57 protein-coding genes (1 of these 57 running past the window's edge) are annotated in these 55,805 nt (G+C 73.6%); 22 read left to right on the top strand and 35 right to left on the bottom strand.

The features are described from left to right. The 3 genes from BMY04_RS15980 to fdxA form a co-directional block, all read right to left on the bottom strand. Positions 1–113, bottom strand: the 5' end (the start) of a protein-coding gene (locus BMY04_RS15980) for a WD40 repeat domain-containing protein (RefSeq protein ID WP_091183094.1). It extends 1,693 nt beyond the left edge of the window; only the first 113 of its 1,806 coding nucleotides appear in the window; the start codon lies at positions 111–113; its stop codon lies off the left edge, out of view. Positions 114–246: 133 nt separating this feature from the next. Continuing rightward, a complete protein-coding gene (gene dapC, locus BMY04_RS15975; RefSeq protein ID WP_091183090.1) occupies positions 247–1,365 on the bottom strand; it encodes a succinyldiaminopimelate transaminase in 1,119 nt (372 codons plus the stop codon). Positions 1,366–1,396: 31 nt separating this feature from the next. Beyond that, positions 1,397–1,723, bottom strand: coding sequence for a ferredoxin (gene fdxA, locus BMY04_RS15970; RefSeq protein WP_091183086.1), 327 nt, complete (start codon positions 1,721–1,723; stop codon positions 1,397–1,399). A 191-nt stretch (positions 1,724–1,914) separates the two neighbouring features. Between fdxA and BMY04_RS15965 the strand changes: the two genes are divergently transcribed. Further along, positions 1,915–2,898, top strand: coding sequence for a GNAT family N-acetyltransferase (locus BMY04_RS15965; protein WP_139209903.1), 984 nt, complete (start codon positions 1,915–1,917; stop codon positions 2,896–2,898). Positions 2,899–2,926: 28 nt separating this feature from the next. On the opposite strand, the gene mshB is transcribed toward BMY04_RS15965, so the two are convergent. From mshB to ispF, 8 genes are all read right to left on the bottom strand, one after another. Further along, a complete protein-coding gene (mshB, locus tag BMY04_RS15960) occupies positions 2,927–3,847 on the bottom strand; it encodes an N-acetyl-1-D-myo-inositol-2-amino-2-deoxy-alpha-D-glucopyranoside deacetylase (protein WP_232506446.1) in 921 nt (306 codons plus the stop codon). A gap of 211 nt (positions 3,848–4,058) precedes the next feature. Further along, a complete protein-coding gene (locus tag BMY04_RS15955; RefSeq protein ID WP_091183076.1) occupies positions 4,059–5,018 on the bottom strand; it encodes an ABC transporter permease in 960 nt (319 codons plus the stop codon). Between the two features lie 13 nt (positions 5,019–5,031). After that, positions 5,032–6,051: an ABC transporter permease gene (locus BMY04_RS15950; protein ID WP_232506445.1), complete on the bottom strand. Its 1,020-nt coding sequence runs from the start codon at positions 6,049–6,051 to the stop codon at positions 5,032–5,034. Then, positions 6,048–7,217, bottom strand: a complete 1,170-nt coding sequence (locus tag BMY04_RS15945) for an ABC transporter ATP-binding protein (protein ID WP_091183073.1) — start codon at positions 7,215–7,217, stop codon at positions 6,048–6,050. Before BMY04_RS15945 ends, BMY04_RS15950 begins: the two co-directional genes overlap by 4 nt. Then, complete coding sequence (locus BMY04_RS15940; RefSeq protein WP_091183070.1) at positions 7,214–8,281, bottom strand: ABC transporter ATP-binding protein; 1,068 nt, start codon at positions 8,279–8,281, stop codon at positions 7,214–7,216. The genes BMY04_RS15945 and BMY04_RS15940 overlap by 4 nt, the downstream gene beginning before the upstream one ends. 323 nt (positions 8,282–8,604) lie before the next feature. Next, positions 8,605–10,398 (bottom strand): ABC transporter substrate-binding protein, encoded by a 1,794-nt coding sequence (locus BMY04_RS15935; protein WP_091183065.1) that lies wholly within the window; start codon positions 10,396–10,398, stop codon positions 8,605–8,607. Positions 10,399–10,649: 251 nt separating this feature from the next. Next, the gene (gene pepN / locus BMY04_RS15930; RefSeq protein WP_091183060.1) at positions 10,650–13,127 is read right to left on the bottom strand and encodes an aminopeptidase N; all 2,478 of its coding nucleotides are present in this window, start codon (positions 13,125–13,127) and stop codon (positions 10,650–10,652) included. Between the two features lie 110 nt (positions 13,128–13,237). Continuing rightward, a complete protein-coding gene (gene ispF, locus BMY04_RS15925; RefSeq protein WP_091183531.1) occupies positions 13,238–13,726 on the bottom strand; it encodes a 2-C-methyl-D-erythritol 2,4-cyclodiphosphate synthase in 489 nt (162 codons plus the stop codon). A gap of 54 nt (positions 13,727–13,780) precedes the next feature. Between ispF and BMY04_RS15920 the strand changes: the two genes are divergently transcribed. Further along, positions 13,781–14,968: a GNAT family N-acetyltransferase gene (locus tag BMY04_RS15920; protein ID WP_170854179.1), complete on the top strand. Its 1,188-nt coding sequence runs from the start codon at positions 13,781–13,783 to the stop codon at positions 14,966–14,968. 77 nt (positions 14,969–15,045) lie between these two features. Beyond that, a complete protein-coding gene (locus BMY04_RS22860; protein WP_170854178.1) occupies positions 15,046–15,192 on the top strand; it encodes a hypothetical protein in 147 nt (48 codons plus the stop codon). A 59-nt stretch (positions 15,193–15,251) separates the two neighbouring features. Here the strand turns inward: BMY04_RS22860 and BMY04_RS15915 are convergent, their stop codons facing one another. Continuing rightward, complete coding sequence (locus tag BMY04_RS15915; RefSeq protein WP_139209899.1) at positions 15,252–15,677, bottom strand: hypothetical protein; 426 nt, start codon at positions 15,675–15,677, stop codon at positions 15,252–15,254. 40 nt (positions 15,678–15,717) lie between these two features. After that, positions 15,718–16,791 carry a redox-regulated ATPase YchF gene (gene ychF / locus BMY04_RS15910; protein WP_091183050.1) on the bottom strand — a complete coding sequence of 358 codons (1,074 nt, stop codon included), beginning with the start codon at positions 16,789–16,791 and terminating at the stop codon, positions 15,718–15,720. Positions 16,792–16,908: 117 nt separating this feature from the next. Here ychF and BMY04_RS15905 point away from each other — a divergent pair, with 117 nt between their 5' ends. After that, entirely contained in the window at positions 16,909–17,376 is a 468-nt protein-coding gene (locus BMY04_RS15905; RefSeq protein ID WP_091183047.1) for a nuclear transport factor 2 family protein, read from the top strand. A gap of 20 nt (positions 17,377–17,396) precedes the next feature. Here BMY04_RS15905 and BMY04_RS15900 read toward each other — a convergent pair whose 3' ends face one another. Together BMY04_RS15900 and BMY04_RS15895 are read right to left on the bottom strand one after the other, a co-directional pair. Beyond that, entirely contained in the window at positions 17,397–17,981 is a 585-nt protein-coding gene (locus BMY04_RS15900) for a DoxX family protein (RefSeq protein WP_091183045.1), read from the bottom strand. A gap of 113 nt (positions 17,982–18,094) precedes the next feature. After that, complete coding sequence (locus BMY04_RS15895; protein WP_091183041.1) at positions 18,095–19,372, bottom strand: M18 family aminopeptidase; 1,278 nt, start codon at positions 19,370–19,372, stop codon at positions 18,095–18,097. A gap of 118 nt (positions 19,373–19,490) precedes the next feature. Here BMY04_RS15895 and BMY04_RS15890 point away from each other — a divergent pair, with 118 nt between their 5' ends. Continuing rightward, the gene (locus BMY04_RS15890; protein WP_232506444.1) at positions 19,491–21,104 is read left to right on the top strand and encodes a DNA recombination protein RmuC; all 1,614 of its coding nucleotides are present in this window, start codon (positions 19,491–19,493) and stop codon (positions 21,102–21,104) included. Between the two features lie 138 nt (positions 21,105–21,242). Beyond that, complete coding sequence (locus BMY04_RS15885; RefSeq protein ID WP_091183033.1) at positions 21,243–21,866, top strand: hypothetical protein; 624 nt, start codon at positions 21,243–21,245, stop codon at positions 21,864–21,866. A gap of 145 nt (positions 21,867–22,011) precedes the next feature. On the opposite strand, the gene BMY04_RS15880 is transcribed toward BMY04_RS15885, so the two are convergent. Then, the gene (locus BMY04_RS15880) at positions 22,012–23,040 is read right to left on the bottom strand and encodes a 4-hydroxy-3-methylbut-2-enyl diphosphate reductase (RefSeq protein WP_091183030.1); all 1,029 of its coding nucleotides are present in this window, start codon (positions 23,038–23,040) and stop codon (positions 22,012–22,014) included. Positions 23,041–23,249: 209 nt separating this feature from the next. Between BMY04_RS15880 and xseA the strand changes: the two genes are divergently transcribed. Both xseA and BMY04_RS15870 read left to right on the top strand, forming a co-directional pair. Continuing rightward, positions 23,250–24,476 carry an exodeoxyribonuclease VII large subunit gene (gene xseA, locus BMY04_RS15875; RefSeq protein ID WP_091183026.1) on the top strand — a complete coding sequence of 409 codons (1,227 nt, stop codon included), beginning with the start codon at positions 23,250–23,252 and terminating at the stop codon, positions 24,474–24,476. Further along, positions 24,473–24,724: an exodeoxyribonuclease VII small subunit gene (locus tag BMY04_RS15870; RefSeq protein ID WP_091183021.1), complete on the top strand. Its 252-nt coding sequence runs from the start codon at positions 24,473–24,475 to the stop codon at positions 24,722–24,724. The genes xseA and BMY04_RS15870 overlap by 4 nt, the downstream gene beginning before the upstream one ends. A gap of 46 nt (positions 24,725–24,770) precedes the next feature. On the opposite strand, the gene BMY04_RS15865 is transcribed toward BMY04_RS15870, so the two are convergent. After that, positions 24,771–25,328, bottom strand: coding sequence for a DUF4245 domain-containing protein (locus BMY04_RS15865; protein ID WP_139209897.1), 558 nt, complete (start codon positions 25,326–25,328; stop codon positions 24,771–24,773). Between the two features lie 63 nt (positions 25,329–25,391). On the opposite strand from BMY04_RS15865, the gene BMY04_RS15860 reads away from it, so the two are divergent. Beyond that, the gene (locus BMY04_RS15860) at positions 25,392–26,078 is read left to right on the top strand and encodes a spermidine synthase (protein WP_091183013.1); all 687 of its coding nucleotides are present in this window, start codon (positions 25,392–25,394) and stop codon (positions 26,076–26,078) included. Positions 26,079–26,109: 31 nt separating this feature from the next. Next, a complete protein-coding gene (locus tag BMY04_RS15855) occupies positions 26,110–27,516 on the top strand; it encodes a class II fumarate hydratase (RefSeq protein WP_091183010.1) in 1,407 nt (468 codons plus the stop codon). A 3-nt stretch (positions 27,517–27,519) separates the two neighbouring features. Here the strand turns inward: BMY04_RS15855 and BMY04_RS15850 are convergent, their stop codons facing one another. The 4 genes from BMY04_RS15850 to BMY04_RS15835 form a co-directional block, all read right to left on the bottom strand. Next, positions 27,520–28,494: a sugar kinase gene (locus tag BMY04_RS15850; RefSeq protein WP_170854177.1), complete on the bottom strand. Its 975-nt coding sequence runs from the start codon at positions 28,492–28,494 to the stop codon at positions 27,520–27,522. Positions 28,495–28,532: 38 nt separating this feature from the next. Next, positions 28,533–29,723: a mandelate racemase/muconate lactonizing enzyme family protein gene (locus BMY04_RS15845; protein WP_091183007.1), complete on the bottom strand. Its 1,191-nt coding sequence runs from the start codon at positions 29,721–29,723 to the stop codon at positions 28,533–28,535. Positions 29,724–29,830: 107 nt separating this feature from the next. Continuing rightward, a complete protein-coding gene (locus BMY04_RS15840) occupies positions 29,831–30,862 on the bottom strand; it encodes a LacI family DNA-binding transcriptional regulator (protein ID WP_091183005.1) in 1,032 nt (343 codons plus the stop codon). A gap of 41 nt (positions 30,863–30,903) precedes the next feature. Beyond that, positions 30,904–31,863, bottom strand: coding sequence for an aldo/keto reductase (locus tag BMY04_RS15835; protein WP_091183004.1), 960 nt, complete (start codon positions 31,861–31,863; stop codon positions 30,904–30,906). A gap of 97 nt (positions 31,864–31,960) precedes the next feature. On the opposite strand from BMY04_RS15835, the gene BMY04_RS15830 reads away from it, so the two are divergent. Further along, on the top strand, positions 31,961–32,833 hold the full coding sequence (locus tag BMY04_RS15830) for a 3-keto-disaccharide hydrolase (protein WP_091183002.1): 873 nt from the start codon (positions 31,961–31,963) through the stop codon (positions 32,831–32,833). Here the strand turns inward: BMY04_RS15830 and BMY04_RS15825 are convergent. The 3 genes from BMY04_RS15825 to BMY04_RS15815 all read right to left on the bottom strand — a co-directional run bounded on the left by BMY04_RS15825 (position 32,830) and on the right by BMY04_RS15815 (position 35,868). Beyond that, positions 32,830–33,585 (bottom strand): aggregation-promoting factor C-terminal-like domain-containing protein, encoded by a 756-nt coding sequence (locus tag BMY04_RS15825; protein ID WP_091182998.1) that lies wholly within the window; start codon positions 33,583–33,585, stop codon positions 32,830–32,832. The two genes, BMY04_RS15830 and BMY04_RS15825, sit on opposite strands and share 4 nt — an antisense overlap. Positions 33,586–33,651: 66 nt before the next feature. Continuing rightward, positions 33,652–34,377 carry an aggregation-promoting factor C-terminal-like domain-containing protein gene (locus BMY04_RS23120; RefSeq protein ID WP_091182995.1) on the bottom strand — a complete coding sequence of 242 codons (726 nt, stop codon included), beginning with the start codon at positions 34,375–34,377 and terminating at the stop codon, positions 33,652–33,654. Positions 34,378–34,503: 126 nt separating this feature from the next. Then, positions 34,504–35,868 carry an RNA 5'-3' helicase PhoH2 gene (locus tag BMY04_RS15815; RefSeq protein WP_091182991.1) on the bottom strand — a complete coding sequence of 455 codons (1,365 nt, stop codon included), beginning with the start codon at positions 35,866–35,868 and terminating at the stop codon, positions 34,504–34,506. A gap of 314 nt (positions 35,869–36,182) precedes the next feature. On the opposite strand from BMY04_RS15815, the gene BMY04_RS15810 reads away from it, so the two are divergent. Continuing rightward, entirely contained in the window at positions 36,183–37,061 is an 879-nt protein-coding gene (locus BMY04_RS15810; RefSeq protein ID WP_091183523.1) for an alpha/beta fold hydrolase, read from the top strand. Between the two features lie 63 nt (positions 37,062–37,124). Here the strand turns inward: BMY04_RS15810 and BMY04_RS15805 are convergent, their stop codons facing one another. After that, positions 37,125–37,931: an isoprenyl transferase gene (locus BMY04_RS15805; RefSeq protein ID WP_232506443.1), complete on the bottom strand. Its 807-nt coding sequence runs from the start codon at positions 37,929–37,931 to the stop codon at positions 37,125–37,127. Positions 37,932–38,041: 110 nt separating this feature from the next. Between BMY04_RS15805 and trhA the strand changes: the two genes are divergently transcribed. Next, on the top strand, positions 38,042–38,752 hold the full coding sequence (gene trhA, locus BMY04_RS15800; protein WP_091182984.1) for a PAQR family membrane homeostasis protein TrhA: 711 nt from the start codon (positions 38,042–38,044) through the stop codon (positions 38,750–38,752). A 120-nt stretch (positions 38,753–38,872) separates the two neighbouring features. Here the strand turns inward: trhA and BMY04_RS15795 are convergent, their stop codons facing one another. From BMY04_RS15795 to BMY04_RS15775, 5 genes are all read right to left on the bottom strand, one after another. Continuing rightward, positions 38,873–40,885, bottom strand: a complete 2,013-nt coding sequence (locus tag BMY04_RS15795) for a thioredoxin domain-containing protein (protein ID WP_091182977.1) — start codon at positions 40,883–40,885, stop codon at positions 38,873–38,875. A gap of 171 nt (positions 40,886–41,056) precedes the next feature. Then, entirely contained in the window at positions 41,057–41,800 is a 744-nt protein-coding gene (locus BMY04_RS15790; RefSeq protein ID WP_091182974.1) for a VIT1/CCC1 transporter family protein, read from the bottom strand. Then, entirely contained in the window at positions 41,793–43,166 is a 1,374-nt protein-coding gene (locus BMY04_RS15785; protein ID WP_091182971.1) for a sensor histidine kinase, read from the bottom strand. Before BMY04_RS15785 ends, BMY04_RS15790 begins: the two co-directional genes overlap by 8 nt. A 7-nt stretch (positions 43,167–43,173) precedes the next feature. Beyond that, positions 43,174–43,896 (bottom strand): response regulator transcription factor, encoded by a 723-nt coding sequence (locus tag BMY04_RS15780; protein WP_232506442.1) that lies wholly within the window; start codon positions 43,894–43,896, stop codon positions 43,174–43,176. A 24-nt stretch (positions 43,897–43,920) separates the two neighbouring features. Next, a complete protein-coding gene (locus BMY04_RS15775; RefSeq protein WP_198410205.1) occupies positions 43,921–44,391 on the bottom strand; it encodes a DUF2231 domain-containing protein in 471 nt (156 codons plus the stop codon). Positions 44,392–44,717: 326 nt separating this feature from the next. Between BMY04_RS15775 and BMY04_RS15770 the strand changes: the two genes are divergently transcribed. After that, a complete protein-coding gene (locus BMY04_RS15770) occupies positions 44,718–44,927 on the top strand; it encodes a hypothetical protein (RefSeq protein ID WP_091182963.1) in 210 nt (69 codons plus the stop codon). Continuing rightward, positions 44,924–46,339, top strand: a complete 1,416-nt coding sequence (locus BMY04_RS15765; protein ID WP_198410204.1) for a ferredoxin reductase family protein — start codon at positions 44,924–44,926, stop codon at positions 46,337–46,339. The genes BMY04_RS15770 and BMY04_RS15765 overlap by 4 nt, the downstream gene beginning before the upstream one ends. A gap of 63 nt (positions 46,340–46,402) precedes the next feature. On the opposite strand, the gene BMY04_RS23390 is transcribed toward BMY04_RS15765, so the two are convergent. Next, entirely contained in the window at positions 46,403–46,612 is a 210-nt protein-coding gene (locus tag BMY04_RS23390; protein ID WP_232506441.1) for a hypothetical protein, read from the bottom strand. Here BMY04_RS23390 and BMY04_RS23385 point away from each other — a divergent pair. Both BMY04_RS23385 and BMY04_RS15755 read left to right on the top strand, forming a co-directional pair. Further along, positions 46,596–46,820, top strand: a complete 225-nt coding sequence (locus tag BMY04_RS23385; RefSeq protein ID WP_232506440.1) for an FMN-binding protein — start codon at positions 46,596–46,598, stop codon at positions 46,818–46,820. The two genes, BMY04_RS23390 and BMY04_RS23385, sit on opposite strands and share 17 nt — an antisense overlap. A 2-nt stretch (positions 46,821–46,822) precedes the next feature. After that, positions 46,823–47,602, top strand: coding sequence for an FAD:protein FMN transferase (locus BMY04_RS15755; RefSeq protein ID WP_198410203.1), 780 nt, complete (start codon positions 46,823–46,825; stop codon positions 47,600–47,602). Between the two features lie 19 nt (positions 47,603–47,621). Here BMY04_RS15755 and BMY04_RS15750 read toward each other — a convergent pair whose 3' ends face one another. Next, on the bottom strand, positions 47,622–47,885 hold the full coding sequence (locus BMY04_RS15750; protein WP_139209893.1) for a hypothetical protein: 264 nt from the start codon (positions 47,883–47,885) through the stop codon (positions 47,622–47,624). A gap of 49 nt (positions 47,886–47,934) precedes the next feature. Next, entirely contained in the window at positions 47,935–48,852 is a 918-nt protein-coding gene (mca, locus tag BMY04_RS15745; protein ID WP_232506439.1) for a mycothiol conjugate amidase Mca, read from the bottom strand. 75 nt (positions 48,853–48,927) lie between these two features. Here mca and BMY04_RS15740 point away from each other — a divergent pair, with 75 nt between their 5' ends. Next, positions 48,928–49,380 (top strand): DUF4307 domain-containing protein, encoded by a 453-nt coding sequence (locus tag BMY04_RS15740; RefSeq protein WP_091182952.1) that lies wholly within the window; start codon positions 48,928–48,930, stop codon positions 49,378–49,380. Between the two features lie 38 nt (positions 49,381–49,418). Continuing rightward, positions 49,419–49,922, top strand: coding sequence for a transcription elongation factor GreA (greA, locus tag BMY04_RS15735; RefSeq protein WP_091182950.1), 504 nt, complete (start codon positions 49,419–49,421; stop codon positions 49,920–49,922). Between the two features lie 248 nt (positions 49,923–50,170). Here greA and BMY04_RS15730 read toward each other — a convergent pair whose 3' ends face one another. Further along, the gene (locus BMY04_RS15730) at positions 50,171–50,575 is read right to left on the bottom strand and encodes a DUF2089 domain-containing protein (RefSeq protein ID WP_091182949.1); all 405 of its coding nucleotides are present in this window, start codon (positions 50,573–50,575) and stop codon (positions 50,171–50,173) included. Continuing rightward, positions 50,572–51,639, bottom strand: a complete 1,068-nt coding sequence (locus BMY04_RS15725; protein WP_232506438.1) for a hypothetical protein — start codon at positions 51,637–51,639, stop codon at positions 50,572–50,574. The genes BMY04_RS15730 and BMY04_RS15725 overlap by 4 nt, the downstream gene beginning before the upstream one ends. A 143-nt stretch (positions 51,640–51,782) precedes the next feature. Here BMY04_RS15725 and BMY04_RS15720 point away from each other — a divergent pair, with 143 nt between their 5' ends. The 3 genes from BMY04_RS15720 (at position 51,783) to BMY04_RS15710 (ending at position 55,607) form a co-directional block, all read left to right on the top strand. After that, positions 51,783–52,301 (top strand): MarR family winged helix-turn-helix transcriptional regulator, encoded by a 519-nt coding sequence (locus tag BMY04_RS15720; protein WP_170854176.1) that lies wholly within the window; start codon positions 51,783–51,785, stop codon positions 52,299–52,301. Then, positions 52,298–54,061, top strand: a complete 1,764-nt coding sequence (locus tag BMY04_RS15715; protein ID WP_091182944.1) for an MDR family MFS transporter — start codon at positions 52,298–52,300, stop codon at positions 54,059–54,061. Before BMY04_RS15720 ends, BMY04_RS15715 begins: the two co-directional genes overlap by 4 nt. Before the next feature lie 298 nt (positions 54,062–54,359). Further along, on the top strand, positions 54,360–55,607 hold the full coding sequence (locus BMY04_RS15710; protein WP_139209891.1) for a L,D-transpeptidase: 1,248 nt from the start codon (positions 54,360–54,362) through the stop codon (positions 55,605–55,607). The last annotated feature ends 198 nt before the right edge of the window (positions 55,608–55,805 follow it).

The raw sequence follows: 55,805 nt of genomic DNA, 5'->3' as shown, positions 1-55,805 counted from the left end.
AGGCCGACCGACGGCGGGGCGGGAGCGGCGACGGCCGCCGGGCTCGGGCCGAGGGCTGCGACGCCCACGAGGGCCAGGAGCAGGGCGAGCGTCGTTCGGCACCAGCGCGCCATGGGTCTGCCGCCTCGGGGGAAGGGAGCACGCGCCGGGGAACGCGGTGCGCTCATCCTGCTCTCAGGATCCAGGCAGCGTCAACGCATCGTCGGGGTACGTCCCCCTCGCGGGGGACACTGACGAGGACGGCCGTCAGGACAGCCGCTGAACCGCCGCATCGACGCGCTCGTCGGTGGCGGTCAGGGCGAGCCGGACGTGCTGGCGGGCCGCGTCGCCGTAGAAGTCGCCCGGCGCGACGAGGATGCCGCGCTCCGCGAGCCAGGCCAGGGTCGTCCGGCTGTCCTCGCCGCGCGTCGCCCAGAGGTAGAGGCCGGCCTCGGAGTGGTCGATCCTGAAGCCGGCGGCCTCGAGCGCCGGCCGGAGGCGGGCGCGGCGGGAGGCGTAGCGCTCCCGCTGGTCCGCCACGTGCGCCGTGTCGCCGAGCACCGCGACCATGACCTCCTGCACCGGCCTGGGCACGAGCATGCCGATGTGCTTGCGGACCTCGAGCAGCTCGGCGACCAGCGCCGGGTCACCGGCGACGAAGCCGGCCCGGTAGCCCGCGAGGTTGGAGCGCTTGCTCAGCGAGAACAGGGCCAGCAGCCCGTCGTGGCTGTCGCCGGAGACGCTGGGGTGCAGCACCGAGACGGGCTCGGCCTCCCAGCCGAACTCGCCGTAGCACTCGTCCGACGCCACGATCGCGCCGTGCTCGCGCACCCAGGCGACTCGCTCGGCGAGCACCGCGGTCGGCAGCACCTGGCCGGTGGGGTTGGAGGGCGAGTTCAGCCACACGAGCGCCGGCCGCACGCCCTCGGCGTCGAGCCGGGTCAGGTCGTCGCAGGCGAGGCCGCGCGCACCGGCGAGCTGGACGCCGGCGGCGTACGTCGGGTAGGCCGCCTCGGGGTAGACCACGACGTCGTCGGGGCCGAGCCCGAGCAGGGTCGGGAGCCAGGCGACCAGTTCCTTGCTGCCGATCACCGGCAGCGTCGCCTCCGGCAGCACGGCCGCGCCCCAGCGTCGGTCGAGGTGGTCGGCCAGCGCCTGGCGCAGCGCCGGGGTCCCCGACGTCAGCGGGTAGCCAGGGCTGTCCGACGCCTCCGCCAGCGCACGCCGCGCCACCTCGGGGGTCGGGTCGACCGGCGTGCCGATCGAGAGGTCCACGACGCCGCCCGGATACGCCGCGGCGGTCGCCTTGGCGCTCGCCAGGGTGTCCCAGGGGAAGTCCGGCAGCCCCGCGCCGAGACCCCGTCGGACGTGGGTGGGCGCGCTCATGCGAGCGCGCCGGAGCAGGTGCTCCCCGCGATCACTCGTCGTGCTCCTGCGGGGGCAGCGCGGCCACGAGCGGGGCGTCGGCGTCGATCACGCCCATCTTGGCGGCGCCGCCGGGCGAGCCCAGCTCGGAGAAGAACCCGACGTTCGCGTCGTAGTAGTCCTTCCACTCCTCGGGCGTGTCGTCCTCGTAGAAGATGGCCTCGACCGGGCAGACCGGCTCGCAGGCGCCGCAGTCGACGCACTCGTCGGGGTGGATGTAGAGCATCCGCTTGCCCTCGTAGATGCAGTCGACCGGGCACTCCTCCACGCAGGCGCGGTCCTTGAGGTCGACGCAGGGCTGAGCGATGACGTACGTCACGGGAGAACTCCTCGGTGAGGCGGCGGCCGCCGGCCCGGGTGGGGCTGGACGGGCTGCGGGGTGCATTCAGGTGGTGCTTGCGGGTGGTGCTTGAGGTCGTGCAGCTGCGGGTGGTGCGGTCGTGCCCGCCTAGTATCGCGCCTGCCCGGCGGCCGTCGGCGGGCCGGTCAGCCAGCGGGAGGACGGACGCCGTGCCACCCCCTCCCTCGCTCCGCAGCGCCCGGCCCAGCGAGCGCTGGGTGGTGCGCGCCCGGCAGCCCGACGGTTCCGCGACCGACCACGTCGGGTGGGTGGTCGCGGTCGACGACGAGGCGGTGCGTCTCGACGGTTCCGTGGACCCGGTCTCGGGCGTCGCGACGGCGTCCTGGAGGGTTCCGCTCGCCGACGTCGTGGTCGCGCGGCAGGCCCCGCCGGCGCGCGGCGGCCCCGACCCTGCCCGGACGCCCGCCGCGGCGCTCGAGCACGCCTCGGCGGAGGCCTGGGCCGTCGACGTGGAACCCCTCGGCGACTGGCTCCTGCGCTCGGCCTCCGGCTTCACCGGTCGGGCCAACTCCTGCCTGGCCGTCGGCGACCCGGGCGTGCCGCTGCCCGAGGCGGCAGCGCGCGTGGAGGCGTACGCGGCCGCGCACCGCATCGCGCCGCTGGCGCAGGTCGTCACCGGCTCCACGGAGGACGCGGCGCTGCAGGACCTGGGCTGGGGCGAGACGTACGTCGCCACGGACGTGCTGGCGATGCGGCTGGCGGACCTGCTCGGCGACCACGGGCCGCAGCCGACGGTCCGGGTCGGCGAGGAGCTGGACCCGGGCTGGCGCGCGGCCTTCGACGCCTACCGCCCGAACGACGCCGACCCCGCGGTGGTCACCCGGCTGCTCGACGGGCGCCGGCCGCGGGCGTTCGGCTCGGTGGAGCGGGACGGCGAGGTCGTCGCCGTGGGCCGGGGTCACCTCGCCCGGGGCTGGCTCGGCGTGGCGGCGCTGTGGACGCACCCGGACCAGCGTCGGCAGGGGCTGGCGACGGCCGTGATGCGTGGTCTCGGGCACTGGGCCGCGCGGCGCGACGCGCGCTGGGTCTACCTGCAGGTCGACGCCCGCAACGAGGCCGCGCACGCGGCGTACGAGCGCCTCGGCTTCCGGCTGCACCACCGCTACCGCTACCTGGCCCCACCCGAGCGCTGACCCGGGCAGACGTGCCCGGCCCGCGACCTCAGCCGAGCCCGGCGAAGAGGTCGTCGGCCCAGGGGCTGTCGTGCGTCACGGGGAAGGGCGTGCCGGCGGCGAAGCGGTAGAACTCGTGGGACCACATGCTGTCGACCGACATCTTGCCGCCGGCGAAGAACGTCCCGTCGGGCAGGATCTGGGTCGCGTGGGCGCGCATGGCGTCGAGCTTCTGCGCCACGTACGCGGTGCCGTCGACGGCCGCGACGATCTCGTCGTCGGGCGACATCATCGGCATCTCGCCCTCGGCGTCCTCGAAGCCCTTGAACGTCTCCTCGTCACCTGCCGCGCGCAGGGCGGCGACCGCGGCCTTCATCCGGGTGGCGCTCATCGTGCTCCAGAGCACGCGCTCCACGGTCCACGGGTCCCCGAGGTCGGGTCGGTAGCCCGGCACCCCGGCGAGCAGGTAGCCGTACATGGCGACGCGGTGCGCCTGCACGTGGTCGGGGTGGCCGTAGCCGCCGATCTCGTTGTACGCCACCAGCACCTGGGGGCGGCGGTCGCGGATCAGCGCGACGAGGTCGTCGGCGGCGGTGCGCAGGTCGGCGGTCCAGAAGATGCCGTCGCGCAGCACGTCGCGGGCGATCGCGCGGCCCTTGTCGTCGTACGCCATGCCCGAGTCGCGGTAGCGGCCGTCGCCGCCGAGCCGGACGAAGTCGGTCACGCCGAGCAGGCGCATCGCCTCGGTGAGCTCCTTCAGCCGCTGCGGCGCCAGGTCGTCCTCGTGCTCGGCGTCGAGGTGGACGAGCTCGGGGATCAGCACCTCGCCCTCCTCGCCGAGGGTGCACGTGACGAGCGTGACCTGGCCCCCCTCGGCCACGTGCTTGGCCATGGTGACGCCGTTGCCGATCGTCTCGTCGTCGGGGTGGGCGTGCACGAGCATCAGCCGGCGGTCCTGCGCGGGAATCACGCGGGCCAGCCTATGCACCGGGCGACGCCACCCGTACGCCGTGGACGGCGCCCTCCCTCTCGAGCTCGGCGTCACCGGTTTTTCACGTTCACGTGAAAAACCGGTGCTTCCCGCAGCAGATCTGCTGGGTGAAGCACCGGAGTTTCACGTTCACGTGGAAAACCTGAGGTCGGGCTCCGTACGCGGCTGATGACCGCGCGGGCACACCGGATCAGTTCAGGCGGACGCGGGGGTCGAGGACGGCGTAGAGGAGGTCGACGACGATGTTCGCGACGACCACGGCCGCGGCGGCGACGATGACGACGCCGATGATCACCGGGGAGTTCTGGTCGTTGATCGCGCGCACCGCCTCGAAGCCGAGGCCGTCGATGCCGAACACCGACTCGGTCACGACCACGCCGCCGACGAGCACGCCGAGGTCGATGCCGAACTGGGTCACGATCGGCGTCAGCGCGCTCCGCAGGCCGTGGCGGTAGGTGATCCGCTGCTCCCCCAGGCCCTTGGACCGCGCCGTGCGGATGTAGTCCTCGCCGAGGACGTCGATCAGGGAGCCGCGGGTGAGGCGGGTGTAGAGGGCCGCCTGCACCAGGGCCAGGGTCAGCCACGGCAGGATCAGCGACCGGAACCAGGTGCCCGGGTCGTCGGCGAGGTTCACGTAGCCGCCCGGGGGGAAGAACGTGACGCCGGCCAGCGTGAGCTTGAAGTACAGGAAGTACAGCAGCGTCAGGCCGAGGACGAAGGTCGGCAGCGAGTAGAAGAACAGCGAGAAGACCGTCAGCGTCCGGTCGGCCACGGAACGGGGCCGCACGGCGGAGACGACGCCGTTCAGCACGCCGAGCACGAGCCAGATCACCGAGGCGCCCAGCGCGATCGACAGCGTCTTCGGCAGCGCCGCAGCGATGATGGTCGTGACCGGCACCTGGTGGTAGTAGTCGTAGCCCAGGTTGCCGTGCAGCAGGCCCCACAGGAACCGTCCGTACTGCACGTAGATCGGCTGGTCGAGCCCGAGGCGCGCCTGGATCAGCGCGATGGTCTCCGGCGTCGCCTGCCGCCCCGCGAGGGTGCGCGCGACGTCGGACGGGTAGAGGTAGAACAACGCGAACACGAGCGTGACCACGAGGAAGAGCACGAGCACGCCGAGGAGCACCCGGCGGACGAGAAATCGAAGCATGGGTCGTCCTTCCTCAGCGCTGGTTCATCCGGTCGCCCCGCGGGTCGAAGGCGTCACGGACGCCGTCGCCGAGCAGGTTGAACGCGAGGGTGAGCAGGAGCAGCAGGAGGCTCGGGAAGCCGAGGAACCAGGGGGCGATCTGGTACAGCCCGCCGGCCTGGGCCTCCGAGATCATGTTGCCCCAGGTGGCGGTGGGGGCCGGCACGCCGAGGCCGAGGAACGACAGGGTCGCCTCGGTGACGATGACCGACGGGATGAGCAGCGTCGCGTAGACGATGATCGGCGCGAGCACGTTGGGCAGGGCGTCGACGAACATGATCCGCGTGCTCCCCGAGCCCAGGGAGCGGGCGGCCTCGATGTACTCGCGCTCGCGGATCGACAGCACCTGGCCGCGCACGATGCGGGCCACCGACGCCCAGCTGAACATCGCGATCACCACGATCGTCACGGTCAGGCTGGCCCCGACGATCGAGACCAGCGCGATGGCGAAGAGCAGGAACGGGAACGCCAGGACGACGTCGATGATGCGGGAGATGATCGTGTCGGCGATCTTGCCGAAGTAGCCGGCGATCAGGCCGAGCACGACGCCGACGACGATCGTGAATCCGGTCGCCACGACGCCGACCAGGATCGAGATCCGGGCCCCGTACGCGCAGCGCACGAAGATGTCGCGGCCGAGGTCGTCGGTGCCGAACCAGAACTGGCCCGTGGGCGGCTTGGGCAGGCCCTCGGGGGTCAGGCCGACGTCGTTGAACTGCTGGTTGACGCCGTGCCCGGTGATGAGCGCCATCACCGGGGCGAGCAGCGCGAACACCACGATCAGGACGATGAACCCGAGCGAGACCATCGCCACCTTGTCGCGGCGCAGCCGCTCCCAGGCGAGGCGCCACGGGCTGCGGCCCTGGATGCGGGCGGGCGCGTCGCCCGTGCCCGGCGCGGTCGCAGCGGCTTGGCCCAGCCGGCCCTCGCGGTCCACGGTCTCGGCCTCGCGGCCCTCGTCGGCCTCCGTCGTACGGAGCGTCTCCTCGCTCACCGCGCCTCCTCCTGCCGCGTCGGTTCGGTGAAGCCCGGCGTGTCGGCAAGCCCGGCGAGCACCGCGCCGACGTCCTCGGCGTCGGTGGCGTCCTCCTGCTCGATCGCCGCGCGGGCCTTCGACAGGTCCTCGCCGTCGGCGACCGGGAAGTGGCAGGCTGCCACGTGCCCCGGGCCGTCGCCGAGCCTGGGGACCAGCGCCGGGTCCTCGGTCACGCAGATCTCCTGCGCCTTCGGGCAGCGCGTGTGGAAGTGGCAGCCCGACGGCGGGTGGATGGGCGACGGGACGTCGCCGATCAGCACGATCCGCTCGCGCTGCGCCGCGGCGTTCGGGTCGGCGACGGGCACGGCCGAGAGCAGCGCGTTGCTGTACGGGTGGCGCGGGTGGCCGTAGAGGTCGTCGACGTCGGCGAGCTCGGCGACCTTGCCCAGGTACATCACCGCGACCCGGTCGCTGACGTGCTGCACGACCGACAGGTCGTGGGCGATGAAGAGGTAGGTCAGCCCGAGCTCGGACTGCAGGTCGGCGAGCAGGTTGATGATCTGTGCCTGGATGGAGACGTCGAGCGCGGAGACCGGCTCGTCGCAGACGATCAGCTTGGGCTGCAGCGCGAGCGCCCGGGCGACGCCGATGCGCTGGCGCTGGCCGCCGGAGAACTCGTTCGGGAAGCGGTTGTAGTGCTCCGGGTTGAGCCCGACGAGCTCCATCAGCTCCTGCACGCGGCGCTTGCGGGCCGCGCCCTGCAGGGTGCCGTGGATCGCGAACGGGTCGGAGATGATCGAGCCGACGCGGCGGCGCGGGTTCAGCGAGCCGTACGGGTCCTGGAAGATCATCTGCACGTCGCGGCGGACCTCGCGGAGGTCGCCGCCCTCGAGCTTGCTGATGTCCTTGCCGTCGAACTCGACCGAGCCGCCGGTGATCGAGTAGAGCCGCGTGATGCAGCGGGCCAGGGTCGACTTGCCGCAGCCCGTCTCCCCCACCAGCCCGAGCGTCTCGCCGCGGCGCAGCTCGAAGCTCACCCCGTCGACGGCGTGGACGACGTCGCGGCTCCGGCGGAACAGCGAGGTCGAGCCGACCGGGAACTCCTTGACGACGTTCTCCACGCGCAGCAGCACGTCGGAGGAGTCGCCCCCGCCGCGGGCGGGCGCGGTGGCCGGTGCGCTCATGCGGTCACCTCCGTGAGGTCCTTGGCGACCTCGGTGTCGATCTCGGACTGCGCGGCGAGGACCGCCTGGACGCGGGTGCGCTCGGCGACGCGCTCGGACTCGTCGGTCGGGAGCCAGCACGCCGACTCGTGGTCGGTGCGGCCGTGCACGCTGCGCAGCGGCGGCGTCTCGGCCACGCACTTGTCGAAGGCGTACGGGCAGCGCGGGTGGAACGGGCAGCCCGTCGGCAGCTGGATGAGGCTCGGCGGCGTGCCGTGGATGGGCAGCAGCCGCTTGGTGCGGTCGGCGCCCGGCTGCGGGATCGAGGCCAGCAGCCCCTCGGTGTAGGGGTGGTGGTTGTGGTAGAAGAGCTCGCGCCGCTCGGCCTTCTCCATCGCCGTGCCGGCGTACATGACGACCACGTCGTCGGCGATGTCGGCGATGACGCCCATGTCGTGGGTGATCATGACGATCGCGGTGCCGAACTCCTGCTGGAGCCGCTCCATCACGTCGAGCACCTGGGCCTGGACGGTCACGTCGAGGGCGGTGGTGGGCTCGTCGGCGATGAGCAGGATCGGGTTCAGCGCCATCGCCATGGCGATCATCGCGCGCTGGCGCATGCCGCCGGAGAACTGGTGCGGGTACTCGTCGACGCGCGCCTCGGGCTTGGGGATGCCCACGAGCCGGAGCAGGTCGATGGCCCGGTTCTTCGCGGCGGCCTTCGAGACGTTCGTGTGCGCGCGGACCATCTCCACGATCTGCCAGCCGACCTTGTAGTACGGGTGCAGGCTCGACAGCGGGTCCTGGAAGATCATCCCGACCTTGGCGCCGCGCACCGAGCGCAGCTCCTTGTCGGACATGGTCAGCAGGTTCTGGCCCTCGAAGCGCGCCTCGCCGCTGACCCGGGCACCGGCGGTCAGACCCATGATCGTCTGGGTCGACACGCTCTTGCCGGAGCCGGACTCGCCGACGATGCCGATCGTCTGGCCGCGGTCCACGGAGAAGGTCAGGCCGCGGACGGCCTTCACCACCCCGTCCGCGGTGTTGAAGGAGACGTGGAGGTCCTCCACCTCGAGCAGCGCCATCTGTGCTCCTACTCACCTGGTCGGTCGCGCCCCGTCAGCGGGGCGGCGAGCCCTGCGGGACCGATGGGTCCCGATCGGTCACCAGCCGTCGAGGGCCGGGCCGGGTCGCGGCGGAGCCATGACTGGTCGGCGCCCGGCCGGGCGGGCCGGACGACGTCGTCGGACGTGCTTGTCCTGGTGGTGCGGTGTTCTCGTTGCTGCAGGTTCTCGTGTGGCGAACCTACTCACCACTCCGCTCCCGCCCGGGGTGACCCCGGACGGGAGCGGCGGTGGATGTCGGGCCGGTGGCCCCGGGGCCCGGTCACCCGGGCCCCCTCTGCGGCCTAGCCGCCCTGCTTCCCCTGCGACAGCCAGACGTTGGCCGGGTCGAAGTTCTGGAAGGAGGGCATGAACACGGCGTTGTTGACCTGGGTGGCCTTGTAGTTGGCCGTGTTCGGGTTGGTGATCGGGTAGAACGCCGCGTCGGCCATGACGGACTGGTCGGCCTGGCGCCAGAGCCCGGCCGCCTCGTCCTGCGTCTTGGCGTTGGTCGCCTGCTTGATCAGCTCGTTCGTCTTCGGGTTGTTGTAGAAGCCGTAGTTGCTGCCGATCGGCGGGAAGGACGGCTCACCGGAGTAGAGCGGGCCGAAGAAGGACAGGGCGGCGTTGCCGTACCAGTCCGAGCCCCAGCCGGCGATCGCGATGTCCCAGACGCCGCGCTTCGCCACGCTGCCCTGCTGGAGGTACTTCGTGTAGAAGTCGGCGTTCGGGGCGGGGACGCCCTCGACCTTGAGGCCCTGCTCGGTCAGCTGCTGCTGGACCGTCTGGAAGACCTTGGTCGAACCCTGCGACGCGTTGCGGTACAGGATCTTGATCGTCGCGCCGTCACCACCGGCGGAGGACAGCATCGTCTTGCCCTTGGCCGCGTCGAACGGGTACGGGTCGAACGGCTGCTCGCCACCGACGATGTTCGCCGGGAGGACGTTGGTCAGCGTGCTGTTCAGCGTCGGGCCACCGAGCACCTGGATCAGGTTGGCGCGGTTGATGCTCGTCGACAGCGCCTGGCGGAAGGCCACGTTCGCCATCGCCTTGTTGTTGTTCGGCGACACCGTGTTGTAGATCAGGAACGGGTTCGACGAGGACTCCGGACCGATGTTCAGGTTCTTGTCCTTGCGGGCCAGCAGGCCCGGCACCACGGTCGCCGGCGGGAACGTGTCGAACGCCATGTCGGCGCTGTCGGTGCCCGTCTCCAGCTGCTGCTGGATGCTCTCCTGGGTGCCCGTCTCGGTGACCTTGATCTGGTCCACGTAGGCCTTGCGGACCGGGTCGCTGGACTCGTTCCAAGCCGGGTTGCGCTTGAGGTCGATCGTCTTGGTCGGCGTGTACTCGTCGATGTAGTACGGGCCGTCCGAGATCAGGTTCTTGACGTCGTTGCCGAACTCGGCGCCGGGCACCGCGTCCAGGAACTCCTTCGGCGCCGGGCCGAGGGCCGTCAGCGTCAGCATGTCCTGGAAGTACGACGCGGGGTGGGTCAGCTTGAAGACGATCGTCTTGTCGTCGGGGGCGGTGACGCCGGGCAGGTCGGTCTTCTCGACGTAGTCCTTGATCGCCGCGGCGGTGCCCTTCACCTTCGCGAAGCCCGCGCAGTAGTCGGCGTAGCCGACGATGAGCTCCTGGAAGTCGGGGATGCCGCCGAAGGGCTGGACCGGGTTGCAGGTCCGCTTGACGCCGATGACCTCGTCGCCGGCGACGACCGGGCGCACCGGGTTGGTGTTCCACTGGGCGCCGTCACGCAGCTTGACGGTGACGGTGAGGCCGTCCGCGCTCGTCTGCACCGGGCCGTCGGCCAGGTCGGGGACCGACGTCGTGGTCTTGTCCGCCTCGGCCGGGTAGGTGTAGAGCTGCCGGCTCCACAGGCGGTGGATCATGTACGACCCCGAGTAGTACGCGGACTGCGGGTCCATGTAGTCGACGTCACCGACGCCGAGCATGTTGAGCACGCCGCCCTTGACGGGGGTGCCTGCGTTCGACGCCGTGCCACCGGTGTTGCTGGTGCCACCACCGCCGCCGCACGCGCTGGCCAAGAGCGCCAGCGAGGTCACCGCAGCGCCCGCCAGCAAGCGAGTTCTTGCTCGCATCCACTTCCTCCTCAGGAAATTCCGCGTCGATCGACGCCATCAGCGCTAAGGCACATCGAGGTGCCCAGCGCAGGAACGGGGTCCTTTCTAGGCCAGCAGCCAAGCCGTACACAAGCCGAGGGCACAGGGACGCGCCATCAGCAACATGATTGTGACCTCGAAGGAACGCTTCGTGAGGCTATCCGTCCGGGCAAGCCCGGAGCCCCTCGTGCCGCGCTGACCAGGGCATTCACCGGCCCTGTCCGCCGGGCTCACGCCCAGCGGTCCAGAGAGGCGACGGCGCGCCGGAGCTTGTCGGTCCCGTCCACCACGGCGCGCCGCATCTGGGCCGCGAGGTCGCCCCTCAGCGCGGAGTCCGCCAGCCGGAGGGCCTCCGGCGTCGCCGCCGTCCGCGGGAAGGACTGGGTCGCGACCTGCCCGAGCGCCCACCCCTCGCGGAAGCGCGCCGTGCGCCCGATCTCGGCGAACCAGCGCGGCACGTAGGCCTGCGTCAGCTCTTCCTGCCCCACCGCCCAGAAGCCGTCGCCGGTGGCGTAGAGCTCGTACGCGCCGGCGGTCGAGGGCTCCACGAGGAGGCGCCAGGCGGCGGCCTTGGCCTCCGGGTCCGGGCGCGCGGCGCGGGCGCGGGCCGCGTGCACCTGGCCGGACGCCGAGGGGTCGCGGGAGAGGGCCTCCTCGAGCAGGCCGGTGCCGGTCTGCAGGGCGCACCAGCGCTCGACGACCGCCCAGACCAGCTCGGGGTCGAGCGCGAGCCCGCTGGGCAGCGCGGACCCGTCGAACCAGGCGCGCAGCCGCGACGGGTCGGTCTCCAGCCGGACGGCCTGCCGGAACGCGACGAGCTGCCGGTCCGAAGCGGGCTGGGCGCCGTCCACGAGCGTCCACGCGACCGCCCGCACGCGGCGCGCCCGCGCGGCCCGCTCCTCGACCGGGGCGTACGTGGCGGCGAGCTGGGTCCGGGCGAAGGTGAGCACGGAGTCCCACACCACCTCGGAACGTTGCGCGGGCAGCGACGACTCCACGAGCGCCAGCGCCCGCCGCGGGTCGAGCCCGGCGTCGCGCACCGCGTCGCGCACGGCGTTCCAGATGCCGACGGAGGCCGTCTCGTCGGTGAGCCCGGGCAGCGCCGCCGCCACCCGCTCCCAGCCGTCCGGCCCGAAGCGCAGCTTGGCCCACGCGACGTCGGTGGCGTCGGGCGTGACGAGCACCGCAGGGCCCGCGACCGGGACGACCGCCGGGTCGGTGCCGACGGTGACGGGGTCGAGCACCGTGACGGCCCCGGCCTCGTCGACCAGACCGACCTGCACGGTGTGCGGGCGGACCGGCTGCCCCGGCGGCGGGGTGGCGACCAGGCGCACGCCCTCGTCCGCGTGCTCGACGTCGAGGGTGTCCATGCCGGAGGTGCGCAGCCAGGCCTGCGCCCACGACGGGAGGTCCTGCGCGCCGGCCCGGGTCCAGGAGCCGACGAGGTCGGCGAACGTCGCGTTGCCGTACGCGTGGCCGCTGATGTGGTCGCGCAGGCCGGCGAGGAAGACCTCGTCGCCGACGTACGTCGCGAGCTGGCGCAGCACGGCCGCACCCTTGGCGTAGGAGATGCCGTCGAAGTTCTGCAGCGCCGCGGCGGCGTCGGGCGCCGCGTTCCCGGCGACCGGGTGCGTCGAGGGCGACTGGTCGGCCACCGAGCCCCAGTCCTTGCGCGCGATGCCGAACTCGGTCCACAGCGCGTACGGCGTCGCCTCGGTGCAGCAGCGGTGGGCGAGGTACTCCGCGAACGACTCGTTGAGCCACAGGTCGTCCCACCAGCGCATGGTCACGAGGTCGCCGAACCACTGGTGGGCCATCTCGTGGGCGATGGTCCCGGCGCGGGTGCCCTGCTCGGCGTGGGTGATGCGGCCGCGCGGCACGTAGCTGTCGCGGAAGGTCACGCAGCCCGGGTTCTCCATGGCGCCGGCGTTGAAGTCGGGGACGAAGGCCTGGTGGTACTCCCCGAACGGGTACCGGATGCCGAAGAGGCGGTGGTAGTAGTCGAACGACGCCGCGGTCACGGCCAGCATGTCCTCGGCCTGGGCCTCCAGCTCGCTGCGCAGCGAGGCGCGGATGTGCAGGCCGAGCGGGATGCCGTCGTGCTCGCCGTGCACCGACGCGTACGGGCCGGCGACGAGCGTCGTGAAGTAGGTCGAGAGCGGGTGCGGCGCGACGATGCGCCAGCGCCCCGGCCCGAGGGTCTCCGACGGGCCGTTGCCCAGCACGGTCCAGTGCTCGGGGGCCTCGACCTCGAACGTGCAGCGGGCCTTGAGGTCGGGCTGGTCGAAGCAGGCGAACCAGCGCGGGGCCGCGTCGAGGAACGACATCGCGTAGAGGTACGTGCGGCCGTCGGCCGGGTCGACGTGGCGGTGCAGCCCCTCCCCGTCGCTGGAGTAGCCCATCCGGCCCTCGACCTCGAGCACGTTGTCGGCCCCGAGCCCCGTCAGGGGGATGCGCGCCCGTCGCCAGCTGCCGAGGTCGAGCGGGCGGCCGTTGAGCGTGGCGGACACGAGCTCGTCGCCGGCGAAGTCCACGAACGTCGCGTCGACGCTGCTGGAGAACCGGATGACGGCCCGGGAGCCGAAGGTCGGCAGCGACGGGTCGGTCAGGTCGAGCGCGACCTCGACGCTGTCGACGCTCAGGGCGGCGGCCCGGGCCTCCGCCTCGGTCCGGGTGAGGCTGGTGCGTCCGTCGGCGCCGGCGCTCACGCCCGCACCGTGCCGGTGGCCACCCGCTCGTCGTGGGTGGTCCGGGGTCGCGGAGCGGGAACGGTCATGCCCGGCAGTCTGCCTTCCGGAGTCGTCCCGCCCGTGGGCGGTCAGGGACCGGAGGGACCCAGCAGCAGGGTGACCGAGGCGCTGCACGCCTCGCCGCGGCCCTCGGGCCCGAGCCCGTCGGCCGAGCGCGCCTTCACCGAGACGCGGTCGAGCGGGGCGCCCAGGGCGTCGGCGAGGTTCGCGCGCATGGCGTCCAGGTGCGGCCGGAGCCGGACGGTCCCGTGGACGACGAAGCTGTCGAGCGAGACCACCTGCAGGCCCCGCTCGCGGACCCGGGCCGCGAAGGCGACGACGAAGCCCAGGCTGCGTGCCTCGTCGGCGTCCGGGTCGTCCTCGGGGAAGTGCACCCCGAGGTCGCCGTCCGCGATCGCGCCGGCGAGCGCGTCGACGACGGCGTGGCTGAGCACGTCACCGTCGGAGTGGGTGTCGAAACCGGCCGGCGCCGGCACGTCGACACCGCCGAGCACCAGCCTCCGGCCCGCCACGAGCCGGTGGACGTCCCAGCCCGTCCCGATCCGCGGCGCCTCCACGCGCCTCAGCGTACGGACCACCGCGGACGCGGCCGGCCACGGCAGGATGGCCCGGTGACGACGACGGTGCGCAGGCTCGGACCAGAGGCGGGCGCCGCGTCGCGGCGGCTCAGCGAGGAGGCCTTCGGGGTGCCGGCGACCCCGTCGGAGCCGGGCGAGCTCGGCCTGCCCGGCTGGCACTGGTGGGGCGTCGTCGACGGCGACCGCCTGGTCGCGCAGTCCGTGGACCGCGAGTTCGACGGGTGGTTCGGCGGCCGGGTGCTGCCGGTGGCCGGCATCGCCGACGTCACCGTCGCCGCGGAGGCCCGCGGGGCCGGCGTGCTCGCGCCCATGCTGCTCGCGCTCCTCGAGGGAGCCCGCGAGCGGGGCGCGGTCGTCTCGACGCTCTGGGCGAGCGCGCCGCACATCTACCGCCGGACGGGCTACGAGGTGGTCGCGGCCACCCGGCTGGTCGACGTCCCGAGCGCCGTGCTGGGCGCCGTCCGGGCCCTCGGCGACGTCCGGCTGCGACGGGCCGAGGTCGCCGACGCCGAGCGGGTCCGCGGGCTCTACGACGCCTGGGCCGCGAGCCACGACGGCGCGCTGACCCGCCGCGGGGTGTCCTTCCCCGGCACCGACGAGCAGCTGCTCGCGAGGTTCACCGGGATCACGCTCGCCGAGGACCCGGACGGGCGTCCGCTCGGCTACGCGGCCTGGGTGCGCGGCCGTGGCGACGGCAGCGGACCCGAGCTGTCGGTGCCCGACCTGGTCGCGACGCACGTCGACGCCTACGCGGCCCTCGTGCGCGCGCTCGCCAGCTTCGGCAGCGTCGCGTCGACCGTACGGCTGCGGACCACCGGCGACGACCTCGTGCGCCTGCTCGTGCCGTCGCTGGACTGGGGGCCGGTCAAGGACGAGCTCTACTCGCTCAAGGTCCTCGACGTGGAACGTGCCTTCACCGGGGCGCGCTGCGCACCCGGCCTCGCGGTGGAGCTGGGGTTCACGGTGGCCGGGGACGTGCTGCCCGGGCTCGACGGCGCGTACGTCGTGACGGCCTCGGACGGGGTGGTCCGGTGCGTGCGCGGGCCGGCCCGCGACGACCGGACGCTCTCCCCGCGCGGTCTCGCGCTGCTCGTCACCGGCGCGCGGCCCAGCCGCGACCTCCGCGTCCTCGGCCTGCTGGTCGGCGGGGACCCGGCGCAGGACGCCGACTGGGACGCCCTCGTCGCCGGCCGGGTCCACGGGGTGCTCGACCACTTCTGACGTCCCGGCCCGTCCCCCGCTCGCGCAACCGTGGGCCGAGACGCGGGCTGACCAAGGGCGAGCGAGAGGAGGCCACCGTGGCCGACAAGAAGGGCAAGGGCAGCGACACCGCCAAGAAGGCGAACGCGAAGGCAGCCAAGGAGGGCAAGAAGAACCCCCGGAAGTCCTCCGCGGCCCAGGCCGAGCTGGGCAAGAAGGGCGGCAAGGCCAAGAAGAAGAAGTAACGCGCGAGATCGGAGCGGATCTGACCGGGTGTACGCGGTCAGATCCGCTCCGGTCTCGGCTAGTCGACCTCGCAGCCGCAGTGCCCCAGCCCGTGGGCGGTCGGGAAGCGGCAGGAGAGCGGGACGCCCGGGCGCCACTTGTCCGAACGGGCGCCGGGGTGGCGGTAGGTGCCGTCCTTGGCGATCTTCAGCTCCTTGACGAGGCAGATCGGGCACCACGCGGTCTCGGCGCTGAAGGGCACCTCCTTGCCGCTCACCTCGATCGAGGTGTCCTCCTCGACGGCCCGGAGCCAGGCCTCGTCGACCTCAGCCTCGGTCAGCGGGGTCAGCACGTCGCTGTCCTGGCCGTACTTCTTGAGCGTGCGGCACGAGGCGAGGTGGAGCTCGCGGGCCGCGCTGGTCTTGGTCTCGGTGCTCGCGACGACCGGCTCGCCCATCAGGCGGTAGCTGCGGCCGCGGAACAGTGCTTCGGTAGCAGTGGACACGTTCAGGTCAACCCTCACTCGTTGGTGCTGCTCAGACTGCTCAGACGTTGAAACGGAACTCGACCACGTCACCGTCGGCCATGACGTACTCCTTGCCCTCGAGACGGACCTGGCCCTTGGCGCGCGCGCTGTTCACCGAGCCGGCGGCGACGAGGTCGTCGTAGGAGACGATCTCGGCCTTGATGAAGCCCTTCTGGAAGTCGGTGTGGATCACCCCGGCCGCCTCGGGCGCCGTGGCGCCCTTGGGGATCGTCCAGGCCCGCGACTCCTTGGGCCCCGCCGTCAGGTAGGTCTGCAGGCCCAGGGTGTCGAAGGCGACCCGGGCCAGGTGGTCGAGGCCCGGCTCGTCCATGCCCATCTCGGCGAGGAACTCGCGGGCCTCGTGCGGCTCCATCTCGACCAGCTCGGACTCGATCTTGGCGTCGAGGAAGATCGCCTCGGCCGGGGCGACGATCGAGCGGAGCCGGTCGAGCAGCGCGGCGTCGGCGAGCTCGTCGGAGTCGCAGTTGAAGACGTAGAGGAACGGCTTGGCCGTCAGCAGGAACAGCTCGCGCAGCGGCTCGCGGTCGAGACCGGCGGCGAAGACCGTGCGGCCGGAGTCGAGGACCTCCTGCGCCTCCTTCGCCGCGGCGATCACGGCGAGCTTGTCCTTGTTGGTGCGCGCCTCCTTCTCCAGCCGCGGCAGCGCCCGCTCGATGGTCTGGAGGTCGGCCAGGATCAGCTCGGTGTTGATGGTCTCGATGTCGTTGGAGGGCTCGACCTCGCCCTCGACGTGGGTGACGTCGGGGTCGGCGAACACCCGCGTGACCTGGCAGATCGCGTCGGCCTCGCGGATGTGGGACAGGAACGCGTTACCCATGCCCTCGCCCTGGCTGGCGCCGCGGACGATGCCGGCGATGTCGACGAAGCTCACGGTCGCGGGCACGCTGCGCTCGGAGGAGAAGAGGTCGGCCAGCACCCCGAGCCGGGGGTCGGGGACCCCGACCACGCCGACGTTGGGCTCGATGGTCGCGAAGGGGTAGTTCGCGGCGAGGACGTCGTTGCGGGTCAGGGCGTTGAACAGGGTCGACTTGCCCGCGTTGGGGAGACCGACGATGCCGATGGTGAGCGCCACGTCGGCCCATCCTATGGTTCCGCGAAGGCCGCCCTGTGGATCGAGCCGGGCGTGAGGGCGGTCGGGGGACCCGCAGGGGGCGTCGCGCTCGACGAGCACGCACCCTCTGGAGGACCCGTGACGACCACCACCGACCGCCCGCCGCTGCCTCCCTTCACCCGCGAGACCGCCGCCGCCAAGGTCCAGGCGGCCGAGGACGCGTGGAACTCCCGCGACCCGCAGCGGGTCGCGCTGGCGTACACGGAGGACTCCCGCTGGCGCAACCGCGACCGGTTCGTCACGGGGCGGGCGGAGATCGTCGCGTTCCTGACGCAGAAGTGGGAGCGCGAGCTCGACTACGCCCTGCGCAAGTCGCTGTGGGCGTTCACCGACGACCGCATCGCCGTGCGCTTCCAGTACGAGTGCCGCGACGCGGGCGGGCAGTGGTGGCGCAGCTACGGCAACGAGAACTGGGAGTTCGACGAGCACGGCCTGATGCGGCGCCGCGAGGCGAGCATCAACGACGTGGCGATCGCCGAGGCCGACCGGCGCATCGTCGGCCCGCGCCCCGACGGGGAGCGCGGGGCCGACATCCCGCTGTGGTGAGAGGTGTGGGTCAGCGTGGCTCAGGACGCCGCGGCGTCGCGGGCCTCGCGCACGCGCCGGCGGCGCTTGCCGCCGAACAGCGCGCGGTCGAGCGAGATCGTGCCCGCGCCGCTGATGGCCAGCACGAGGGCGACGACGCCGGTCAGCGCGGCGAGCTCGTAGCCGTTCTGGGCGACGAAGAAGCCGTTCGGCAGGTGCACGAGCCACACCGCGGCGGCCATGGCGACCGCGTACGCGAGCCCGACCAGCACGGTGAGCAGGCCGAAGACCATGGCCACCCCGCCCGCGAGCTCGAGGACGATGATCAGGACCGCGCTGACCTGCGGGTAGGGCACGCCCATCTGGGTGAACGCCTGGGCCGTGCCGCCGAACCCGCCCTGCAGGAAGAACTTCTGGTAGCCGTGGGCGAGCATGACCGCCGCGAGACCGAGCCGCAGCACCAGGAGGCCGAGGTCGTCACGGACGTGACCGCGCGGCCGGACCGGCTTGACGTCGGGCTCGCCGGGCGTGGAGGAGCCGGCCACCGGCCGGTCGTCCGTCACGGTCGCACCGGGGCTGTTCGTGTACCCGGTGGGCCGGGTCGGCGGGGTGTACGAGCTGGACACCGTCGGTCCTCCGAGCGTCGCGGCCCGGGGTGGGCCGTGGGAGCGCCCACGCTAGGGGCGCGGCGGTGGTTCCTGGGGACGCTCGCCGGGGCCCCTGGCGACGGCCCGACCGCTCAGTCGGACCAGAAGCCCGTGAGGGCCCGCGCGAGGTCGTAGGGGTCGCGGCTGCCGGTGAGCTCGCGCGCCGAGTGCATCGACAGGGTCGGGATCCCGACGTCGACCACGTCGATGCCGAGCCGCGTCGCGGTGAGCGGGCCGATGGTCGATCCGCAGGGCATCGCGTTGTTCGACACGAACGTCTGCACGGCCACCCCGGCGCGGCGGCACACGCCCCGCCAGCGGGCGATGCCCCGGGCCTCGCTGGCGTAGCGCTGGTTGGCGTTGATCTTGAGCAGCGGTCCGGCGTTGAGCAGCGGACGGTTGGCGGGGTCGTGGCGCTCGGGGTAGCTGGGGTGCACGGCGTGGCCGGCGTCGGCCGAGACGCAGAACGAGCGCGCCCAGGCGCGGTGCTGCTCGTCGGTGCCCGCGCCGAGGGCGGCCCCCGTACGGGTGAGGACGTCGGCGAGCAGCGGGCCGGAGGCGCCCGTGCGGCTGGCGCTGCCGAGCTCCTCGTGGTCGAAGGCCGCGAGCACCGCGATCTCGTCGCTCTCCCCCGCCGCCAGCAGCGCCGTGACGCTGGCGTGCACCGACGCCAGGTTGTCGAGGCGGGCGGAGGCGAAGAACTCGCCCTCGACCCCGAACACGGCCGGCGCGGCGGTGTCGAAGGCGAGCAGGTCGTACGCGTCCACGTCCGTCGCGCCCGCGCCCACCGACGCGGCGACGTGGTCGAGGACGCCCGGGCCGGGCAGCCCCACGCCGAACACCGGTGCCGTGTGGTGCTGGCGGTCGAGCTTGAGCCCGGTCTCGCCGATGCTCCGGTCGAGGTGGATCGCGAGCTGCGGGATGCGCAGGACGGGGCCGGTGCGGACGAGCTCGGTGCTGCCGTCGCGCAGCACCAGGCGGCCGGCGAGGCCGAGCTCACGGTCGAGCCAGGAGTTGAGCAGCGGCCCGCCGTAGACCTCCCAGCCGAGCTGGTGCCAGCCGTACGCGCTCAGGTCGGGCCGGGGCTTGAGCTGGAAGCCGGGTGAGTCGGTGTGGGAGCCGACGATGCGGAAGGGGGTCAGCGGTCCCGCGCCCTCGGGCACGCGCCAGGCGACGAGGGCTCCGTCGCGGACCAGGACGTGCCCGCCCGGGCTCGCGTCCCACGCCTCCGTCTCGTCCTGCCGCGTGAAGCCGGCGGCGACCAGCCGCCGCGCGCCCTCCGCCGCGGCGTGGAAGGAGGTCGGTGACGCACGGACGAACGCCGCCAGGTCGTCGACGTGGCCGGCTGCGGGATCTCCTGCCGAAGGCATGGCCCCACCGTAGGGCGCGGCTCCGACGGTTCCGCGTCGCGCACCCCGGGCAGCGTCACACCGCTCCCGCGGTGTGGCGTGGAGCGTTGTGTCAGTGGCCCCCGGCATGCTCGTGGGCATGGACGGGTTCTCGGTGCTCCTGCTGCTCGCGGCGCTGCTGGTCGGGCTGGTGGCCGGCGTCGTCGGAGGGATGGCGGTCGGTCGCCGGCTGGCGCGCGCCGCGCTCGACACCACGGACGCGCACACCTCGGCCGCGCTGGCGGCGGCCCGCGCGGAGGTCGCCGACGCGCAGGCGGGGGCGGCGCAGGCCCGGACCGAGGCGGCTACCGCCCGTGCGGAGGCCGCCACCGCCCGCGCCGAGCTGGGCCAGGCGCGTGCGGACGTGGCCGAGGCCAAGGCCGGGGTGTCCGACGCACGAAGCGAGGCGGCCTCGGCGCAGGCCGAGGCGGCGACGGTCGCGGCGGAGATGGCCGGCGCCGTCGCCCAGCGCGACGCGGCCGTGGCCCGCGCGGCCGAGATCTCCGCCGATCGCGAGGCGCTGCTCAACCACTTCAAGGTCGTCTCGGCCGAGACCCTCGAGCGCCAGGGACGGAGCGCCGACGCCGCGCACGAGACCCGGATGCGCGCGACGGCCGAGCTCATGGCCCCGGTCCGCGAGCAGCTCGGCCTCCTGTCCACCCGGCTCACGGAGGTGGAGAAGGAGCGCGTCGCCATGTCGGTCGACCTGCGGGCGCAGGTGCAGACGGTCCAGCAGACCGGGGAGACGCTCCGGCGCGAGACGACCGCGCTGGTGACGGCGCTGCGCAAGCCGCAGATCCGCGGTTCCTGGGGCGAGACCCAGCTCAAGCGGGTCGCCGAGATCGCCGGCATGCTCGACCGCTGCGACTTCGACCTGCAGCGGACCATGACCACCGACGACAAGACCCTGCGCCCCGACATGCGGGTCAACCTCGCCGAGGGCAAGCACGTCTTCGTCGACTCGAAGGTCCCGCTCAGCGCGTTCCTCGAGGCCGCCGAGGCCGGTGACGACGCCGGGCGCACCGACGCGCTCGCCCGCTACGGGCGCCACGTGCGCACGCACGTCGACCAGCTCTCCGCCAAGCAGTACTGGAAGGGCGGGGAGACCCCCGAGTTCGTCGTGCTCTTCCTGCCGAGCGAGGCGTTCTTCGCCGCCGCGCTCGAGGTGGTGCCCGACCTGTACGACTACGCCGCGCAGCGCGACGTCGTGCTGGCGACGCCGACGACCCTGATCGGGCTGCTGCGCGCGGTCGCGTACGGCTGGCGCCAGGCCGCGCTGGCCGAGAGCGCGGCGGAGGTGTTCCGCCTCGGTCGCGAGCTGCACGAGCGGCTGGGCGTGATGGGCAGCCGGCTCGACAAGCTGGGCCGCGCGCTGCAGAGCTCGGTCAAGGCCTACAACGAGACCGTCGCCACGGTCGAGAGCCGCGTGATGGTGCAGGCGCGACGGTTCAACGACCTCAAGGTCACCGAGGCCGAGCTGACGGGTCTCACCCAGCTCGAGGCGACCACGCGCCAGATCCAGGCACCCGAGCTCGTCGAGGACGCGACGCAGGTCGAGCCGATGGTCGGCCGCACCAGCCGTCGCCGCGGCCGATCCGCGCGCGTCGACGAGATCCCCGAGGCCGCCGAGCTCGTGCGTCCCGAGCCCGACCTGTGGGAGCTCGTCTCCGACGAGGTGGGCCCGGCCGACGAGCGCGAGGCGCGCTCCTCCTGACCCCCTGATCGGGCCGTCGGGCGGCCCGCCCGTTCGCGGGGTACGGGAACTCGCCCTTGTCGCCCCCACCGCGCCGCTGGAGCGTGGAGGATCCGCGCGGCCGTGGGCGGCCGCGCACCGACACGGAGGGAGCCCTCGATGAAGATGGCTCTGCGCACCACCGCACTCGTCAGCGCGGCTGCCGCGACCGCGACCTGCCTGGCCCTCGCGCCCGTGGCCGCCGCGAACCCCGGCGGGGACGCCGACCGCCCGAAGGCCCCGCGCACGGTGCACGTCCGGGGCGAGCAGGTCCCGGTCGATGCGGCGAACGGCGTCTACACGATGGAGGGCGACCTGGTCGGGGAGTGGCTGTACGTCCCCCGTACGCCGCCGCTGCACACCTCGGACACCCTCTACGTCGAGGCCGGCACCGAGGTGTTCCGCGGGTGCATCGACCGCGACCACGACGAGCGGTGCGGCAGGCGCGACCGGCGCGGGGAGATGCACCTCGCCTTCCTCTACTGGGCGAGCTTCGACCTCGAGGGCAACCTGGTCCGGGGGCAGTGCGTGCACCCCGTCACCGGGGGCAACGGTGCGTTCCGTGGGGCGCGGGGACTGCTGACCATGGTCGACACGCCCGTCGGCGACGAGGTCCGGACGACCTACCGGGGCGAGGTCGTGCTCGACGCCGTGCCGTCGGAGGCCGCCACACCGCCGGCGGACCTCCCGTCCGGCACGACGGCGGCCGCCAAGGCCGCCGCGTCCGCCCGGAGCCGCTGCTGACAGCGCCGCGCGTCGCGGGAGGCTCCTCTCGTCCGCGGTCCGACGACGAGCGTCGGCTCGACGCCAGAACGCTCTCGACGCGAGAGCAACGCCGACCCGTTCCGGGCCCTTCGACAGGCGCAGGGAACGTTCCGCTCCCCGCGGGTCAGTCGCCCTTGACGCTGCGCTTGAGGCCGCGGCGCAGCTCCGGCGGGAGCGCGAAGGTGAGCGACTCCTCGGTCAGGCGCTCCTCGCGCGCGACGGGGAAGCCCTGCTCGACCAGCAGGTCGAGGACGCCCTGCACGAGGTCGTCGGGCACCGAGGCGCCGCTGGTCACGCCGACCGAGGTGACGCCGTCGAGCCAGGCGAGGTCGACCTCGCCCGCGTTGTCCACGCGGTGGGCCGTCGTCGCGCCGGCCTCGAGGGCCACCTCGACGAGGCGGACGGAGTTGGAGGAGTTCGCGGAGCCGACGACGATCACGAGGTCGGAGTGCGCGGCGATCTGCTTGACGGCGGCCTGGCGGTTGGTCGTGGCGTAGCAGATGTCGTCGCTCGGCGGGTCGAGCAGCTGCGGGAACCGCTCCTTGAGCCGGGCCACCGTCTCGAGCGTCTCGTCGACGCTGAGCGTGGTCTGGCTCAGCCAGGCGAGGCGGCTGGGGTCCTGCACCTCGAGGGTGTCGACGTCGGCCGGCGACTGCACGAGGGTCGTCCGCTCCGGCGCCTCGCCCATCGTGCCCTCGACCTCCTCGTGGCCGGCGTGGCCGATGAGGAGGATCTCCCGGTCCTCGCGGGCGAAGCGGCGGGCCTCGTGGTGCACCTTGGTGACGAGCGGGCAGGTGGCGTCGATGGCCTGCAGACCGCGCTCCACCGCCTCGGCCTTGACCGCCGGCGACACCCCGTGCGCGCTGAACACGACGGTCGAGCCGGGCGGGACCTCGTCGAGCTCCTCGACGAACACCGCCCCGCGGGCGGCCAGGTTCTCCACGACGTGGCGGTTGTGGACGATCTGCTTGCGGACGTAGACGGGCGCCCCGTACGCCTCCAGCGCCTTCTCCACGGTGACCACCGCGCGGTCGACGCCGGCGCAGTAGCCGCGCGGCGCGGCGACGACGACCTGCTTCTCCCCCGCCTTCGCCGGCGCGGCGGGCAGCAGGTCGAGGGTCGCGCTGGGGCTCGCGCCGGGGGTGTCGGACATGCGCCGAGTCTACCGAGGGCCCCGGCGCCCGCTCCGTCCTCGCCGCTCTCGCCCCGCTCGCGGGAAGTGGTCGCTCCCGGACCTCCCGACGGCGCTTCGCGGTCCCGGAGCGACCACTTCCGCGGCCGGAAGGCCGGGAGGCGCGAGGAGGACGGCGCGGGCGGCTCGTCGTCGGCGGTCCTGTCGGTGCTCGTCGTTAGAGTTCCGGCGTGGCCCTGGACTCGTCGCCGGAGAACCCGCAACCCCTGCGGCGCGTGGCGCACCTGGTCCGCGGCTGGATCGAGCGGCTCGGGCCGGTCTGGGTGGAGGCGCAGCTGATCGAGGTGAGCCGGCGCAGCGGCCGGACGATCTTCCTCACCCTCCGCGACCGGCTGGCCGAGGTGTCGGTCTCGGTGACGGTGTCGCCGACGACCTTCGACGCCGCGGGGCCGCTGACCGAGGGCTCGACCGTCGTCGCCCGGCTCAAGCCGTCGTACTTCGAGCAGTCCGGCCGCTTCTCCTTCTACTGCGACGCCCTGACGCCGGTCGGCGAGGGCCGGCTGCTCGCCCGGCTCGAGCAGACCAAGCGGCTGCTCCAGGCGGAGGGACTGTTCGACGCGGCCCGCAAGAAGCGGCTGCCGTTCCTCCCGCGCGCCGTCGGCCTCATCACGGGTGCGGGCAGCGCCGCCGAGCGCGACGTGGTCGAGAACGCCCGCCGCCGCTGGCCGGGCGTCCGGATCGAGGTGCGCCACGCGCTGGTCCAGGGCGGGCAGGCGGCCGAGCAGGTCATGTCCGCGCTCGAGCGGCTCGACGACCTGCCCGAGGTCGAGGTGATCGTCATCGCGCGCGGCGGCGGGTCGCTGGAGGACCTGCTGCCCTTCTCCGACGAGGGCCTGGTGCGGGCGGTCTTCGCGGCCCGCACACCGGTGGTCAGCGCGATCGGCCACGAGAGCGACAACCCGATCCTCGATCTGGTCGCCGACGTGCGCGCCTCGACGCCCACCGACGCGGCCAAGCGCGTCGTGCCCGACGTCGCCGAGGAACGCACCCGGATCGCCTCCGTCGCCGCCCGGCTCGACCACCTCGTCGACGCGCTGCTCAGCCGCCAGCAGGAGGGGCTCCGCGCCCTGCGCTCGCGGCCGGTCCTCGTCGACCCCACCGGATCGTTCTCGATCCACGACGCCCAGGTGGCCGAGGCCCGCGGGCGTGCGCTGCGAGCGGTGAGCGCGTTGGTCGAGCGCGAGTCGGTCGCGGTCTCCCACCAGCTCGCGCGGGTGCGGGCGATGTCGCCCAAGGCGACCCTCGAGCGCGGGTACGCCATCGTCGTCGGGCCCGAGGGCCACGCCCTCACCTCGGTGGCGGACGCCGACCCCGGCGACGACCTGCTCGCCTACCTCGCCGACGGCCAGCTGGCGGTCGAGGTCCGTGACGTACGACCCGGACGGAGCGCCGCGTGAGCCCCCAGGACAGGACGGCCGACCAGGCCGCGCCCGAGCTGACCTACGAGCAGGCGCGCGACGAGCTCGTCTCGGTCGTCCAACGCCTCGAGTCCGGTGGCGTGCCGCTGGACGAGTCGCTGCGGCTGTGGGAGCGGGGCGAGGAGCTGGCCGGCATCTGCCAGCGCTGGCTCGACGGGGCCCGTGCCCGGGTGGAGGCCGCGCGCAGGGCCCGGGCCGAGGAGACGCCCGCTCCGTCCGGAGACTGAGGCTCACGGCCGTCGTCGGCCCGGGGTCCCGCCGCGGGTGAGCCGCTCAGGAGCCCGAGGTCGACAGGATCCCGGCGTAGGTGTCGAGGGCCTCGTAGGGCAGGTCCGCGCTGATGACGGTGGTGACCTTCGGCTCGCGGTCGACCAGGGAGCGCGTCCGGCCGTCCGGGCTCACGAACCGCTCCCAGGTCTGGTCGCCCACCACGCTCTGGCCGTCGGCCACGCCCTCGCGCGTCTCGTCGCGCACGAGCTCGTCGGGCTGCAGGTCGCCCTGGGCGAGCCCGATGAAGACGTCGTCGCTGGTCAGGAAGCCGAGCTTCCAGAGGTTGCGGGCCGAGGGCTCGCCGTTGAGGTAGGGCTCCCCCGTCTTGACCCAGGTGGCCTGGACGGCACGCCAGCCCGGCGGCAGGTTCACCGGCGTGAGCACCGGGTACGGCGCCTCGCTGCGCGCGGTGGCCGCCACCGGCTGCCAGTCCACGACGGTCACCGGGTGGTCGCCGACGTCACGGGTGAAGAAGAGGGTGACCAGCACGAGCGGCACGAGGATGACCACGAGCGACCTGATCAGGTCGCCCATCGTCGCCGGTTTCTTCGCTCGCGCCACGCCGCTATCTTCCCGCACCGCGCCAACTCGCGATGCAGCGTCACGACGCGGCAGGATGCGCGGGTGGACGAGGTCGTGACGCTCGGGCGGGCCGAGAGCGACCGGGGCGAGGTGCTCCTGCGCCGCCGCGGCACCGGGGCCTACGCCGTCGAGGAGCTGGTCGTCAACGGAACCTTCGCCATGGACAGCACCGAGACCCACAGCGAGCGCGAGCTCGGACGCCTCGCCGGTGGGGCCCCGCGCGTGCTGATCGGCGGGCTCGGGCTCGGCTGGACCGTCGCCGCGGTGCTGGACGAGGCCGACCGGCTCGGGCTGGAGGTGCAGGTCGACGTCGTGGAGCTCGAGGCGGCCCTGGTCGCCTGGGCGCGCGAGGGGCGCACACCCACGCTGGCCCGGGCGGCGACCGACCCGCGGGTGCGGCTGCACGTCGGCGACGTCGCCGCCGTGCTCGCCCGCCGCGGCGGGCCGGCCGGGCCGTGGGACGCGATCCTGCTCGACGTCGACAACGGGCCCGACTTCCTGATCCACGCGCAGAACGACGCCCTCTACACCGAGCCCGCCCTGCGCGAGGCGTACGACCGGCTCGCCCCCGGCGGCCTCCTGGCCATCTGGTGCCAGGCGCCCTCGCCACCCCTGCTCGCCGCGCTGCGGACCGTCGACGCGTCCGCCGAGGAGCACCGCCACCGCGTCTCGCGCGAGGGCCGGACGTTCACCTACGCGATCGAGGTGCTGCGTCGTCCACCCGCCTGAGCCGGTCGGAGGGGTGCGGCAGGATGAGGTCATGGCCAGCGCTGAGACCAGTGAGTTCCGGATCGAGCACGACACGATGGGCGAGGTCCGGGTCCCGCGCGACGCGCTGTGGAAGGCCCAGACCCAGCGCGCGGTCGAGAACTTCCCGATCTCCGGCACCCCGATCGAGCCGGCGCTGGTCGCGGCCCTCGGGCTGATCAAGGGCGCCGCCGCCCAGACCAACGCCCGTCTGGGCCGCCTCGACCAGGGCCGCGCCGACGCGATCGCCGCCGCCGCCGCGCAGGTCGCCTCCGGGGCGCACGACGCGGAGTTCCCGATCGACGTCTTCCAGACCGGGTCGGGCACGTCGAGCAACATGAACGCGAACGAGGTCATCGCCTCGCTCGCCAGCGCGAGCCTGGGCGACGACGTCCACCCCAACGACCACGTCAACGCGTCCCAGTCGAGCAACGACGTCTTCCCGAGCGCGATCCACATCGCCGCGACGCAGGGGCTCGTGCAGACCCTCGTGCCGGCGCTGGAGCACCTCGCCGAGTCGCTCGAGCGCAAGGCCACCGAGTTCGCCGAGGTCGTCAAGAGCGGGCGTACGCACCTGATGGACGCGACCCCGGTGACCCTGGGGCAGGAGTTCGGCGGGTACGCCGCGCAGGTCCGCTACGGCGTCGAGCGCATCCGCGCCGTGCTGCCGCGCGTCGCGGAGCTCCCGCTCGGCGGGACCGCGGTCGGCACCGGCATCAACATGCCGAAGGGCTTCGCCGCCGAGGTCATCGGGATCATCGCCGAGCAGACGCACCTGCCGCTCACGGAGGCCCGCAACCACTTCGAGGCCCAGGGGGCGCGCGACGCGCTCGTCGAGGCCTCCGGCGTGCTCAAGACCATCGCTGCCGGGCTCAACAAGATCGCCAACGACATCCGCTGGATGGGCTCGGGCCCCCGCGCGGGCCTCGGCGAGATCGCCCTGCCCGACCTGCAGCCGGGCAGCTCGATCATGCCGGGCAAGGTCAACCCGGTCCTGTCGGAGGCCATGACCCAGGTCTGCGCGCAGGTGGTCGGCAACGACGCGGCGGTGACGTTCTCCGGGGCGGCCGGCGCCTTCGAGCTGAACGTGATGCTGCCGGTCATGGCGCGCAACGTGCTGGAGTCGATCCGGCTGCTCGCCAACATCAGCCGCGTCTTCGCCGACCGCTGCGTCGACGGGATCACCGCGAACGTCGAGCACTGCCGCTTCCTCGCCGAGTCGAGCCCCTCGATCGTCACCCCGCTCAACCGCTACATCGGCTACGAGGCCGCCGCCTCCGTCGCCAAGCAGGCGCTCAAGGAGTCGAAGACGATCCGCGAGGTGGTCGTCGAGCGCGGCTTCGTCAGCGACGGCACGCTCACCGAGGAGCAGCTCGACGCGGCCCTCGACGTGCTGTCGATGACGCGCGCCCCGGCCTGAGCCTCAGCTCGCGGCGAGCAGCGCGTCGACCTCCGTACGGTCCGGCATGGCGTCGAGGTCGCCCGTCCGGGTCGTGACGAGCGCACCGACGGCTGCGGCGCGGTCGAGACGTCCCTGGAGGGGTTCGCCGCCGAGCAGCCCGGCGACGTAGCCCGCGGCGAAGCCGTCCCCGGCGCCGACCGTGTCGACCGCCTCGACGGCGAACCGTCGTGACCGCACCAGGTTCCCGTCGGCCGTCGCCCCGACGGCACCCCGCGCGCCGAGCTTGACCGCCACCTCCCGGGCGCCGAGGCCGAGGTAGAAGGCCACGACCGCCTCAGGGTCGGCGCTGCCGGTGAGCAGCCGGGCCTCCTCGACGCCGGGCAGCACGAGGTCGGCCCGGGCCGCGACGGCGTGGAGGACGTCGCGCATCTCGTCGCGGTCCGACCACAGGGGCAGGCGCAGGTTGGGGTCGAACGACACGGTGCACCCGGCTCCGACCGCTGCTTCGAGCAGGTCGAGCGTCGCCTGCCGGGAGGCCGGCGAGATCCCGAGCGTGATGCCGGTCAGGTGCACGTGGCCCAGCCCGGGCAGCAGGGCCGCGACGCCGGGCAGGACCTCGGGGGCGCTGAGCGCGAACGCGGTGCCCCGGCGCAGCTGCAGCACCTCGGGGTCGCCGCTCCCGTCCCCGGCCTTGAACATCACCGCGGTCGGGCCGGAGGCGCGGCGCAGCACGGCCGGCACGTCCAGCGCGCGCAGCCGCTCCGCCGCGAAGTCGCCGTGGGCGTCGTCGCCGAGCACCGTCGCGTACGTCGCCGGCACCCCGAGCCGGTGGAGCCCGACGGCCACGTTGAGGTCGGCCCCGCCGAGGAACCGGTCGAAGGTGGTCGCCGCCGCGAGCGAGGGCGACGCCGCCGCGTACCCGACGAGCGCCTCGCCGAAGGTCAGCACCCCACCCCGGTGCCCACGACCGGCTCCGCTCACGTCCCCCGCCACCACGCCTCCCGCCTCGTCCGACCCCGCCCCGCCCGTCGCGCTCAGTCGAAGAAGCCCTGGTCCTCGGGCCGCAGGTACGCCCGGGTCGCGTCCTCGTCGAAGGTCACGCCCAGCCCGGGGGCGTCGCCGACCGTGACGAACCCGTCCTGGACGATCGGGCTCGGCAGGCCGCTGACGATGTCGTACCACCACGGGTGCTCCGCGACCGGGTACTCGAAGGCGATGAAGTTGTCGGGCAGGGTCGCGCAGACCTGCACCAGCGCCGCGAGCCCCAGGACGCCGTCGAGCACGCCGTGGGGGGCCATCTGCACGCCGTGCAGGTCGGCCAGCTCGGCGACCCGCTTGAGCTCGGCGAGGCCGCCGACGTCCATCGGGTCGGGGCCGACCACCCGGACGGCCTTGCGCTCGACCAGCTCCTGGAAGTTCTGGCGCAGGTAGATCTGCTCGCCGGTGTGGGTGGGCGTCGTGGTGGCGACGGTGACCTCGCGGTACTGGTCGGCGTGCACCCACGGGACATAGTCGCCGGTCAGCAGGTCCTCGCCCCACAGGACGTTCAGCGGCTCGATAGCCCGCATCACGCGGATGGCGTCGGTGACCGTCCAGCCTGGGCCCATGTCGAGCGCCAGCCCGATCTCGTCGCCGAGCACGTCCTTCATCGCCTCGACGCAGCGGACCGTGTGCTTGAGGCCCTTCTCGGTGAGCGGGCCGCGGTTGGGGTGGCGGGGGCCGGTGCGCTGGTCCCCGAGCATGAAGCCGGCCACGTTCTGGCTCATGAAGCCGTGGAAGCCGACTCCCTCCTTGATGATCGTGAAGCCCTCGGGCGCCGCCTTCATCTCGGCCATCGCGGCGGCGTAGTGCTCCGGCTCGTGGCCCTCGAGGACCGGGCGGACGCCGCCGTTGTAGACGCGGACGCGGTCGCGGACCTTGCCGCCGAGCAGCTTGTAGACGGGCAGCCCGTACGCCTTGCCCGTCAGGTCGTGCAGCGCGACCTCGAGCGCGGAGACCACGCTCCCCCAGGGCTTGAACGCCGCGAACCGGCGGATCTTGAGCATGCAGCGCTCGATGTCGGTCGGGTCCTCGCCGAGCAGGAAGGGTTCGTAGAGGGGGACGACCGTGGCCATGTACGGCTTGGACGACTCGATCTGGCTGTAGCCGTCGACCCCTTCGTCGGTCACCACGCGGATCACCGGGCTGTCACCGAGGAGGGCGCAGCGGATGGCGGTGATCTTCATGGTCGTGCTCCTCGCTCGTGGACCGACCGCCCGGCCCTCGTAGGGTCGGACGGACTCGAAACCGGTTTCGCCGACGCTAGCAGGGGCTGTCCGCGACGGCGCCAGCCCTAGCCCGCGGACTCCCGGACGACCAGGACCGGGTCGGCGAAGGGCGGCGGCTCCTCGACCTGCTCGCCGAGGATGCCCAGCAGGCGCGAGGCGCAGCGCACCCCGAGGCCGAAGACGTCCTGCGACACGGTCGTCAGCGCCGGGGTGGACCAGCGGCTGGCCGACAGGTCGTCGTGACCCACCACCGCCACGTCGTCGGGGATGCGCAGCCCCGCCGCGTTGACGGCCCGGCAGCCGGCCAGCGCCATCTGGTCGTTGTCGTAGAGGATCGCCGTCGGCCGCTGCGGCTGGGCCAGGAGCGCCGCCGTCGCGGCGAAGCCCTCCTCCGCCGAGGCGTCGGTCTGCCGGATCCCGACCAGCGCGGTGCCCGCGTCCGCCACGGCCTGCACGAGCGTCCGCGTGCGGTAGACGACGTAGGACCGGCTGGGCGGACCGCAGACGTACGCGATGCGGTCGCGGCCGCGCTCGACGAGGTGGCGGACCGCCTCGTCCATGCCGCCGCCGGGGTGCTCGGGCCCCTCCCAGGGCAGGTCCACCGGCGACCAGGGCCGGCTGACGACCACCGCCGGCAGCCCGAGCTCGTCCACGAGCCCGAAGCGGAAGTCGTCGACGCTCGTCTCCGCCACCAGCACGCCGTCGACGCGGTGGGAGTGCGCGAGCTCGCGGTAGGTCGCCGCCTCCTCCGCCGCGCTGGGGTGGGTGGCGATGCGCAGCAGCAGCCAGTAGCCGTGGCGCGCGAGGACCGACTCGATGCCCGAGACCAGCTCGGCGTGGTACGGGTCGGCCGCCAGCAGGTCCGGTCGCCGGTTGAGGATGAACCCGACCGTCCGGGTGCGTCCCGCCAGGGCCACGGCCCGGGCCGACGGGCGCCAGCCGGCGAGCTCCGCGATGCGCAGGACCCGCTGCCGGGCCTCCTCCGAGATCCCGGGCTGGTTGTTGACCGCCTTGGACACCGTCGCCTTGGAGCACCCCGCGAGCAGCGCGATGTCGGAGATGGTGACCCGGCGCTGCCCCTCGGCACTCCTGGTCATGGACGACTCCCCTCGCCGGCCCGCGAGCTCGTGCGCGGGTCTCAGTCCTCGCCGAAGTCGACGGGCGGGGTCCCGAGCTCGTCGACAGCATCCCAGAACCCGTCGGGGATCACGCGCTCGGCGAGGACGCGCGTCTGCTCGACCCGGGCCGGCACGGCCGTGCCGACCAGCGTGGTGGAGATGGCGGGGTTGCGCAGCGAGAACTGCAGGGCGGCGGCCGGCATCGGGACGTCCCACTCGCGGCACACGGCGTCGAGCCGCTCGACGAAGGCGAGCACCTCCGCGGGCGCCGGCTCGTAGGCGTAGGTGGCACCCGGGCGTGACCCCCGCGCCAGCAGCCCGCCGCCGAAGGCCGCGCCGTTCAGCACGCCGAGCCCGCGCTCGGACCAGGCGCTGATCAGCTCGGCGGCCGAGCGGTTGAGCAGCGTGTAGCGGTTGTGGGTGAGCACGACGTCGAACACCCCGGTGCGGACGTAGGCGTCGACGAGCGAGAGGGGGCCGGCCGCGATGCCGAGGTGGCCGACCGCGCCCTCGTCCCGCAGGCGTACGAGCGCCGCGACCGCGCCCTGCGGGCCCATGGTGTCGGCGAAGGAGACCGTGTACGGGTCGTGCAGGTGGTAGAGGGGGAAGTGGTCGACCCCCACGCGCCGGGTCGACTCCTCGAAGGAGCGCAGGACGCGGTCGTGGTCGAAGCGCCCCGTCGTCAGGTCGCAGTCGGCCTTGGTGGCGAGGACGACCCCGTCGGGGAGGTGCCCGCCGAGCGCGGCGAGACCGGCCCCGAGCGCCGCCTCGCTGCGCCCCTGGCCGTAGCTGTTCGAGCTGTCGACCAGCCGGAACGGGCCCGTCAGCATCGTGCGCGCCGTCTCCGCGGCGTGCTCGCTGGGCGGCTCGCCGAGCGGGCGGTCCTGCCCCAGGGTGGAGGCCCCGAGGGAGACCGGCGACACCTCCAGACCTGTCCGCCCGAGCAGGCGCAGCCCGCTGACCGCCACCGGTGACCCCATCGCAACCCCTTCCGAGCACGGCCGGTCTCGAAACCGGTTTCTCGGTACCCTACGCATCTCCCTCCCGCACGCGCACGCCCTTCCACCAGGAGCACGCATGGCACCGCAGGACGAGCCGGCCACGACCGACGAGGGCTTCGTGCCCCTGTTCGACGGCAGCACGCTGGCGGGCTGGCACGCCGCGCCCCGGACGTTCGGCTCGGTGTGGCCCGGCGGTCCGGACCTCGCCGGGCGGGCCGACCTCGCCCAGGCCGACGCCGACGCGCGCGCGTACCCCGCCCGGTGGGAGGTGGTGGACGGCGCCATCGAGGGGTTCCAGGACCCCGACCACCCCGGCTTCGGCGGCTACCTGGTCTCCGACCGCACCTTCGGCGACTTCGAGCTGCGGCTCGAGATGCGCCCGGACTGGCCGGCGGACACCGGCGTCATGCTCCGGCGCCGCCGCGACACCTGGCACGGGCTGCAGGTCCTCGTCGACCACCGCAAGTCGGGCTCGATCGGCGGCTTCTTCGGCAACGGCCTGGCGAACTTCCACGCCGTCCCGTACGTCCTCGACGTCTCCACCGGCGCCGACGGGACCCCGGACGGGCTCGTGCTGGAGGATCCGGCGACGACCCTCGAGCCGATGACGCCCGACAAGCCCGCGCGCCTCGTCCGCCGGGGCGACCCGGAGGCGTTCCTCGCGGCGTGGCGGTTCGGCGACTGGAACCGCCTGCGCGTGCGCTGCGTCGGCGCCAAGCCGCGCGCCACGACCTGGGTCAACGACGTCCTCGTCGCCGAGATCGACCTCGCCACGCTGGAGGCGCCGAACTACGACGCGGACGCCGTGGCCGCGTTCCTCGGCCGTTCCGGCCACCTGGCCCTCGAGGTCCACGACAACGACCCCCGCTTCGGCGAGGCCCGCTGGGCCCGCGGCGCCCGCTGCCGGTGGCGCGCGCTGGAGATCAAGGAGCTTTCGCCGGGGGACTAATAATTCCCGGCGCTCTCCCAGTGCGACTTGGCGTCGCAGGGGCTGCCGTAGCGGCTCTTCATGTAGCTGACGCCCCAGATGATCTGGGTCGCGGGGTTGTCGCGCCAGTCGGCCGCGACGCTGGCCATCTTGGACCCGGGCAGCGACTGCGGGAGCCCGTACGCGCCCGAGCTCGGGTTGGTGGCGTGGACGTTCCAGCCGCTCTCGCGCTTGATGATCCAGTCGAAGCAGGAGAACTGGTCCTCGCCGTAGCTGAACTTGTTCGCGAGGATCTGGCGGGCGATCTCCCGGACGTCGGTGGTGCCCGGCGTGTAGCCCTGGTTGGCGATCGCGGCCTGCCGCGCCCGCTCCTCGGCCGCCGCGGCCTCGGCCTCGGCCGCCTCGGCCCGCTCCTTCGCCGCCTGTACCTGGGCCTTGATCTCGGCCTTCTTCTGCGTCGACTGCCGGTCGATCGCCTCGCCCTGGGCGCTCAGGCTGAGCGCCCGCTGGTAGGCGGAGCCGGCGGCCACGGCGGCGACGCGGGCGCGCTCGGCGTCGCGGTCGTCCCGCGCGGCGGTCGCCGCGCGCTCGGCGTCGGCGACCGGGTCGGCCGGGGCGTAGGCCACCGGGACGAACTCACCCGGCGCGACGCTGGCGGCGGGCGGGTCGGCGACCGTGCTCGTCGGGCTGGGCGTCACGAACGCCGCGGCACCCGCCCCGACGCAGACCGCGGCCACGACCCCGACGAGCCCGTGGCGGACGACCGAACGCACACCCCCAAGGTTGCCACGCGACCCGCTCACGGGCCGCCGGTCCGCTGCTCCCGCGGGGAGCAGCGATCAGTAGTTGCCGGCGCTCTCCCAGTGCGACTTCGCCCCGCAGGGGCTGCCGTAGCGGGACTTCATGTACTGCGCACCCCAGATGATCTGGGTCGCCGGGTTGTCGCGCCAGTCGGAGGCGACGCTCGCCATCTTGGAGCCGGGCAGCGACTGCGGGAGCCCGTACGCGCCGGAGCTCGCGTTGGTGGCGTGGACGTTCCAGCCGCTCTCGTGCTTGATGATCCAGTCGAAGCAGGAAAACTGGTCGCTGCCGTAGCCGAACTTGTTCTGCAGGATCTGCTGCGCCATCTCGCGCGGGTCGGTGACCCCGGCCTCGTAGCCCTGCGCCTTGATGGCGGCCTTCCGCTTCTTCTCCGCGGCGGCCGCCCTGGCCTTGGCCTCGGCCTTCGCCTTGGCGCGGGCGGCCTTGATCTGGTCGGACTTCTTGGTGATGGCCTTGCCCTGGTCGCCCAGGTCATTCGCCCGCTCGGTGGCCGCGAGGGTGGCGGCGTCCGTGATCCGGGTGCGCTCCGCGTCGCGGTTCTCCCGCTGCGCGCTCGCGGCGCGCTGGGCCTCGACGGCCGGGTCGGCCGGGACCAGCGGGGCGATGACGGACTGCGGGGCGAGGCTGTTGGCGGGCTCCGCCAGCGTGGTCGTGGCGGGCGCGCCGAGCGCGGTCACACCGGCCACGACGGCGAAGGTGGCGGCTCCGACCCCGGCGAGGCCATGACGGACGAGTCGACGCATCGGACGAGGGTGCCACAGCGTCGTTATCAAAGTGAAATACGCGGAATCTTCCCCGGTCCGCATGATCACAGTAACGTTCGGCGGCCTCCGGGGGGGGCTGCCCGGGAGGCCGCCGGACGGCGGGCATCAGATGCCCAGGTCCTCCAGCATGTCGGTCACCAGGGCCGCGATCGGCGAGCGCTCGGAACGGTGCAGCGTGACGTGGGCGAAGAGCGGGTGGCCCTTGAGCTTCTCGACCACGGCGGCCACCCCGTCGTGACGGCCGACACGGAGGTTGTCGCGCTGGGCGACGTCGTGGGTGAGCACCACGCGCGAGTCCTGGCCGATGCGGCTCAGCACGGTGAGGAGGACGTTGCGCTCCAGCGACTGGGCCTCGTCGACGATCACGAACGCGTCGTGCAGCGAGCGGCCGCGGATGTGGGTGAGGGGCAGGACCTCGAGCAGGCCGCGGTCCATCACCTCCTCGATGACGACCTTGGAGGTGACCGCGCCGAGCGTGTCGAACACCGCCTGGGCCCAGGGCGCCATCTTCTCCCCCTCCGAGCCCGGCAGGTAGCCGAGGTCCTGGCCGCCGACGGCGTACAGGGGGCGGAACACGACGACCTTGCTGTGCTGACGACGTTCCAGGACGGCCTCCAGGCCGGCGCACAGCGCGAGCGCCGACTTGCCGGTCCCGGCGCGACCGCCGAGCGAGACGATGCCCACGGTCGGGTCCAGCAGGAGGTCGAGCGCGACGCGCTGCTCGGCGGAGCGGCCGTGCACGCCGAAGGCGTCGCGGTCCTTGACCAGGCGCACCTCCTTGTTGGGCGTGACGCGGGCGAGCGCCGTGGAGCTGGAGCCGAGCAGCACCACGCCGGTGTGGCACGGCAGGTCGCGGGCGGCCTCGAGGTCGAGGGTGCCCGCCTCGTACAGGGCGTCGAGCTCGGCGCTGGTCGCGTCCACCTCGACCATGCCGGTCCAGCCGGTGCTGACGGCCAGCTCGGCGCGGTACTCCTCGGCCCGCAGCCCGACGGAGGCCGCCTTGACCCGCATCGGCAGGTCCTTGGAGACCAGGGTGACGTCGCGGCCCTCGGCGGCGTAGTTCAGCGCGACGGCGAGGATGCGCGAGTCGTTGTCGCCCAGCCGGAAGCCGGCCGGCAGCGCGGTGGGGTCGGTGTGGTTGAGCTCGACGTGGAGCGTGCCGCCCTCGTCGTTCGCGGGGACGGGCGCGTCCAGGCGGCCGTGGGCGACCCGGAGGTCGTCGAGGTGGCGCAGGGCCGTCCGGGCGAAGTAGCCGAGCTCGGCGTCGTGGCGCTTGCCCTCGAGCTCGGTGACGACGACGAGCGGCAGGACGACGTCGTGCTCGGCGAACCGGCGCAGGGCGCTCGGGTCGGACAGCAGGACCGAGGTGTCGACCACGTACGTGATCCGGTCGGGGGCGGGTGCGCTCGTGGGGGACGGCGCCGGCTGCGCGGACGGTGCTGACGGTGCTGACGGTGCTGACAGGGACATCGGTCTGCCCTTCACGGGGGCCGCACGCCATCTGCGTCCGGCCCCACGGGTCACGTGGTTGGCCGGGTGAGATGACGGACCGCGCGCGGTCCGAGGTTCGTGCCCGTCAGGTGACGGCGCATGCATCGCCTCCCAGGCGGGTCCGCTTCCCCACGGCCCCGCACGCGTGACGCTACGTCTCTCATGGAGCGTTCAGGACCCGCCACGCCGAAGTTCCGGGCGCTCGCCCCGAGGTGTCACCCGACGGTCACACGCCCGTCACCGGAGAGCGGCACCTCCGCGTGCCGCGGGCGTCCGGGGGCGAGACTGACGGGATGTTCGAGGGCTTCGTGGAGGAGGTCGTGGACGGCGGCGACGTCGGCGTCCTCGTCCGGCACCGGCTCCTCCCGGGCCGCCCGACCGTCCTGCTGCTGCACGGCCACCCGCGTACGTCCGCGACCTGGCACCGCGTCGCGCCCCGGCTCGTCGACGCGGGGGTGTCGGTGGTCTGCGCAGACCTGCCCGGCTACGGCCGCTCGGGCCGGCCCGTCCCGGCGCCGGACCACGCCCCGCACGCCAAGACCGCGCACGCCCGCCGGCTGCGGGCGGCGATGGCGGCCCTGGGGCAGGAACGGTTCGCGGTGGTGGGGCACGACCGCGGGAGCTACGTCGCCTTCCGGCTCGCGCTCGACCACCCCGACGCGGTGACGCGGGTGGCGCTGCTGGACGGGATCCCGGTCGTCGAGCACCTGGAACGCTGCGACGCGCGGTTCGCCACGGCGTGGTGGCACTGGTTCTTCTTCGCGCAGCCCGACAGGCCCGAGCGGGCGATCGGCGCCGACCCGCTGGCCTGGTACTCCTTCGACGAGGAGCGGATGGGGTCCGAGAACGCCGCCGAGTGCCGGGCGGCCGTCCAGGACCCGGGCGTCGTGCGCGGGATGCTCGAGGACTACCGCGCCGGGCTGACCGTCGACGCCGACGAGGAGCGGGCCGCCCGCGCCGCGGGCCGGCGGGTCGCTCAGCCGCTGCTCGTGCTCTGGTCGCTGCGCGACGACCTCGAGGAGCTGCACGGCGACCCGCGAACCATCTGGCGCCGCTGGGCCGACGACGTGTCCGGCCAGGGTCTCGAGTCGGGCCACCACGTGGCCGAGGAGGCGCCGGAGGCGCTGGTCGAGGCCCTCGTCCCCTTCCTCTCCACGCCCGCCGAACGGTAGGTTGCCGCGTTCGATCGGGACAGGACCGCGCGGCGACCTACCGCTCGGCGGGAGATCGAGACGTCAGTGCCCGAACCGTCGCTCGCGCTGCCCGTACGCGCGCAGCGCCCGGATGAAGTCGACCTTGCGGAAGTCGGGCCACAGGGCCTCGCAGAAGTAGAACTCGCTGTGCGCGGACTGCCACATGAGGAACCCCGACAGCCGCTGCTCCCCCGACGTCCGGATGATCAGGTCCGGGTCGGGCTGGCCGCGGGTGTAGAGGTGCTCGGCGATGTGCTCGATGTCGAGGGTCTTGGCCAGCGTCTCGATCGGGGTCCCCAGCCGGGCCTCCTCCTCGAGCAGCGACCGGACGGCGTCGCGCAGCTCGTGGCGTCCGCCGTACGACACGGCGATGTTCACCATCATCCCGTCGGTGTCGGCGGTGGCCTCGTCGACGGCGCGCAGGCGGTCCGCGCTCTCCTGGGGCAGCAGGTCGAGGGCGCCGACCGGGTGCACGTGCCAGCGACCGGTCTCGCCGAGCTCGTCGACGAGGCCCTCGATGACCTCGAGCAGCGGGCCGATCTCCTCGTCGCTCGCACGGCTGAAGTTGTCGGTCGACAGCACCCACAGGGTGACGACGGGGATGCCGATCTCGTCGCACCACTCGACGAAGTCGCGCAGCCGCCGCGCCCCCGCCTTGTAGCCCTCCGTGAGCGGCTTGCCGGGGGCGTTCGTCCGGGCCCAGCGGCGGTTGCCGTCGGCCAGCACGGCGACGTGGCGGGGCAGCCGCTCCGGGTCGAGCTCGGCGATCAGCCGGTGCTCGTAGGTCGCGTAGAGCAGACCGCTGGGGTGGAGGCGGTCGAGGTACTCCCGCCACCGGTCTGCACGCACGCCAGGCAGCGTATAGCCGCACCCTGGCTACCCTGGCGAGGTCGCGCACGTACCGCGGTGGACCGTCGTGGACGCCGGTCCGACGAGCACCAGGACCGGGGAGACGATCGATGCCCACGACGACCCACGACCGCTCCTCCGGCCAGGGCCACGACGCGGCCGACGGCGTCGGGGAGGTCGTGCGGCAGGTGAAGCCCAAGCTCCGCGGCTGGCTGCACGCCGGCATGGCGCCGCTCGCCCTGGCCGCCGGCATCGTCCTCGTCGTGCTCGCGCCCACCGCCGCGGGCGTCGTCGGCGGGGCGGTGTTCCTGGCGGCGTCGGTGCTGCTGTTCGGGACCAGCGGGCTCTACCACCGCTTCTACTGGGGCGCCCGCGGCGAGGCCGTGCTGCGACGGATGGACCACGCGAACATCTACGTCTTCATCGCCGCCACCTACACCCCGCTGGCGCTGCTGCTCCTGCACGGGGGCTCGCGCGTGGCGCTGCTGGTGATGATCTGGACCTCGGCGCTGGGCGGGCTGCTGTTCCGCACGCTGTGGCTCTCGGCGCCGCGCTGGCTCTACACCGCCCTCTACCTGCTGATGGCCTGGGCCGCCGTCGGCTGGATGGGCGCCTTCTACCGCACCGGCGGCGCCACCGTCGTCACGCTGATCCTGGTCGGCGGCGTCTTCTACACGGTCGGCGCCGTCGTCTACGGCCGCAAGAGCCCCGACCCGTCACCGCGCTGGTTCGGCTTCCACGAGATCTTCCACGCCTGCACGATCGCCGGCTTCGTCTGCCACTACGTCGCGATCTCGGTCGTCACGTACGCGGCGCGCTAGCCACTCCTCGCGTTCCCCCCTCTCCGCTCCCCCGGAAAGTGGTCACCTCCGGGCCCTGGGAGCGGTCCCGGGCGCGCGGGAGCGACCACTTCCGGAAGATGGTGAGTGGGGTGCGCGCGGTCAGGCGCGCAGCTGGGCGCTGAGGTCGTCGAGCCCGGTGACGGGGAGCCGGCAGACGAAGCCCCGGCAGACGTACGCCGTCGGGCGCCCGTCGCGCGCGGTGCGGTCCTCGAGCAGCGCGAACCCGCCCTGGCCCTCGGCGGCCGCGACGACCACCGAGCCCGCCGGTGCCTCGCGCCACGCCAGCCGAACCATCGCGTCCCGGTCCGGGCCCTCGGGCCCGACGACGGCGACCTCGACCGGCGAGGCCGCCGGCAGCACCTCGCTCACCGCGTCGGCCCAGAGCCAGCCCGCGAACCGCGGTGCCTTCGCCACCAGCGCCCCCACCGTCGCCGCGGCCTCGTCGGCGCGACGCGCGTACGCGTCCTCGCCGGTGAGCCGGGCCATCAGCCGCAGCGCGCGCAGGGTCGAGCTCAGCCCGGACGGCGTCGCGTTGTCGGTCACCTCGTGCGGGCGGGTGTAGAGCGTCTCCGCGTCGGCGGCCGTGTCGTAGAAGCCGCCGTGGGCGTCGCCGAACTGCTCCTCCACGAGCGCGAGCAGCGCCCGGGAACGTTCCACCCACACCGGGTCGCCGGTCGCGGCGGCCAGCCGGACGAACGCCGCCGCCAGCGCCCCGTGGTCCTCGAGGATCCCCGCCGCCGTCCCCGCGCGGCCGTCGCGCGACGTGCGCCGCAGCCGGCCGTCGACGAGGTGGACGTCCCAGAGCACCTCCGCGGCGATCCGGGCCGATTCCAGCCACGCGGGCTGGTCGAAGACCACGGCCGCCTCGGCCAGCGCGTCCACGAGCCAGCCGTTCCAGGCGGCGACGACCTTGTCGTCACGACCCGGTCGCGCCCGCCCCTCGCGCGCCTGCGCCAGCCGGGAGCGCACCGACGCGAGCCGCTCCGGCTGGTCCTCCCCGATCCCCGGTCGCTGCAACGTGGACGAACCGTGCTCGAACGTCCCCGCCGACGTCACGGCGAACACCTGCGCCGCCCACGCCCCGTCCTCCGGCCCGAGCACCGCGGCGAGCTGGGCCGGCGTCCACGCGTAGAAGGCGCCCTCGTGCAGGTGGCCGGCGCCGTCCAGCGAGTCGGCGTCGAGGCTCGCCGCGAAGGCCCCCTCGGGCGTCCGCAGCTCGCGCAGCAGCCAGTCGACGGTCTCCTCGACGACCCGGGCCGCGACCGGGTCGCCCGCCCGCCGCCACAGGTGCGTGTACACGCCGAGCAGCAGCGCGTTGTCGTAGAGCATCTTCTCGAAGTGCGGCACCACCCACTGCGCGTCGACGCTGTAGCGGGCGAAGCCGCCGCCGAGCTGGTCGTACATCCCGCCGCGGGCCATCGCGGTGCAGGTCGTCCGGGCCATGGCCAGCGCGTCTTCGGAACCGTCGCGGAGCAGCGCCTCCAGCACCATCGACGGCGGGAACTTGGGCGCCCGGCCGAACCCGCCGTACGTCGCGTCGAAGTCCCGCGCGAGGGTGGAGCGGGCGGCCTCGAGCTCGGTGCCACCGACCGCGCCGGGCGCGGCGACGAGCTGCTGCTCGGCGAGCTGCGTGGCGATCCCGCCCGCACTCTGCGCGACCTCGTCGCGCCGGTCGCGCCACGCCGACGACACCGCGTCGAGGACCTGGGTGAAGGCCGGCATCCCCTGCCGCGGCGTCGGCGGGAAGTAGGTCCCGGCGTAGAAGGGGCGCCGGTCCGGGGTGAGGAAGACCGTCATCGGCCACCCGCCCTGCCCGGTCAGCGCCTGCGTCGCGGCCATGTAGACGGTGTCGACGTCGGGGCGTTCCTCGCGGTCGACCTTGACGTTGACGAAGTCGCGGTTCTGCTGCGCGGCCGTCGCCTCGTCCTCGAACGACTCGTGCGCCATCACGTGGCACCAGTGGCAGGCCGCGTAGCCGACGCTGAGCAGCACGGGCCGACCGGTGCGCTCGGCCTCGGCGAAGGCGTCGTCGCCCCACTCCCACCACTCGACGGGGTTGTCGGCGTGCTGGAGCAGGTACGGGCTGGTGGCGCGGGCCAACCGGTTCGGCACGGGGTCCTCTCGGGCATCGGGCGCGGACCGCTCGGCCCGCGCTCCGGTTCTACCCGGCCCGTCCGCCCGTACGCCGCCGCCCCTCGGAAAGTGGTCGCTCCCGCCCGCCGGCACGCCGGTGGAAGGGCCGGGAGCGACCACTTCCCGGGGACGGGCGAGGAGGGGACCGGGTCAGCCGCCGACCGTGGTCCCCAGGGCCGAGCCGATGGCGAACGTCGCCGCCAGGGCGACCGCTCCGCCGACCACCAGGCGCAGCGTCGGGCGGAGGGTCGGCGTGCTGTTGAACCGTGCGCTGGCGAAGCCCGTGACCGCGAGCGCGAGCAGCACCGCGACGAACGTGAGCGGGACGCGCACGGCGTCGGGCAGCAGCACGATCGCGAGGAACGGCAGCAGTCCGCCGGTCAGGAACGCCGCCGCCGACGCGGCCGCGGCCTGGCCTGCGCTGACCACGTCGTCCTCGCTGAGGTTGAGCTCGGCCGCGAGGTGGGCGCCGAGGGCGTCGTGCGCGGTGAGCTCGACCGCGACCTGGCGGGCGGTCTCGTACGAAAGCCCGCGCTCCTGGTAGAGCCCGGTCAGCTCGTCGAGCTCGGCCTCCGGCTCCTCGGCCAGCTCCGCCCGCTCCTTGGCGATGAGCGTGGTCTGGGCGTCGCGCTGGCTGCTGACCGAGACGTACTCGCCGAGCGCCATGGACAGCGCGCCGCCGACGAGCGCGGCCGTTCCCGAGGCGACCAGCGTGTGGGTGGACGCGCCGGCGCCGGCGACGCCGATGACGACCGCGGCGACGGAGACGATGCCGTCGTTGGCGCCGAGGACGCCGGCGCGCAGCCAGTTCAGCTGGCGGGAGAGGCCGGTGGTCGCGTGCGGCTCGTCGGCGTGGCCGCCGGGCGCGTCGGCGGCGGTCAGTTCGTCAGGCATCACGGGCTCCGGGGGTGGGGACGGACTCGGGGATCTCGGCGGGATCCATGCTCCCGGACCCGGGCGGGGTGACGGCGCCGGCCGGGCCGGGACGGCCGGCTTCGGCCGGGAGCGTGAGGCGCAGGACCGCGCCCTGCGCGGGAGGCGGACGGTTGGCGGCGCCGACCCGGCCACCGTGCCGGACGGCGATCTCGCTGACCAGCGCGAGGCCGAGCCCGAAGTGCCGGCGCCCGGTAGGGGCGGCCTCGCGCCGGTCGCTCGCGAACCGGTCGAACATCCGCGGAAGGGTCTCGCGCGCGACGCCCGGGCCGTCGTCGACCACCTCGACGACCACGTCACGGCCCTCGCGCACGACGCGTACGTCGACGCGGCTCCGCGCGTGGTCCACGGCGTTGTCGACCAGGGCCGACACCGCACGGCCGAGGGCGGTCGAGGCGCCGCGCACGACCGTGGGCGCGTCGGGCGCCGCGATCGCCAGCACCAGGCCGGCCTCCTCCGCGGCCGGCTTCGCGGCGGCGACGCAGGCGCGGACCACGGCGCCCAGGTCGACGGGCTCCTGCGGGACCGGCGTCCGGGCGTCGGCGGCGGTGAGCAGGTCCTCGAGGATCGCGACCAGCGCGCCCGCGTCGCTCACGAGAGCCGAGGCGTCGCGCTCGACGAGCGCCGCCTGCTGCTCGGCGGGCGTACGCGTGTCGCGCACGCGTCGGGCGAGCAGCTGCGCCCGGGTGCTCAGCAGCGTCAGCGGGGTCCGCAGCTCGTGCCCGGCGTCCGCGACGAAGCGTCGCTGCTGCTCCAGGGCCTCGGCCATCGGCCGCACGGCGCGCCGGGCGAGCACCGCGGCGGCCAGCGTGGCGAGCACGAGGCCGGTCCCGCCGGCCAGCCCGAGCGCGCCGAGGATGCGCTCGCGCTCCTGGTGCAGCTCGAAGCGGCTCGCGGCGACCTGGACCACGTCGTCCCCGCGACGCTGGGTGAGGACCTCGAACGGCCCGTTCGCCAGGTGCACCGTGCGCTGGTTTGTGCCGCCCGACGCCTGCACCTGCCTCATCACGCCGGCCAGCGGCAGCCCGGCGGGCATCGAGCCGGGCGACAGCACGCCACGCTCGTCCAGCACGGCCGTGGCGACGCCGCCCCTCGGCTGGCGCACGTCGTTGTCGCGGTCGTGGTCGTCGCGCCCGTATCCGGCGGTGCTCGCGGCCGCCGTCAGCGACCGGGTGAGCTGCTGGTCCTGGCTGCGGGCCACGGAGACGTAGAGGACCGCCCCGACGACGAGCAGGCAGGCCATCAGCAGGCCGGCGGTCTGCAACCCGATGCGCCAGGCGGTGCGGCGCAGGTCGTCGTCCAGCCGTCCGGCCCGTGGTGCGCTCACGGCGTGCTCACGGCGTGACCGGCCCCAGCTGGTAGCCGAGCCCCCGGACCGTGCGGATCGTCCCGCGGCCGAGCTTGCGGCGCAGGTAGTGGACGTAGGTGTCGACGACGCCCTCGTCCTCCGCGTCCGGGAACACCTCGGCGACGAGCTCGGCCCGGCTGAAGACGCGGCGCGGCCGGCGGGCCAGCGCGGCGAGCAGCGCGCACTCGCGGTCCGACAGGTGGGCCTCCCCCGCCGCCGTCACGACGGCGCGCGTCGACACCACGAGCCGGCCGTCGGGCAGAGCCAGGGTGTCGGCCCGGTCGCTGTGGCGCCGCAGCAGGGCGCGGATCCGGGCGAGCAGCTCGTCGAGGTCGAAGGGCTTGGTCAGGTAGTCCTCCGCGCCGGCGTCGAGGCCGTCGACGCGGTCGCGCGCCAGCCCGAGCGCGGAGAGGACCAGCACGGGGACGGTGACCCCGCGGCCGCGCCAGCGTGCCAGCAGGTCGAGCCCCTCGATCGCGGGCAGGCCGCGGTCCAGGACGACGACGTCGTACGGGCGGGTCAGCCCGAGATGCAGACCGGCCTGCCCGTCGCGGGCGACCTCGACGACGTAGCCGGCCGAGTCGAGGATCTCCTCGAGCATCCCGGCCAGGGACCGGTCGTCCTCCACGAGCAGCACGCGCGGGAGCACGGGCCGGGCCGCCGGCCCGACGGCGTCGGCCGTCCCGGTCGTCCTGCGCGTCTGCTCCACCTGCTCAGGATGCCCGTCGCGCGGTCACGACGCCGTCGCGACGCCGGACCACGCCGCGGCCGCACCGCTGTGACCGATGAGGACCACCTCGACGAGCGAACCGAGCGCCGCGACGACCGAGACCACCGCGCCGCCGAGGACCAGCCACCGGGGTGGGGTCCACAGCCGTGGGTGCCCGGCGGCCAGCCGCGGCCACCCGACCACCAGGGCCCCGACCAGGAGGGCGATCGACCAGGGCAGCAGCCCGTCGGCGAGGTGCGCGTGCTTCTCGATGAGGGCGTCGTGCGGCAGCGCGTGCTCCAGCGACTCGCCCGACGAGGTCGTGACCGGGACCAGGACCAGCGCCACGGCGGCGAGGGCGACCGGGCCCCACGCCGCCCAGCGACGGAAGCGCGGCCACAGCGCGGCCAGCAGCACCGCGACCGCGGCGGCGGGGACGACGACGACCGTGGCGTGCACGACGAGCGGGTGGAACGGCAGACCGAAGACGGTCACGGGGAGCTCCTCGGGAGGTGATGGGCTCCGCACAGGATCAAGACAGTTGATCAGAGGTTCCTTAGAGCACGCCTCCGACCGGCGTCGGGCCCGCGTGCACTCACCTGCGGCTAAGAAACGGGCGGTGGAGTGCGTCGTGCTGGACGAGGACGACGACAGGAGGCTCCGCCGTGGCAGAGCGATGGACCCCCAGCGGCTCACGCTGGGAACCGGCACCCGCCCCCGGCGCGGGGACCGCGACGACAGCCGCGCCTGACGTGGCGCCGCCCTCGGCGCGTCCCTCCCGTCAGCCCGCCCGCCGTGCACGACGCCGGGGACCCGTCCTCGTGACGCTCGTCGCGCTGCTCGGCCTGGGCGGGGTGGGCGCCGGGGTCGTGCACGACCGCCAGCAGGGGGCGGAGGGCGGCAGCACCGTGGCCCCCACGACGGGCACGGGCCCACGGTCCGGCGGCTTCGCGGAGGGCCAGGGACGGGCCGCGCACCACGACCACCACCGCGGCGACAGCGGCGACACCGGCGCAGGGGCGGTCCGGTGACCACCCTCCTGAACCGTCCGGCGACGGCTCCCGCCCGGCACCGGTCCGCGAGGCGCCCGCTGGGGCGCGACGCGGCGCTCGACCGCGGCGTCCGCAGTCTCGGCGGGCTCGTGCTGTGGGCCGGGCTGCTGCTCGTGACCTACTGGTGGGTCACCGGCGGGGGCGTCACCGACCTCGACGGATGGGCGTCCGGGCTCACCTCGGTCGGACGCCTGACCGGCCTGTGGTCGGCCGACCTGCTGCTGGTGCAGGTGCTCCTGATGGCGCGGCTCCCGCCGCTCGAGCACGCCTTCGGCAGCGACCGCCTGGCGAAGGCCCACCGGGTCGTCGGCTTCCTGTCGTTCGACCTCATGGTCGCGCACGTCGTGACGATCGTCCTCGGCTACGCCGACGGGTCGTGGCTCGCCGCACCCCGCACGGCCTGGGAGCTCGTCACCGCCTACGCCGGCGTGCTGCTCGCGCTGGGCGGCACCGTCTGCCTGGTCATGGTGGTCGTCACCAGCGTCCGGCGCGCGCGGCGCCGCCTCCGCTACGAGTCGTGGCACCTGCTGCACCTCTACGCCTACCTCGGCGTCGGGCTGGCCCTGCCCCACCAGCTCTGGACGGGGCAGGAGCTCCTGTCCTCCCCCGGCCGCACCCTCTTCTGGTGGTCGCTGTGGGGCGCCGCGGCCGGCGCGGTGCTCGTCTGGCGCCTGCTCCTGCCGCTCGCCCGCAGCCTGCGCCACGGGCTCGTCGTCACGTCGGTCGCCCGCGAGTCCTCCGACGTGGTGTCGGTCTACCTCACGGGCCGGCGCCTCGACCGGCTGCCGGCGCGAGCCGGGCAGTTCCTCCACGTGCGCTTCCTCGACGGCCCCGGCTGGACCCGCTCGAACCCTTTCTCGCTCTCCGCAGCCCCCGACGGGCGGAGCCTGCGCCTCACCGCCAAGGCCCTCGGCGACGGCAGCGCCCGGCTGGCCCGGCTCCGGCCCGGGACCCGGGTGCTCTTCGAGGGCCCGTACGGGCGCCTCACCGACCGCGCCCGGACGCGTCCCCGCGTGCTGCTGATGGGCGCCGGCGTGGGCATCACCCCGGTCCGCGCGCTCGCCGAGGGCCTCGCGTACGACCCCGGTGACGCCGTGCTGCTGCAGCGGTGCACGAGCGAGCCGCTCTTCGCCGCCGAGCTGGGCGTCCTCGCGCAGGAGCGCGGCCTGACCGCGTGGACGCTGCCTGGCCGGCGCACCCGGCCCGGCTCTGTCCTGGGACCCCTCGGCGGAGGCGACGAGCGTGCCGCGCTGCTGCTCTGGGTGCCCGACGTCGCCGACCGCGACGTCTTCCTCTGCGGGCCGACGGTCTGGACCGACGGCGTCGAGGACCTCCTCCTGGCGGTCGGCGTCCCCGCCGACCGCATCCACACCGAGAGCTTCGAATGGTGATCTTGTGCGCCGCATCGTGATCTGGCTGGCCTCGACCGTGACGGTCGTCGTGCTCCTGCTCGGCTACCACACCTCGACGAGCTCGACGGCGACCGCCGCCGGGTCCTCCTCGACCGCACCGGCCGCGCCGTCGACCACGTCCTCGGCCTCCGGGCCCCCGACGCCGTCCTCGGGCACGTCCGGCTCGTCGGGCTCGTCGTCGGGGACGAAGACCTGGACCGGCGACGTGGCCTCGACGCGCTGGGGTCCGGTGCAGGTGAGCATCACCGTCACCGACGGCAAGGTCACCGGAGTCGACGTGCTGCGGTCGCCGGACGGCAACCCCCGCGACACCGAGATCAACGCCCGCGCGCTGCCGGTCCTCGTGCGGGAGACGATCGAGGCCCAGAGCGCGAAGATCGACATGGTCAGCGGCGCGACCGTGACCAGCGACGGCTACCTGACCTCGCTGCAGTCGGCCCTCGACCAGGCCGGGATCTGACCGTGCCGACCACCGCCGCGCCCGAGCTGCGCCGCTACGTCGCGCACGTGATGGGCATGCCGATCAGCCTCGCCCTGCGCGGGGACCACGCCGACGACGAGCACGCCCGCCGTGCCTGGGCGGCCGTGATGGACGAGCTCGCCGAGGTCGACCGCGTCTTCAGCACCTACCGTCCGGACTCCGTGGTCAGCCGGCTCGGCCGCGGGGAGCTCGACCTCGCCGACGCACCGGTCGAGGTCCACGAGGTCCTCGCCCTGGCGCGCCGGGCCGAGCGGGAGTCGGGCGGCGCGTTCTCGGTCGACCTGCCGGTGGGTCCCACCTCCCCCGGGGTGCGACGGTTCGACCCGAGCGGGGTGGTGAAGGGCTGGGCCGCGGACCGTGCGTCGCGCCACCTCGCCGCGCTCGCCGGCACGGACTTCTGCCTGTCGGCCGGCGGGGACGTCGTCTGCCGCTCGGCGCGCCAGCCCTGGCGCATCGGGATCGAGGACCCGCACGACCCGGCCCGCGTGGTCGCGGTCGTGCCCCTGCGCCGCGGCGCGATCGCCACCTCGGGCACGGCGCACCGGGGCGCCCACCTCGTCGACGCACGCACGGGGCTCGCCCCGGAGGGCGTGGCGTCGGTGACGGTCTTCGGGCCGTCGCTGACGTGGGCGGACATCGACGCGACGGCGGCGTACGCCCTGGGCACCGGCGCGGCGGCGTGGCTGCGAACCCGTCCGGTGGACAGCGCCCTCGTCGTGGCGCCGGACGGCACCATCACCACGGTCGTCCCGACCGCCTGAGGCCGGACGAAGCCGGGGCTCAGGCCTTCGGGCCGGTCGCCTCCGTGCCGGCGGCGGACGAGGTGGCCGCGGGCGTGCTGGCGGCGGGCGTGCCGGCGGACTGCGGAGCCTCGGGCATCGGGAAGTTCTTGTCGATCTTGCGGAACTGCCGGCGCAGGCTGATGAACAGCAGCACCATCACCGCGCCCATGGCGACCGTGATCAGCAGCGGGGTCCACCCCGGCTTCACGATGTTCGGGTCCAGGTCGAGCAGGGCGAGCACGCGGCCACCACCTTTCGTCACCCGTCAGCCTACGCGCGCCGGCGGGCCTGGAGACGGTCCGATCCCGGCGCTACCGGTCGGCCGGGACGCCGCTCTCCGCCAGCCCGGCGAACAGGTCGTCCTCGGGCAGCCGGGTCGGCACCGCGCTGCGGACGAGCTCCCAGTCCTCGGTCGGCCAGACCTCCTGCTGCACCTCCAGCGGGACCTGGAACCACGGCCCCTCGGGGTCGATCTGGGTGGCGTGGGCGAGCAGCGCGTGGTCCCGGACGCCGAAGTAGTCGGCGCACGGCACGCGGGTGGTGATCCGGTTCTCCATCTCGGGGTCGGGCTTCCAGTCGCGCAGCCGCTCCTCGTACGGCGACGCCAGCCCGCGGCTGGTCATGGCCTCGTGGATGGCCATGGTCTTGTCGAGGTGGAAGCCGAAGGAGTAGTAGAGCTTCGGCGTCTGCCAGGCGGGCCCGAGCTCGGGGTGCCAGGCCGGGTCGGCCGCGTGGTCGTACGCGGCGACGCTGATCCGGTTGCACATGATGTGGTCCGGGTGCGGGTAGCCGCCGCGCTCGTCGTACGTCGTCATCACGTGCGGGCGTAAGCGGCGGACGACCTCCACCAGCGGCAGCGACGCCTCGTCCGGATCGAGGGTGCCGAAGCTGCCCGCCGGCAGCGGCGGCAGCGGGTCGCCCTCGGGCAGGCCCGAGTCGACGAAGCCCAGCCAGACCTGCTCGATGCCGAGGATCCGGCGCGCCGCGTCCATCTCCTCGCGGCGGATCTCGGCGATGTTCGCGAGCACGTCCGGGCGGTCCATGTTGGGGTTGAGGATCGAGCCGCGCTCGCCCCCGGTGCACGTCGCCACCATGACCTCGACGCCCTCGGCGACGTAGCGGGCGGTCGTGGCCGCGCCCTTGCTGGACTCGTCGTCGGGGTGCGCGTGGACGTGCAGGAGCCGGAGCCGCTCGCCCCGGGCGTCCGTACGGAGGGCGGGCCTGGTCACGGCGGTCATCGTCCCACGCCGCCGACCCCGGTCTCACGCGTGCACCGGGGTGGGCGCAGCGCGCATCATGGAGGCGTGAGCGAGCCCACGACGCTGCCCGCGGGCCCCGCAGGCGCAGGCCCGGCTGACGCCGACGCCGCGGTGGCCGAGCGGCTGGCCCGCCGCTATCCGCCGCCCCGCGTGAGCCGCGGCGCGAAGGTGGTCATGGTCGCCGTGGCGACGCTCGTGGCGCTGGGCTGGCTCGTCTGGGCGGCGCTCCTGCACGCGGAGCCGGCGGTCAGCGGGCAGGTCGCCTCGTACAAGGTCCTGTCCGACACCTCGATCCAGGTCGAGGTCACCGTCCAGCGCCGCGACCCGTCGAAGCCGGCGAGCTGCCGCCTCCTCGTGCAGTCGACCGACTTCCAGCCGGTCGCCGAGCAGGCCGTCGAGGTGGGCCCGAGCCAGTTCAAGGTCGTCGACGTCGACGTCACCCTGACGACGCTGCGGCGGGCGACGGCGCCGTCGGTGAAGAGCTGCACCTCGTCCTGAGCCTGAGCACCACGGGCGCACGTTGCTATCGTGGCCCGATGTCCGAGGCCACCCAGACCATCTGGCTCACCCAAGACGCCTTCGACAAGCTGCAGTCCGAGCTCGAGCAGCTGTCGGGGCCGGGTCGTGCCGACGTGAGCGCGCGCATCGCCGCCGCCCGTGAGGAGGGCGACCTCCGCGAGAACGGCGGCTACCACGCCGCGCGCGAGGAGCAGGGCAAGCAGGAGGCCCGCATCCGCCAGCTGACGGACATGCTGCGCCGCGCCGAGGTCGGCGAGGCCCCCTCGAACACCGACCAGGTCGCCCCCGGCACGCTGGTCACCATCGCCTTCGACGGCGACGAGAGCGACACCGACACGTTCCTGCTCGGCTCGCGCGAGGTCCTCGGCCTCGACGACGTCGACACCAACGTCTACAGCCCGCAGTCCCCGCTCGGCTCCGCCATCCTCGGCAAGTCGAAGGGCGACGAGGCCTCGTACGCCGCCCCGAACGGCAAGCAGATCAACGTGACCATCGTGAAGGTCGAGCCCTACACGGGTTGAGTTTTTCGGTCCCCGTTCCGCCACTCGCGACGCAGGCGCACGAAACGCTGACTCCCGACACCTTTGCAACCGCAGAGGATGCCGGGCGTCAGCGTTTCTGAGCTCAGCCCTGGGTCAGGCCCGCCACAGCCGGATCACGCGCCTCCGCCTGGACGACCGAGGGGTGACGCCGACACGCTGTTCGTCGGCGTCACCGCGAGGGAGGAAGGCGGAGGGTCAGAGCGTGATCCGCGTCGGAACGGAGACCATCAAAGCGCAGCGAGGAGCGCGGCGGCCTCGTCGGGGCTGAGGGCGCCGGAAGCGACCTCGGAGAGGATCTGCTCCCGGGTCGGGGCAGCCGGGGCCTCCTCCGGCTCGGCGAGGCCGAGCTTGCGGAGCAGGTCGTTGAACCGTGCCCGCGCCGTCGGGTAGGAGACGCCGAGGTGCTTCTCGACCTCGCGGAGGTTGCCGCGCGAGGCGAGGAAGACGCGCAGCAGCTCGCTCTCGCGGTCGTCCAGCGCGCAGTAGTCGCACGGCGCGAACAGCCCGGCGAGCTCCGTCCCGCAGGTCCCGCACCCGAGCCGGGTGACGGCCAGACGGTCGCCGCAGACCGGGCACGCGCTGGGCGCCCGGTGCTCGTGCTGGGGCGCGGCGGCCCGTACGCGCTCGCTCACTCGGCACCCTTCCCGCTCGTGGCGGCCGCGTCGGAGCCGACCCGCACCTGGGCGTGACCCATGACGACCTCGACGTCGAGGCGGGCGTTCCCGTTGCCCATGACGACCTCGTCGCCCGCGCCGCTGTGCCCGCCCGCCCAGCTGACGCGGCCGAGCTGCGCGTCGCTCTTGACGGTCACGTTGGAGTCGTCGCCGAGCGTCACCGACAGCGAGCCGGACTCGGCGCGGACCCGGTGCCGACCCTGCGTGATGGTGCCCTTGATGGTCGCCGAGCCGGCCTGCACCAGCACGTCGTGCACCTCGGTCACGTCGAGGAGCTTGGCCCCGCCGGCGGTGACGCGAACCTTGCCGAGGTGGGGCACGCGCTCGGTGTTGAGCTGGCCCGCGGTGACCTCGACGTCGACGGCGAGCGCCGGGTTCACGCGGAGCAGGAGCTCCTTGCCGAGGCCGAGCGCGCGGAAGTCCTCCAGGCTGCGCGGGACGCCGCGCAGGATGCTGAAGCCGTCGAGGCTCGGGCCGATCTCGCCGTCGCTGGAGACCTCGAGGGTGGAACCGTTGCGCCGCAGCACGTGCGGCCCGTCGGCGGCGAGGGTGGCGACCGACGTCTCCCCCACGATCCGCACGCGCCGCCCGACGACGCGGACGGTGATCCGGTCGACGCCGTTCGTGCCCTTGGTCCGACCGCCGTCGGCGGGCTTCCCCGTCGAGGAGGAGGTGCTCGACGCCGCAGGGCCCTCGGTCGAGGACGGCTGGACCGTACGGCTCGGGGTCCCAACGCTCTCGCGGGCGAAGGTCGCGTGCTGCGGGCGGTCGGTGGCGGCGGCCCAGGGGTCGCTCGCGTCGTCGTCACGGCCACGGCCGGCGTCCGGGGTCGGCAAGACCTCCTCCGGCTCGGACCGGTCCTCCGGCTCCGGCGGCGAGACCGCCGGTGCCGGCGGGGCCGGCGGGTCCGCCGGCGCGGGCTCGGCCTTGAGGGCGTCGATCCGGCGGGCGGCCTCGGTCGCGTCGATGCGGCCGGCCGCGAGCTCGTTGAGGATCGCGGACATCAGCGGGTCAGTGCTCATGACACGAATGTAAAACGCTGCTTTCCATTCAAGAAGGTCCTGACGCAAAGACCAGGGATCACCCTGGGTCTGCGGCTCCGAGTTCATGCAATGTTCAACGACTTGCGTGCATGAGCCAAACATCTGCACCGTATGCTTGTGTCATGCAAGAGAAGGAGCAGGTGGTCGACGCAGGCGCCCCGGCGACGGCGCACGTCGTCGACTCGGTGCTCCACACCGCGATGAGCATCGGTCGCCTGATGCGCCAGCGGGTGGTCGGCGACCAGCTGGAGCCGGCGGCGTACTGGGTGCTCAAGCACCTCGAGCGGGGCTCGATGCGGATCACCGAGCTCGCGTCCAGCACCCAGCTCGACACGTCCACGGCGTCGCGCCACGTCACGCAGCTCGAGCGGACGGGCCTGGTCGGACGCAGCCAGGACCCCGACGACGGCCGCGCGCAGCGCATCGACCTGACCCCCGAGGGGCGCGACCAGCTGCAGGCCTCCATCACCCGCCGCCGCCAGACCCTGGCGGCCGTCCTCGAGGACTGGGAGGCGGCCGACCTGGCCGACCTCGACCGGCTCCTCGCCAGGCTCGTCGCCGGCATCGAGTCCCAGACGCACGGAGACCGTCCGGCGTCCACCCACCCACGCACCGCACCAGCAGACAGAGAAGCCTCATGAGCTCGTACGAACCACGCCGCGCCCTCGTCGAGGAACCGGGCCGGACCGCTGCACCCGCGTCCGGGGACGGCCCCTCCTCCGCCCGACGGACCGAGGAGAGCCTCGAGACCACGGCCGCCCAGGCCGGCGGCGTCCCCGGGGTGAGCACCGAACCGCTCTCCGACCCGGGCGCTCCCGCGGGCGGCTACCTCAGCCACCGCCAGATCCTCGTCGTCATCGGCGGCCTGATGGCCGGCATGTTCCTGGCCGCGCTCGACCAGAGCATCGTCGGCGTCGCGCTCCCCAAGATCACCTCTCAGCTGGGCGGCCTCGACAAGCTCTCCTGGGTCGTCACCGCCTACCTGCTGACCTCGACGGCCGCGACGCCGCTGTGGGGCAAGATCTCCGACCTGCGCGGGCGGCGGCCGGTCTTCCAGGCCGCGATCGTGGTCTTCCTCGTCGGCTCGGTGATCTGCGGGTTCGCCTCCCCGCTCTCCAGCGCCCTCGGCCTGTCCGGGATCGACGTCATGATCGTCGGGCGCGCCGTGCAGGGCCTGGGCGGCGGCGGCCTGATGTCGCTCGCCCTCGCGGTCATCGGCGACGTCATCCCGCCGCGCGAGCGCGGCAAGTACCAGGGCCTTTTCGGCGCCGTGTTCGGCGTCTCGTCGGTGGCCGGTCCCCTGCTCGGCGGGCTCTTCACCGACCACCTCGGCTGGGAGTGGATCTTCTTCATCAACCTGCCGATCGGCGCGGCCGCGCTGGTCGTCACCTCGATCGCGCTCAAGCTGCCGCACGTCCGGCGCCAGGCCACGGTCGACTACCTCGGCGCCGCCACGATCGTGGGCTCGGTGACCAGCCTGGTGCTCTACCTCAGCTGGGCCGGTCCCGACCTCGGCTGGACCTCGCCCACGGGCCTCGGCCTGCTGGTCGCCGTCGTCGCCCTCGGCGCGCTCTTCGTCGTGGTCGAGGGCCGCGCCAAGGAGCCGATCATCCCGCTCGAGCTGTTCCGCTCCTGGACCTTCGTGTCCAACATCAGCTTTGCGATGATCATGGGTGTGGCGATGTTCGGCGGCCTGATCTACCTGCCGATCTACCTCCAGGCCGTGAAGGGCATGAGCGCGACCGAGTCCGGCCTCGCCATGCTGCCGCTCGTCCTCGGCATCTTCTCCACCTCGATCTCCGGCGGGCAGATCATGAGCCGCACCGGCCGCTACAAGTGGATGCCGATCACCGGCGCTGCCGTGGTCGGGGTGGCCTTCGTCGGCCTCTCGCAGATCGCCGTGACCACGGGCTACTGGCTCATCGCGGTGCTGATGTTCGTCTTCGGCGCGGGCCTCGGCCTGACCATGCAGGTCGTCGTGACCGCGGTGCAGAACAACGTCGACCGGCGCCACATGGGCGTCGCCACGGCGGCCGTCACGTTCTTCCGCTCGATGGGCGGCGCGGTGGGGACGGCCCTGTTCGGCGCGATCCTCAACACCCGGCTGGCCCACCACCTGGCGCAGGTCATCCCGGCCGGAGCCGGTGCGCAGGCCGGCGCCGCGACCGGCTCGGTGAACGACGTGACCGCGATCCGCGCCCTGCCGGAGCCGGTCCGCACCTGGGTGCTGACGGCCTTCACGCAGGCGATGGACGACGTGTTCCTCGTCGCGGTGCCCTTCCTCGGCGTCGCGCTCGTGCTCGCGCTGCTCATGCGGGAGAAGCCGCTGGCCGGCCGTGCACCCGCGGCACCGACCGGTTCCTCCGAGCGCGACGAGCAGCTGGTCGCGGTCGGTCACTGACCGCCGACCGGTCCGGTCCTCGTCGACGCGCAGCGGCGTACGCGTCCCCGGGGACCGGACCGACACCAGATCGACACTCATTGCGACGAAGGCCGTACGAGTACGCAACGGTCTCGTCTCGAGGTCGAGGCTGATTAGGAATTGGCCCGACCGGATGGCACATTGGACGCGCGGGTGGGCGGGCACCTTAGCGGAGCCTGGGGCGTTGTGCCTTCCTGGGGCGGTTGCCGCCCGGCTGCAGCACGACGCAGCCCGACCGAGCCCGACCCGGACGCACCCCGAGGAGACACGACCCGCGATGCCGACCCGACGACACCTGGCCGCTGGTGGCCTGGCCTCTGCCGTCCTGCTGCTGGCCGTGAGCGCCGGCTGCGGCACCGTCCCGGACGCGCAGGGCTCGACCGGTGGTCAGAGCCCGGCGCCCACCACGTCGCAGCCGACGACCTCCCCGAGCCCGTCGGCCACGCCCACCACCCCGGCGGTCAAGCTCAGCAGCAACGTCGACGACGGCGACGACGGCGTGAAGGTCTCGACGCTCGTCACCGCCAAGGCCAGCCAGGGCAAGCTCTCGGCGGTCGACCTCGACTACAAGTACACCGACACCAAGGGAAAGGCCCAGAAGGGCACCCTCAAGGGGTCGATGAACAAGGCGAAGACGAGCTGGACCGCGGGCGACCGCCTCGAGCCGTCGGGCACGTACACGCTCACCGTGACCGGCAAGAACTCCGCCGGGGACAAGACGACGCAGAAGACGAAGTTCGAGACGCAGGACCTCGCGCTCAGCAACCAGGTCTTCCCCGAGCTCTACCCGCTGCCCGACAGCAAGGTGGGCGTCGGCATGCCGGCGATCGTGCGCTTCGACACCCCGGTCGCGGACAAGAAGTCGTTCGAGAAGAACCTGCACATCACGACGGTCCCCAAGCAGACCGGCAGCTGGCACTGGTACGGCAGCCAGGAGGTGCACTGGCGCCCGAAGTCCTACTGGAAGCCGGGCACCAAGGTCAAGGTCGAGGCCGACGTGAACGGCGTCCCCGCCGGCAACGGACGCTACGGCCAGAAGTCGTCGTCGACGAACTTCACCGTGGGGCGCAAGTTCGTGATCAAGGTCAACCTCAAGAGCGACTACGCGACGGTCTACAAGAACGACAAGAAGGTCCGCAGCATCCCGGTGACGGGTGGCAAGCCGGGCTGGGTGACGCGCAGCGGCACCAAGCTGATCATGGCCAAGGAGTACAACAAGGTCATGACCAACGAGCAGATCGGGGCCAAGGAGAAGTACAAGCTCACGGCCGCGTACGCCATGCGGATCACCAACTCGGGTGAGTTCCTGCACTCCGCCCCGTGGAGCACCGGGAGCCAGGGCGTGGCGAACGTCAGCCACGGCTGCACCGGCATGAGCGTCGCCAACTCGCGCTACCTCATCGAGAACACGCTGATCGGTGACCCGGTCGTCACGACCGGCACCAACCGCGGCATCGAGCCGGGCAACGGCTACACCGACTGGAACGCGTCGTACTCCGAGTACAAGAAGGGTTCCGCTCTCTGAGCGCACCCCTCACGCAGTCCTGAGGAGGGCGGGTCCGGCTGACGCCGGCCCCGCCCTTCCTGCGTCTCCCCGGGGGCACGGGGCGCTACCGGCACGACGGGTAAGCGGACGGTTCCGGAACGACCGGCGCGCCTCGACGCGCGAGCGGTGACCGTGACCGCTCGCGACGGCCGGAGACCGGCCTGGTTCCGCTTGGTC

The sequence above is a fragment of the Microlunatus flavus genome (assembly GCF_900110855.1).
GTDB lineage: Bacteria > Actinomycetota > Actinomycetes > Propionibacteriales > Propionibacteriaceae > Microlunatus > Microlunatus flavus.
The sequence above is the reverse complement of the archived record's forward strand: the minus strand, read 5'-3'. Positions and strand labels throughout refer to the sequence as shown.

Excerpts from the sequence above, each read along its gene's own strand:
- dapC (WP_091183090.1), bottom strand. The coding sequence starts at position 1,365 with ATGAGCGCGCCCACCCACGTCCGACGGGGTCTCGGCGCGGGGCTGCCG.
- BMY04_RS15955 (WP_091183076.1), bottom strand. The coding sequence starts at position 5,018 with ATGCTTCGATTTCTCGTCCGCCGGGTGCTCCTCGGCGTGCTCGTGCTC.
- BMY04_RS15945 (WP_091183073.1), bottom strand. The coding sequence starts at position 7,217 with ATGAGCGCACCGGCCACCGCGCCCGCCCGCGGCGGGGGCGACTCCTCC.
- BMY04_RS15940 (WP_091183070.1), bottom strand. The coding sequence starts at position 8,281 with ATGGCGCTGCTCGAGGTGGAGGACCTCCACGTCTCCTTCAACACCGCG.
- BMY04_RS15935 (WP_091183065.1), bottom strand. The coding sequence starts at position 10,398 with ATGCGAGCAAGAACTCGCTTGCTGGCGGGCGCTGCGGTGACCTCGCTG.
- BMY04_RS15895 (WP_091183041.1), bottom strand. The coding sequence starts at position 19,372 with ATGCCTTCGGCAGGAGATCCCGCAGCCGGCCACGTCGACGACCTGGCG.
- BMY04_RS15890 (WP_232506444.1), top strand. The coding sequence starts at position 19,491 with ATGGACGGGTTCTCGGTGCTCCTGCTGCTCGCGGCGCTGCTGGTCGGG.
- BMY04_RS15885 (WP_091183033.1), top strand. The coding sequence starts at position 21,243 with ATGAAGATGGCTCTGCGCACCACCGCACTCGTCAGCGCGGCTGCCGCG.
- BMY04_RS15880 (WP_091183030.1), bottom strand. The coding sequence starts at position 23,040 with ATGTCCGACACCCCCGGCGCGAGCCCCAGCGCGACCCTCGACCTGCTG.
- BMY04_RS15855 (WP_091183010.1), top strand. The coding sequence starts at position 26,110 with ATGGCCAGCGCTGAGACCAGTGAGTTCCGGATCGAGCACGACACGATG.
- BMY04_RS15845 (WP_091183007.1), bottom strand. The coding sequence starts at position 29,723 with ATGAAGATCACCGCCATCCGCTGCGCCCTCCTCGGTGACAGCCCGGTG.
- BMY04_RS15840 (WP_091183005.1), bottom strand. The coding sequence starts at position 30,862 with ATGACCAGGAGTGCCGAGGGGCAGCGCCGGGTCACCATCTCCGACATC.
- BMY04_RS15835 (WP_091183004.1), bottom strand. The coding sequence starts at position 31,863 with ATGGGGTCACCGGTGGCGGTCAGCGGGCTGCGCCTGCTCGGGCGGACA.
- BMY04_RS15830 (WP_091183002.1), top strand. The coding sequence starts at position 31,961 with ATGGCACCGCAGGACGAGCCGGCCACGACCGACGAGGGCTTCGTGCCC.
- BMY04_RS23120 (WP_091182995.1), bottom strand. The coding sequence starts at position 34,377 with ATGCGTCGACTCGTCCGTCATGGCCTCGCCGGGGTCGGAGCCGCCACC.
- BMY04_RS15815 (WP_091182991.1), bottom strand. The coding sequence starts at position 35,868 with ATGTCCCTGTCAGCACCGTCAGCACCGTCAGCACCGTCCGCGCAGCCG.
- BMY04_RS15810 (WP_091183523.1), top strand. The coding sequence starts at position 36,183 with ATGTTCGAGGGCTTCGTGGAGGAGGTCGTGGACGGCGGCGACGTCGGC.
- trhA (WP_091182984.1), top strand. The coding sequence starts at position 38,042 with ATGCCCACGACGACCCACGACCGCTCCTCCGGCCAGGGCCACGACGCG.
- BMY04_RS15790 (WP_091182974.1), bottom strand. The coding sequence starts at position 41,800 with ATGCCTGACGAACTGACCGCCGCCGACGCGCCCGGCGGCCACGCCGAC.
- greA (WP_091182950.1), top strand. The coding sequence starts at position 49,419 with ATGTCCGAGGCCACCCAGACCATCTGGCTCACCCAAGACGCCTTCGAC.
- BMY04_RS15725 (WP_232506438.1), bottom strand. The coding sequence starts at position 51,639 with ATGAGCACTGACCCGCTGATGTCCGCGATCCTCAACGAGCTCGCGGCC.
- BMY04_RS15720 (WP_170854176.1), top strand. The coding sequence starts at position 51,783 with ATGCAAGAGAAGGAGCAGGTGGTCGACGCAGGCGCCCCGGCGACGGCG.
- BMY04_RS15715 (WP_091182944.1), top strand. The coding sequence starts at position 52,298 with ATGAGCTCGTACGAACCACGCCGCGCCCTCGTCGAGGAACCGGGCCGG.
- BMY04_RS15710 (WP_139209891.1), top strand. The coding sequence starts at position 54,360 with ATGCCGACCCGACGACACCTGGCCGCTGGTGGCCTGGCCTCTGCCGTC.